Here is a 41,127-nt window from a genome sequence, read left to right as displayed (position 1 = left end):
GCTCTACCGATTGTTGGGATTTGTAGGTCGCGAGCAGTCCGGCCATATCCAGATGGTCGCTCAGATCGTTGGTCGCCAGAATAAATATTCCCGCCTGTTCCTTGGCCGTGGCCACTTTATCCAGGCAGGTCACCGCCTGACCGGTTAACAGGTAGTCGATTCTTTCCGGGAGCTGACCTTTTTTGGGCCGGCCTTTCCCGCTATAAATCGGTTGTACCAAGGTGTCTCCCTGCTCTATCCGCAACACGCCGAGTCCACGGCTGAACTCGGCCAAGGCCTGCTCTGCATCTTGCTGACAGGCAAAGCGTTTTTTACATAATTTCTGGAATTGCTTGAGCTCACGCGTGCCGGTTTTAAGCAGATTCCTGGTGACCGTCTGTTGTTCGCGTTTGGTGGCCTGTTCACTGCGCACCAGTAACCAGCGTTGCGGCACACCGGCATAATCGGCTTCGATCCAGTAGCCATGGTAGCCATCCCCCAATGCCTCCAGTCGCTCCGTTTGCAGGTTAGAGACGGCGTGCTTGGCATCCTTTAGCGTCATCGGCACGCGAGTAACGAATAGCTGATCCTGCTGATGCAGGGCTGAAAGCGAATCGGCCGTATAGAGCGCGGCATCACCGACGAAATAACGACTTTGCTGGGCGGCTTTCAGGGACTTCACATGCTGGCGGGTCACCTCGGCAAAGGCTTTCTGGTCATTGGTATTGCCGCTCAGCGCCTGCATGTAGACCGGCAGTCCAGCCTGATTCTCGCAGATCAGCTCCAGGATAACCTGGTTCAGCTCTGGCCGATGATCTCGGCTGTAGCCTTTAACCAATTTGATGCAAGCAGGGTTGTCTTCGTCACGCTCATAGGCACCATCCACATGGAAACTGGTGATATCGAGGTGAACGGCGGTGCTGTTCAGCCCCAGTCGAGCAACGACCTGCTCGGCCATGTCCTGGTAAAGCGCGGACACATCGGCCTCGAACAACGCATCGAGGCAACGCCCCAAGGCATCATCATTGAGGTGTTCGGGCAGAATACCGGGGCGTAGCAGGCGTTCGGTCGGCTTATCGGCAAAAAACTGGGGAAACATGTGCAGAGTGCGACTGTGAAATCCCAGACCATTGATGATCATGGCCACCAAGGCCTCACCGTGAGACAGCTGATAGTCTCCTTGCTTCGGCACAATGGCATCGACCATCTGAGCCAGCCCCAGTTCACGGCACATACCTGCCACCAAGCCCAGATGATCGAGGTTTTTAATGCGATAAGAAGGAGTTGCCATGATGCTGCCGCCAAAAAGTAGTAATAGATCAAACTGGCGGATCGGTGTCAAGTACCGGAAATCAGAAAATCAGGTGCGGAATGACGGTTTCATCGACAGGCTGAACAGCTCACGGTAACTGCCGGCACTGAAGACGATTTCTGCCTGGCGTGCGAGCTCGGTGTCGATATACACCGGCATGTCATACAGGTTGCCAAAGGGGGGCAGGGCGCCGACCTGGCAGTCGGGAAACTGCTCGCGAAAGTCGTTTTCATGCAGAAAGGTCACTTCCTTTACTGACAGGGACCGGGCCAGGCTGTCGGGATGGATCGTCTTGGGGGCGGGCACCACTATCATGGCCATCCGATCATCCAGATTCATGATGACCACCTTGGCCATCACCCTGCCCGGTACATGGGCGACTTCGGCCACATCCTGCGCGGTAAACGCCGGCGAGTGGGTAATGACCCGATATTTGACCCCCTGTTGATCCAGGTATTGCTGCAATCGTTGGGCCGGCATGACAAGTCCTCCTCGACAGATACGGAACATCGGTTGACGATTGAAGTATAGGTCATGGGCAGCGCTGGCGGCCGGGCGTATGTATAGAGGCAGCAGGGTTGCTAACGCCGACGCGCTTAACCCGCATCCATGCGGCGCTCGGCAAATGCCGTCCCTGGCATTTGACGGTCGGCTCCAGCAATCCCTGCTGCCTCTCTTATCGGTGCGGTGTTGCCTGTGGAAAGCGCGAATAAAAAGGGCAAGGGGCAAAAAGCAAGACCTGACCCCTTAGAGCACACGCGCACCTCAGTATTGTTAAATAGTAAAAAATTCTTTTAGGGAACAATGCCCATTTTCAGCTCCAAATGGTTTTTATTGTTGCTTTAGTCAGCGGTAAGTGCTGTATTTCTAGGATAAATAATAAGGGTAGGGAGAAAGAGAGTGGATTTTATCGAACGGTTACAGGGCTTATCCAAGAAAGTAGCACAAGTCTCAGGAAGTTTATCGACTGAGGAGGCCACAAAAAACGCACTCGTTATGCCATTTCTTCACTCCGTTCTGGGATACGATATTTTCGATCCGAGTGAGGTGATCCCGGAATTTACGGCTGATGTCGGGACGAAGAAGGGAGAGAAGGTGGATTATGCCCTTATGAAAGATGGTGTAATTCAGATCCTGATTGAGTGTAAGAAATATGGTGAACCCTTGTCCACCAAACACGCTAACCAGCTTTTCCGCTATTTCTCAGTGACCAATGCTCGTATTGCCATTCTGACCAATGGTGCTCAGTATCAGTTTTATACTGACATCGATGCTCCGAACAAGATGGATTCTAAGCCGTTTTTGACGCTGGACTTGGAAGATCTGGATGAACACGTCTTTCCCGAGATCAAGAAACTGACCAAAAGCTCATTTGACGTAGACTCTGTGGTGGATGCGGCGGGTGAGCTGAAGTACCTGAATCAGATTAAGGCTGTGCTCTATGAGCAGTTCCAAAATCCTGACGAAGATTTTGTGAGATTCTTCACCTCAAAGGTGTATGACGGGGTTCAAACGGCTAAAGTTAAGAGCCAGTTCATGGAGATCACTTCCAAGGCGCTAAAACAGTACCTTAATGACAGCGTGAATGCTCGGTTAAAGTCAGCCATGGGCAACAATGATGTGAAAAGTATGCCAGTGCCAGCAAGTGTTACTGTTGAAGCTGTCGAGGAAGCTTCTGGTGAAACACCAAAAGTGGTGACAACCGAAGAAGAAATTGAAGGATTTAACATAATTAAAGCAATCCTTCGTCAAAAAGTAGATGCTCAACGCATTGCGGCGCGGGACACACAAAGTTATTTTGGTGTATTGCTGGACGATAATAATCGCAAACCACTTTGCCGTCTTCACTTCAATACAAAGAAAAAGTACCTTGGCATATTGGATGCCGACAAGAAAGAGACTCGTCACCCGATTGAAACTTTAGATGATATCTTTAACTTTTCTGAAGAGTTAAAGAATACAATCTCCTTGTATGAATAAAAATAAAGCATACCTATTTGGGGTCAGGTCTTGCTGCTTGCCTTTTGCAGAAAAACACTTGAGCCGGGAGGCAGGGAAAAAAGAAAGACCTGCCCCCTGTGATGCCATATCAAAGTAAACTCATATGAAGCTTTAGCATTATAGGCAGCTCGGGTTGAAAATTAGAATAGCGAGTTGCCCGCAGACGAGACCAACAGGCGGCGCCGGATCATCAAGGAGGACAAAGGGATTCGCTCCGCCGACCCTCCGCGCCAGGGAGGGCGCGGCGGAGCCCCCACGGATGGGTTTACGGCGAGTAGGCGGAGCGGGCCCTTTGTTCGACCTTTGCAGTGAAGCGAAATAGCACATCGGTTTAATGGTTTGAGACAAACAAAAATGCCGAGCAATCGCTCGGCATTTTATTCAATAAATCAAATACTTACCGCATGGTAACAAACTCTTCGGCGCCGGTCGGGTGGATGGCCACACAGGCGTCGAAGTCGGCCTTGGTGGCGCCCATTTTCACCGCGACGGCAAAGCCCTGCAGGATCTCATCCATGCCGAAGCCGATGCCGTGAATGCCCACCACCTTCTCGTTGTCGCCCACACACACCAGCTTCATCTTGCAGGGCTGGCGATGGCTGGTCACGGCGGTGTACATGGCGGTAAAGGACGAGGTGTATACCTTCACCTGATCGTCGCCATGCTTCTCGCGCGCTTCGGGCTCGGTCAGCCCCAGGGTGCCGATGGGCGGATGGCTGAATACCACGGTGGGGATCAGGTCATAGTCCATTTTGGCGTCGGGCTTGTTGTTGAACAACCGCTCCGACAACTGGCGACCGGCCTTCACCGCCACCGGGGTCAGCTCTACATAACCGATGTTGTCACCCACGGCATATACGCCGTTGGCGGTGGTGTTCTGGTATTCGTCCACCTTGATGTAGCCGTGCTGATCGACCGAGACACCGGCGGCGTCCAGGTTCAGGCCCCGGGTCAGCGGGCGACGGCCGATGGCCCAGATCAGGCAGTCCACGGTGAGTTGCTCGCCGTTGTCCAGATGCAGGGTCAGGCTGCCGTCGGTGTTTTTCTCTACGCTCTTGGGCACGGAATGGGTGTGCAGCTGCGGGCCTTCGGTGGCCATCACCTCCACCAGGGTGTCGGTGAGCAGCGGATCGAAGTTACGCAGCGGGGCGTGTTTACGCACCAGCAGATGGGTATCCGAGCCCAGGGCGTTCAGCACCCCGGCCAGCTCTACCGCTATGTAGCCGGCACCCACTACCGCCACCCGCCTGGGCTGTTCGTTCAGCTCGAAGAAGCCGTTGGAGTCGATGCCGTGCTCGGCACCGGGAATGTGCGGCACTATGGGCTCGCCACCGGTGGCGATCAGAATATGATCGGCGGTGACCTCCTCGCCGTTCACCTCCAGGGTGTGGGCGTCCTTGAAGCGGCCGAAGCCCTTGATCACGGTGATCTTGTTGTTGCCCAGCACCCGGTCGTAAGACTGATGAATACGGCCGATATAGGCCTGACGGCTTTCGACCAGTCTGGCCCAGTCGTGACCCTTGAGTTCAACATCGAAGCCGTAATCGGCGGCATAAAGCTTGACCGCATCGGCAATCTGGGCGCCGTGCCACATCACTTTCTTGGGTACGCAGCCTACGTTGACGCAGGTGCCGCCCAGGTCTTTGGCTTCAATCAAGGCTACTTTTTTACCGTGCATGGCGGCGCGGTTGGCGGAGGCGATGCCGCCGCTGCCGCCGCCGATGGCGATATAGTCGAAATGCTGTGCCATATGTCTGCTCCCTGGATGAGTGGGGTCGAATAATGCTGTCGGACGATTGTACACCAAGTTTTACCGCAGGAGGCGGTCACTTAATCGTCGGTTCGATGGGGATTAGGGCGCTGAATGCATGAAAAGCTTGAACATTGTCGCCACTATCACCATGTTAGGGGTATTCCCTCGATTGCCGGTGGGCAAGTCGACGGCCAAAACGATTAAGAGGTACAGGACATGACGAATCCGCTATTGACCATGGACGGCCTGCCGCCATTCAGCCAGATCAAACCGGAACAGGTAAAGCCGGCGGTAGAGCACGCCATTGCCGACTGCAAGAAGCGGGTCGACACCGTGCTGGCCAGCGACGAAGACTTCACCTGGGACAACCTGGTGGCGCCGCTGGAAGAAGTGAACGACCGCCTCGGGCGCATCTGGTCACCGGTCAGCCACCTCAACAGCGTACTGAACAGCGACGAGCTGCGTCAGGCCTATGAGTCCTGTTTGCCGCTGCTGTCCGAATATCACACCTGGATGGGCCAGCACGAAGGTCTGTTCGAGGCTTATCAGAGCCTGGCAGATCGGGACAGCTTCAAGAAGCTGAGCCTGGCCCAGCAAAAGGAAGTCAATAATACCCTGCGTGATTTTCGTCTGTCCGGCATCGCGCTGGAAGCGTCGCAAAAACAACGCTTCGGCGCCATCAAGTCCCGGCTGTCGGATCTGGCGTCCAGCTTCTCCAACCGGGTGCTGGATGCCACCCAGGCCTGGACCCGGCAGATTACCGACCAGAAACAGCTGGCCGGCCTGCCCGAGTCGGCGCTGGCGGCGGCCAGGGCCCAGGCCGAGGCGCGCAAGCTGGACGGCTGGCTCTTCACCCTGGACATTCCCTCTTATCTGCCGGTGATGATGTATGCCGACGATGCCGCCCTGCGTGAAGAGCTGTATCGGGCCTACTGCACCCGGGCCTCGGATCAGGGCCCCCATGCCGGCGAGTTCGACAACACCGCCACCATAGAGGAAACCCTGGCGCTGAAGCAGGAGCTGGCCAGCCTGCTGGGTTATGAAAACTATGCCCAGCTGTCGCTGACCACCAAGATGGCCGAGAGCGAACAGCAGGTGCTGGACTTCCTCGACCAGCTGGCCGAGCGCTCTTATCCCCAGGGCCAGGCCGAGCTGGCCGAGCTGGCCGAGTTTGCCCGCGAACACCATGGCGTAGAGCAGCTCAACGCCTGGGACGTCACCTATTACGGCGAGAAGCTCAAGCAGCACAAGTACACCATTTCCGACGAAGAGCTGCGGCCCTACTTCCCCGAGCACAAGGTCATACACGGCCTGTTCGAGACCGTGAAGCGCCTGTTCGGCGTCAAGGTCACCGAGCGTTTCGGGGTGGAAGTGTGGCATCCGGACGTGCGCTTCTTCGATATTGTCGGTGAAGACGGCGAACTGCGCGGCAGCTTCTATCTGGACCTGTACGCCCGGGCCAACAAGCGCGGCGGCGCCTGGATGGACGACTGCATCGGCCGTCGCTATCGGGAAGACGGCAGCCTGCAAAAGCCGGTGGCCTACCTGACCTGCAACTTCAACGGCCCGGTGGGCGATACCCCGGCGCTCTTTACCCACAACGAAGTCGAGACCCTGTTCCACGAGTTTGGCCACGGTATTCACCACATGCTGACCAAGGTAGACGTGGCCGGGGTGGCCGGCATCAACGGCGTGCCCTGGGATGCGGTAGAGCTGCCCAGCCAGTTCCTGGAAAACTGGTGCTGGCAGCCCGAGGCGCTGGCCTTTATTTCCGGCCACCACGAAACCGGCGAACCACTGCCGGCAGACTTGCTGGAGCGAATGCTGGCGGCACGCAACTTCCACTCGGCGCTGATGATGCTGCGTCAGCTGGAATTCGCCCTGTTCGACTTCCGTCTGCACATGGCGACCGACGGCAGCCAGCCGGGTCGGGTGCAGCACATCCTGAACCAGGTGCGCAAGACCGTTTCGGTACTGCCGCCACCGGCGTTCAATCGCTTTCAGCACAGCTTTGCCCACATCTTTGCCGGCGGCTATGCGGCGGGTTACTACAGTTACAAATGGGCCGAGGTGCTGTCGAGCGATGCCTTCTCCCGTTTCGAGGAAGAAGGGGTCTTCTCGGCCAAGACCGGGCGCGACTTCCTGCATGCCATTCTGGAGCAGGGCGGGTCCAGGGAGCCGATGGAGCTGTTCAAGCAGTTCCGGGGTCGGGAGCCGAAAATCGACGCCCTGCTGCGGCACTCGGGCATTACCGCCTGAGGCGCGGCGTCATTTGTTCAATTCGGACTGGCCGGTCATAATAACCGGGCCCTTGATGTGCCGAACATGCCCGTAACCGGTTTGATGCGACTCGACGGCTGGCCCTGTGCCAGCCGTTTTTAATGGTAATTCTCGATGGTAATTCTCGATGAGTGATAATCTGATCCCCCTGCGTGTCGAGCTGGAAGATGCCGAGCTGCAGCAGGAAGCCGAACGGCTGAAAATGGCCATGCAGGGAGTGGCTGCCGCCGCCCCCTTCGCCCTGGTGCTGACCGAGGGGCGGCTGGAGCTGCGTAAACTGGACGAGCCCAAACTGGGCGCCATTTATGTGGACCTGGCGGAAGGGGCTGTGGCGCACCGGCGCAAGTTTGGTGGTGGCCGTGGCCAGAGCATAGCCCGGGCCGTGGGGCTCAAGCATGGCCATACGCCGAGCGTGGTGGACGGCACCGCCGGCCTGGGACGAGATGCCTTCGTGCTGGCGTCTCTGGGTTGCGAGGTGACCCTGTGCGAGCGCCATCCGGTGGTGCATGCGCTGCTGGCAGACGGCCTGCGCCGGGCGGCGCAGGACCCGGATATCGGTCACTGGGTCGGCGAACGGCTGACCCTGCTGCCCTTTGGTCAGACCCTGGCCGACATAAAACAGCAGCCGGATGTGGTGTATCTGGACCCCATGTTCCCCCACAAGAAGAAGGCGGCATTGGTCAAGAAAGAAATGCGGGTGTTTCATTCGCTGGTGGGGCCGGATGACGACGCCGATGCCCTGCTGCCATTGGCGCTGCAACTGGCCCGGGCGCGGGTAGTGGTGAAGCGGCCCGGCTATGCGGGCTTTCTCAACGGGGTGACACCCTCCGCCCGGATAGAGACCAAGAACAACCGCTTCGACCTCTATATCAAGCAGGCGCTGTAAATCGGGGCCGTGCGCATTCCTTTGGTTGGATTATGCTGATTTTATGATCTGTTACCAAAGGAGGATGGCATGACGAAATACAAGGCACCTCTGGTCAAGGCGTTTCTGGAGCCGGACAGCGAAACCTTCAGTTACCTGGTCTATGACCACCCGGGTGGGCAGGCGGTGGTCATCGATCCTGTGCTGGACTTCGACTATGCCGCCGGTCGCACCCGCACCGCGTCGGCGCAGCAGTTGCTGGACTTTGTAGGTAAGCAGCGGCTCACCGTGCCCTGGATTCTCGAAACCCATGCCCATGCGGATCATCTGTCGGCGGCCCCTTTTATGCGGCAGCGGCTGGGCGGAAAGGTGGCCATCGGCAAGCAGATTACCGAGGTGCAGGCTATCTTCCGGGATGTATTCGAGCTGGAGCCGGGCTTTTTGCCCGATGGCGGTCAGTTCGACCACCTGTTTGCCGACGGCGACCGTTTCACCGTGGGCGAGCTGCAGATCCGGGTGATGCACACCCCTGGCCATACCCCGGCGGATCTGACCTACGTCATCAATGAGCAGGCGGCCTTTGTGGGCGATACCCTCTTCATGCCCGATCTGGGCACGGCCCGTTGCGATTTTCCCGGTGGCAGCGCGAGCCGGCTGTATCACTCTATTCAACGACTGCTGGCGTTGCCGGAGGCCACCGATCTTTATGTCTGTCACGACTATCCCAAGCCCGGCCGGGAGCACCGCCATCGCACCTCGGTGGCCGAGCAGCGCCAACACAACATTCATGTGCACGACGGCATCGACGAGGCGGGCTTTGTCCGGATGCGGCAAGCGCGGGACGCCACCCTGGGCATGCCCCGGCTGATCCTGCCGGCCATTCAAATCAACATTCGCGCCGGGCAGCTGCCACCGGCAGACGAGCAGGGCAGGGTGTTCCTGAAAATCCCCATCAATCAGCTGTAATATCAGCTGTAAGGGTTCAGGCTTATTGCAGCATCTCGGTAATGGTGCCGGCCTGGCCTCGGATACGTTGCACCACCTGGCCGGCCCGTTCCGACACCTGGGTTGATTGCAGCTTGAGGTCATCCATCAATGCCATGAAGCGACTCAGCTCGGCGGCCTGACTGTCGGCATGGCCGGCGCCCTGTTCGGCCATCGAGGTGGTGGCCTGCGAGGTGGTCCTGACCTGTTCGGTCACTTCCATCAGGGTGTGTGCCTGACCGTGCTGGGCCTCGGCGGCCCCCATCATCTTGCTGATGGTCTGGTTGAGTTCGTTGCTGGCCAGTCGCAGCCGTTCCATGATGTTGCCGATTTCGGTCAGCGAGCCCTGGGTATTGCCGGACAGTTTGCGTACCTCATCGGCCACCACCGCGAACCCGCGGCCGTGCTCTCCCGCTCGCGCCGCCTCGATGGCAGCATTCAATGCCAGCAGGTTGGTCTGTTCGGCGATCTGCTGAATGACCCCGATAATGGCGGAGGCGTCGTTGACCGAATCGGTCAGGCTGCCCAGTGCCTGCTGGCCGGTCAGGGCCGCCTGCTGACTTTGTTCGGCGGTGTGTACCAGTTGCTCCACTTTTTCCCGGCTGACGTCCATGGCCTGCAGATTGTCGCGGGCGGTGAGGGCGATATCGTCGGTGGCCTGGCGCATCTGCTGGGCCAGGTGGTTGAGCTCGTTGACCATGTCGATGCTGCCGTTCATGGTGTTGTCGGTGGTTTGGGTGTGCTGCTGAATATCCAGCACTTCTTCCACCATCTGCTCCAGCGCCGCCGAGACATGGCCCAGTTGTTCGGCCCGGCTCTGTTGCTGGCGCTGCAGCTGGTCGATCAGGCCGTTGAAGCTGGTGGCAATCTGGCCCAGCTCGCTGTTGGGGTGGGTGACGGCCAGGGTGGCGAGCTGGCCGTTCTGCAGCAGCTGACCAAAGGCATTGCGTAACTGGTGCAGCCGTTTGACGACCAGCTGACGCTGAAACAGGTAGCTGAGCAGGGCAAACAGCAGTAAGGCGGCACACAAACCAATCAGCAGCAGCGCCAACTGCTTGTAGCCGGCCTGTCGCGCGCTTTCCTGTTGATCCACCAGTTGGTCCAGCTGCTGCTCTATGGTGATCAGCCCGGCGGTGAGGGCGGCCGACGCCTGGCTGCGCAGCGCCAGGTTGCCGCCGGTATTGGCGAGCTCCTTGGGATAGCGACCCAGCAGGCTCAATACGTCTCGTTTGGGGCCTTCACCTGCTTCTATCGGTTTGGGCTGGCGCAGGGCGAATTCGTCGACTTCCTGTTGCTGATAAACGCCCAGCAGCGGCAGGGCCTGCAGTTCGGCGGCCAGTTTGTTCAGTTCGGCGAGCTGAAAATCGAGCGAGGCTTTGAGCTGCGGGCTGTTACTGTCGATGTAGCCCTGACGCAAATGAATCAGCCGGGGAAGTGCGGCCAGCATCTCGGCGACAAGGGTACGATAGCGGTCTGCGAGAGGCCGGTCGATATCGGCGTAGCGGGCCAGTGCCCTGAGCTGATCGGCCAGTTCCTGCTCGGCATGTTGCAGCAGCTGCTGGCTGTTGCCGGACAGCTTGCCCGCTTCGCGAAAGTCGTGGTTCAGCTGCTGCTCCAGCCGCGCCACCGCCTGTTGGGCCGGCTCGGCGCCCGGGTAGGCGGACAGGGCGGTATTCAGGGCTTGCAGTTGTTGCCCGGCATCGGTCATCAGGCTGGTGTCGCCCTGAGCGAGATAGGCCGAAATGGTGCGATACAGGCTGATGTTGGCGTCCCGCCGCAGCTGTTCCAGCTCGGCTCGGGTCTGTTCGCCCTGCTGCAGGCGCTGATCCCCCAGATAAAAGGCACCGGCCAGTGCCAGCGCCAGCGCGATCAGCAATAATGACGACAACAACGAAAACAGCGACACCTTCATCAACCCGACCCCAATATATCCTTATACTCGTGGCTGGCAGATTAAGTCAGTTTCGTGACCCTTTTATGACGACGGCAGCGAGCTTACCGTCCGCATCAGTTGTTCATGCAGTGAATTCGCCAGCAGCGGCTGGGGATCGATCAGCTCCAGTCTGCCTTCCTTCTGGGGGGCGATGCGGTAGACGCTGAGCTGGTCATCCACCTTGTTGAAGGCGCGCCAGCCGTCTGCTACCCGCAGTACCGCCTTGAGCCGGGCCACCTTCAGCTCGCGACAGAAGCGTTCTATCGCCGGCAAGTCGAAACACACCTCGTCGAGAAAACGCCAGCCAATCGAATAATGGTCCTGGCCGTGGTTGCTGTAACGGCGCCAGGGCCGGCTGCGGCTGAGCCGGGGGCCCGAGTCGGCAATCAGCGGGCGGGCGGCATTGCCGGCATGGGCCTGGGGGCTTTTGGCCTTGCGTCCGACGTGATGTGGCTGCTGCAGCCACTCCGGGTCCAGTTGCCCCCGAGTCACTGCCACCAGTTGCTGGGCAGGTTGAATCTGCTCGATGCCGAGGCGCAGGGCTTCAAGTTGCTCCGGCTCGCAGAGGTCGGTCTTGTTGGCCACTATGATGTCGGCCAGCGCCAGCTGATCCCGATAGGTCTCGTGCTCCTGATAGCGTTTATCTGTCCATTGGCGCGGGTCCACTACGCAGAAGGCGGCGCCGAGCTGCAGTACCTCCCGGTAATGCTTGGCGGTCAGGGTATCCATGATTCGGCTGGGGTGGCCCAGACCGCTGGGTTCGATGAAGAGCCGGTCCGGTCTGGCCTTGTGCAGCAGGGCGTTGAGCCCTATCTGAAAGGGCAGGCCGGATACGCAACACAGGCAGCCGCCGGGTACTTCCTTGATCATGGCGCCCTGATCGGTGAGCAGGGCGCCGTCGATGCCGACCTCGCCGAATTCGTTGACCAGAATGGCCCAGCGTTCCTGCTCCGGCTTGTTGGCCAGCAAATGGCGCAGCAGGGTGGTCTTGCCGGTGCCGAGAAACCCCATGACGAGGTGGGTGGTAACGGGGGGGCTCATAGCTTCGTCCGCAGGGAATGATGTTGTTATCTTATAACATGTAATGGGAAGGAAAAAGACGGCGTATTAACGGGGGATGTATTGGTTGAAATATGGGCAAAGAGCCGGTACCGCCGACTCGCATGGCGAGTCGGCGGTATTTTTTTCGGTTTAAGGCTGAATCACCACCCGGCCCCTGAGTTTGCCGGCCAGCAGGTCATGGGCGGCCTCTATGCTTTGCTCCAGGGTGAATTCCCGGGCCTCATCTTCAAAGTTCAACGGCAGGCTGGTCTGCAGACGCTGCCAGGCCTCGATGCGTTTTTCCCTGGGCATATACACGGAGTTGATGCCGATCAGCTGCACGCCGCGCAGGATAAAGGGCATGACGGTGGTGTTGAGGGCCACGCCTCCGGCCAGGCCGCAGGCGGCAACGGCACCGTCCATCTTGGTCTGGCTGAGGATTTTGGCCAGGGTACGGCCGCCGACCGAGTCGATGGCGCCGGCCCAATGCTGGGATTCGAGCGCTGCCGGCTCTTTATCCAGGTCGGCGCGGTCCACAATGTCGCTGGCGCCGAGTTCGCGCAGCCAGTCGGCATGCTGGGGGCGACCGGTGGCCGCATGCACCTCGAAGCCGGCCTTGACCAACAGACGCACCGCCACCGACCCTACGCCACCGGTGGCGCCGGTGACCAGAATGGGACCCTGTTCCGGCTTGATGCCGGCATGTTCCAGCGCCATCAGGCCGAGCATGGCGGTAAAGCCGGCGGTGCCGATGGCCATGGCACGCCTGGCGCTCATGCCGGTAGGCATCGGGATCAACCAGTCACCTTTGGCACAGGCTTTTTCCGCCAGACCCCCCCAGTGTTGCTCGCCCACCCCCCAGCCGGTGAGAATGACTTCATCGCCGATGCGGTGGTCCGGGTGATCCGAGGCCAGCACGGTACCGGCGTAGTCGATGCCGGGCACCATGGGCCACTGGCGCACTATCTTGCCCTTGCCGGTAATGGCCAGGGCATCCTTGTAGTTGAGGGTTGAATAGTCCACCTTGACCAGCACGTCACCGGTGGTGAGCTGACTTTCGTTGAGTCGCTTCAGGCTGGCGTGAGTATCCTTACCTGATTCTTCTAGTAGCAGAGCTTTGAACATCTCTTTTCTCCTGGCACGGTTTCCTGAAACCCAGTGTAGGGAGACTGGGGCGGAAAGCCATGCCGGAAAGGCAGCAAATATCGATTCTGTGAGCCCGGCGTCATCCGGCCCGGACGGTGGCGCCGGGTTTGACCCAGGCTTCGTTGAGCCAGAGCGAGGCCATTAGTATGAGTCCGCCGAGGCCCAGCCGCAGCAGGTCGGCATCCCGGTTCCAGATCAGCAGGTTGACCAGCAGACCGGCAGGCACCAGGGCGTTGTTCATGATGGCCAGGGCGCCGGCATTGACCAGGGTGGCGCCCTTGTTCCACAGAAAATATCCCAGGCCGGAGGCACCCAGGCCCAGCCACAGCAGTATGCCCCACTGCAGCCGGGTGGTCGGATAGGTGTCACCGCCGAGCAGCAGCCAGGCAGGCACCACCACCGCCAGCGCGCCCAGATAGAAATAACCGAACAGCCGATGCTGGGGAGGATGGGCGGGATAGCGTTCCATCAGTACCTTGTAGCCGACCTGGCCCAGGGCGAAGCAGAGGTTGGCACCCTGTACCACCGCAAAGCCAAGCAGATAACGGTCGGTGATACCGTCGAAGCGGATCACCAGGGCGCCCACCACCGCCAGGGCGGCGGTCAGCAGGTAGCCGGGGGTGAAGCGGCGGTGCAGCAGGTCGTAGATCAGGGTAACGTAGACAGGAGTGAGCACGGTAAAGATCAGCACTTCCGGCACCGTCAGCAGCAGAAACGACTGGTAGTAGAACAGATACATGAGCCCCAGCTGCAGGGCGCCGCAGGCCATCAGCCCCAGGGCCAGTCGGGGTGGCTGACGCCACGACATCAGTGGCATGAACAGCAGGGTTGCCAGCATAATGCGGCTGAGCACGGAGAAGTAGCTATCGACGGTGCCGGCCAGATAGACGCCGATCAGGCTGAAAGAGAAGGCCCACAACAGGGTAACGGATACCAGATAAGACATGGTGAAAACTTCGACATTGGTCAAGACGGGGCGTCATGATGGCGTAAAGCGCGGGTGTAATCCAGAACCCGGTCCATAAAAAAAGCCGGCGCAATGCACCGGCCCGGGACCAATATCAGGTTTGTCATAAAGGAGAGAATGACGTCCCTAAACAAGGTGGTTTAACACCACACGCAGAACTGTTGGGCACTTGCCCGCAATAGGTTGTCAGCGTGGTTACCCACGTTGCCGGGTCTTGAATATTCCGTTTGTACCGCTGCTGCCGAATTACCTCGAATAATCCGGCAGCGACGATAGACAGGCAGTACCCCCCATGATGCCACCATGCCCAGAACCTTGTTTGACCCGGCTGTCGGATGAAATACTTCACCACGCCGACGATAAACTTGTTTGTGGGCGCTATTCTATGGTCAGATCAGCTATGTCAAAAATGAATTATCATCATAAACCCATGGTGAATATCGATGGATAATCCCTATCAACGCCTGGATCTGAACCTGCTGCGGGTATTCGATGTATTGATGCAAAGCCGCAGCGTCACCCGGGCTGCCGAGCAGCTTAACCTGTCCCAGTCTACGGTCAGCCATGCCCTGGCCCGGTTGCGCCAAACGCTGGACGACCCACTGTTTGTGATGACCCGCAAGGAAATGCGGCCCACCCACAGGGCCCAGGCGCTTGCGGCGCCGGTACGGCAGGCACTGCTGTTGCTGGAGCAGGGGGTGCGGCAGTCGGCGGGGTTTGATCCTGCCTCGTCGCACCGTACCTTTCGGCTGGCGGTGCCGTCTTCCATCGAGCATGGGGTGGTGCCTCAGCTGGTGGAACTGCTGCATCAAAGGGCGCCGGGCTGTCGCCTGGTCATTACCGAGCTGGCGCATTCCGACTATGAAGACAGCCTGTCTTGCGGCGGCCTGGATCTGGTCGTGGCCTTCGCCGACGGTGACCATCTCTCGCCCCGCCTGCTGGTTGCTCCCTGGTTCGACAACCCCATGAGGTGTCTGTCGGCCGAGGGCAGCAGACTGCCGGACCGGCTCTCTGCCGAGCAGTTGGTTGGCTGGAGCCATGTCTCCACCTCGACCTGGGGCCACAATCAGACCCTGATCGAAAGCTGGCTGAAGAAAAAGGGACTGGAGCGGCACATTGCGCTCTGGGTGCCGAGCTTCGAGGCCTTGCCCAAGCTGCTGGCTACCGGCCGTTATCTGGCCATGGTGCCGGAGCTGATTGCGCGGGATTTCTGCCATTATTATCCGTTGCAGCAACATCGGCTGAGCGAGTCACTGCACAGTACCTATGTATTGGCGCAGCATCCGCTGACCGAGTTTGATCCGGCGTTGATCTGGTTGCGTGAGGTGCTGGAGGAAGTGGGCAACCGGCTGCGCCAGTCGCCCTGAACATCAGTTTTTGGGCAGGGGCACCACCAGCATGTCGCAGGGCACCGTATTCATCAACTGGCGTGCGGAGGAAGTGAGCAGGCTCCAGAAGCTTTGCTCGTGGCCACAGACTAGCAGGTCGACCTGGTGCTGATCGACCGCTTCATTCACTTTCAGCGCCAGGTCGCCGCAGATCACCAGCTTTTTCTCTATCGGGTAGTCGATATCGGCCAGATATTCTTCCAGTCTCTGCTTGGCGTCGGCCACCACCTGATCCTGGATATTGTCGATATCGATGTCGATCATCTCGGTATAGAGATCCTTGAGATCCACGTCCACATGAATGACGGACAGTCTGGCTTTGTTGGCCTTGGCCCTGTCCACCGCCTTGGCGATGACCTTGCGGTTTTTCTCGGTCATGTCGACAGCCGCCAGTATGTGTTGATACTGATAGGGTTCTGTCATGGCACATCTCCTTTTTTTGTAAATCTATCAATCCATTAGCAGATAAACCGTGAGCTGGGTGGAAATTTAATGCCCCTCGCAGCATAGGCCAGATGCCGGTCGGGAGACAAGCAGAACCGTCTCTGATGTGCGTACTATCGTTATCGGCTTTGCAGCAGGGTCTTGAGCGGGCGGATTTCTTCACGCAGCGAGCACAGCTCCTGCTGCCGCGTGGACACTGGCCTGGCCACGGAGGTGCGGTCAGCTCCGGCTGGCCTGCAGCAGGTAGCGGCGGGGGGTATTGCTCTCGGCGGTAAAGGTACCGAGCGTGACCCGATAGCCCTTTTCCTCGAGATACAGGGCCCGATCCAGCAGCAGCCAGAGTTCCAGCAGATAGCGGTAACGGTGGCGGACCAGCTCGATGCGTTTTACCAGCAGGCGACGTGCCTCGGCCCGTTGCAGCCAGCGTGTGCTGTCGATGTCGTCCGGTACCGGCAGCGCTTTCTGCTCGCAGGCCCAGCGCGCAAAGCCGGCAAAATCACCGCTCAGTAGCCGCTTGGGAAAAGAAGGTAACGGCAGATAGCGGCGGCTGCCGGTCAGCTGCTGCTGCAATTCATCGAACGCCAGCCGCCAGCTCAGTTCTATGTGGCGCAGGCGGCGCACCCGTTCGCCGCCGGTCACCTGTTGTTGCAGCGGCAGCCGCAGACTCTGACGGTCCAGTTGCAGATCCTGCTGCCTGCCGGCGGTCGACAGCGGCCGATAACGCTCGCCGTCAATCAGGTGATAACAGCAGGGTGACAGCGCCAGCCGGCGGGTGCCGGCGGCGGCGGCATGACGCAGAAAACGCAGGTGCAGCTCGCCGCAGGCGTGCAGGGCCAGCGCCTGCTGTTCGGGTCGGAACAGGCGGGCGGCGTCGGCACTCAGGGCATCGGCACAGACAAAGTGATGATCGAGCGTTAGCTGTTCGGCAAGCTGCTCGCCCTGCCGGCACAGATCGGCATTCCATTCCAGGCTGGTGACCGAAGACGCTGCCTGCTGGGCCAGCAGGCGGCCGAGATGGCCCTTGCCGGCACACCATTCAAGAATGGGGTGTTCTGCGGTGATATTGGCGGCAAAATCCTTGATTTGTGCCCATTTTCGACCGGGAATACCGTTGCTCCAGCGGGGCGTGGCGTAGTCGGCGGCCCGCTCGAGCTCGGGTAACCGATAGTGGTGGGCGGCGACGGTGTCGGGCCGCAGTGGTGCAAAAAACGCCAGGGCGGCGACATCGTCTTCGTCCAGGGCATCGAGTTGGGCTTCATCCAGCGCCATCAGCGCCGGGGTCAGCTCGGGCCAGGGCAGTTCGCGGCAGGCGAAGGGAGTGTGCTGCCAGTCACCGCGGGTGCGGTGCAGCAGGGTGCTGAGTTGTCGGAATGGTTCGGCGAGGTCGCTCATGGCCCGGATTATAACCCTGTCTCCGGTGTCGGCATAGCTGGGTCTCCGGTGTCGGCATAGCCGGGTCTCCAGTGTCGGCATAGCCGGGTCGACCGTGTCGGCATAGCCGAGCGGCGGCGTGGCCGCTAGAATAGCGCCTTTGATGTTATCGAGAGTGTGGAGTGCCATGAAAGCCTGGGATGTGATTGTGATCGGCGCCGGTGCCGCCGGCCTGATGTGTGCCGCCGAAGCGGGCAAACGTGGCCGCCGGGTGCTGCTGCTGGATCACGGCAAGCGCATCGGTCGCAAAATCCTGATGTCGGGCGGCGGACGCTGCAACTTCACCAACTACTTCGTGGAGCCGGCGGCCTATTTGTGTGGTAACCCGCATTTCGTCAAGTCGGCCCTGGCCCGCTACACCCAGTGGGACTTCATCGCCCTGGTGGAAAAGCACGGCATTGCCTATCACGAAAAGACCCTGGGCCAGCTGTTCTGCGACGACTCGGCGCAGGAAATCGTCGACATGCTGGTCAAGGAGTGCGAAGACGCCGGCGTGACCATTCGCCTGCGCACCGAGATCCTCAACGTCGAGCGACTGGGTGACGGCTTCATGGTGGCGACGGCGAACGACGAACTCAGCTGCCAGTCGCTGGTGGTGGCCAGCGGCGGCCTGTCTATGCCAAAAATTGGTGCCTCGCCCTTCGGTTACAAGCTGGCGGAGCAGTTCGGACTCAAAGTGCTGCCCACCCGCGCCGGTCTGGTGCCCTTTACCCTGCAACCGGAAGACAAGGCCACCCTGGAGCCGCTGGCCGGTGTTTCCCTGCCGGTGGTGGCCGAGAGTGAAGACGGCACCCGTTTCGCCGAAAGCCTGCTGTTTACCCACAGGGGGGTGTCCGGCCCCTCCGTGCTGCAGATTTCGTCCTACTGGCAGGCCGGCGAACAGGTTCACTTCGAGCTGTTGCCCGCCGGTGGCTTGGCCCAAGGGGTGGCCGACAGTCCCAACCAGGAGCTGAAAACCTGGCTGAGCCGCCACCTGCCCAAACGGCTGGTGGAAACCCTGCTGGAGCGAGAGCAGATCGGCAACAAGCCGCTGAAGCAGTATGTGCCGAAAGAGCTGGCGGCCATAGAGCGGTTGTTGTCTGCCTGGCCGCTGAAACCCGGTGGCACCGAGGGCTACCGCACTGCCGAGGTGACCCTGGGCGGGGTGGATACCAGGGAGCTGTCGTCCAAGACCATGATGGCCAACAAGGTACCCAATCTCTATTTTATCGGCGAGGTGGTGGATGTCACCGGCTGGCTGGGAGGATACAACTTCCAGTGGGCCTGGAGTGGCGGCTGGTGCGCCGGCCAGGTGGTTTAAACGATATCCAGCGGTGTCTTGTGGCCCGGAGCTGGGAAGGCGGCATTTAGCCGGGCCAGCGCCTCGTCGGGTAGGTGGATGTTCAGGGCCTCGGCGTTCTGGCGTACGTGCTCCGGCTGGACCGCCTTGGGGATGGCAATCACATCGCGTTGGCCGCCGACCGGGCGTATGGCCCAGGCCAGCAGTAGCTGGGGCACGGTTACCTTGAGTTCGGCGGCGAGGGCCTGCAGTTCGGGATGCGCGAACAGTGCCCGGCGCAGGCGGCCACCCTGAGCCAGCGGGCAGTAGGCCATCACCGGTATCTGCTGCTGTCGTTGCCAGGGGCGCAGCGAGTGCTCTATGCCCCGTGACCCCAGGTGATAGAGCACCTGGTTGACGGCGCCTTCGTCGCCACTCAAGTCATGCCATTGCTGTAGTTCGTCGATATCGAAGTTGGACACCCCGAAGCGTTTTATCTTGCCGTCGGCCTGCAACCGCTCGAAGGCGGCCAGGGTTTCTTCCAATGGTATGCTGCCGGGCCAGTGCAGCAGATACATATCCAGATAGTCGGTGCCCAGTCGCCGCAGGCTGTCTTCGCAGGCCTGGATGGCGCTGCGTTTGCCCGCATTCCACGGATACACCTTGGACACCAGAAACGCCTGCTCCCGGCGGCCTTTTAACGCCTCGCCCACGACCTCTTCGGCACCGCCATCGGCGTACATCTCGGCGGTGTCGACAAGCGTCAGGCCGAGATCCAGACCCTGCTGCAGGGCGCGTACTTCGTCGCGGCGGGGAGCCAGGCCTTCCCCCAGGTACCAGGAGCCCTGACCGATGGCGGCCAGGGTCACGGCGGCCTGGGTGGCAGTGGCCTTGAGGGTAAGGGTGGCGTCCATGATGATCTCTCGATAATGACGTGTGGAAGGGGTTTTTGCATTATGGTGAACCAGCCGGCGGGGCTTTGCAACGCGCTGGTACTTGCTTTTGAACTCGGCTTGCGCTTGACTCGGTCTTGGTAGGCAAGCGCGAAGATCAAGACGGTGTCGCAGGGGGCGTCGGTTAACCGTTACCCCGGGCTCGAGTCGGACTGTCGCTATGGGCGGTGGTATCAGGAGGAAGGAGCGTATGAGCACATTACACAGCGAAGGGGCGGCCGAGGTGGTACTGGTCAGACGGCACCTGAAGCTCGATCATCTTAACCAGTTGCAGATAGAGCTGCTGGCCGAGGTGTTTGACGCCGAGCCCGGTGTGGCCAAGGTAGTGGTGCGCAAGCAGTGGCTGGACATCGATTACGATGCCGCCGCCCTGACCCTGGATAGGGTCATCGCCATACTGGAAGCCCATGGTGGCGAGCTATCCCAGGACTGGTGGACGGCGTTCAAGGCAGGCTGGTATCGACGCCGGGAAGAAAAGCTGCGCTCCCGACTGGCCGAAGACCAGGAGTCGTAAGAGGCTGGGTTACCCGGCCCCCCAAGCCTCCCCTTGCGTTGCTCTCGGTGGTGATTCTGCCGAGGCGGTGTTAACGGGGAGGGGGTTCCCCCTCACCCCTCACCCGGTACCGCTTTTCCCAATATCCCCCGATGTTGTTCCAGCCGGGTGCGGGCCTCGGCCTTGTCGAGCCCCGAGAGCAGCATCAGTATGGCCAGCTTGACCTCGTTGTCCGCCTGCTGCAGCGCCAGGGCCGCCGTCTCTTCGTCCACCTCGGCGGCCTGCATCACGATGCGCTGGGCCCGGGCCTGCAGCTTCAGGTTGCTGGCATTCAAGTCCACCATCAGGTTCTGATAGATCTTGCCCAGGCGGATCATGCTGGCGGTGGTCAGCATGTTGAGTACCAGCTTCTGAGCCGTGCCCGATTTCAGCCGGGTCGAGCCGGTGATCACCTCGGGGCCCACTTCGGGTTCGATGGCGATGTCTGCCGCCAGGCCGATGGCGGAGCCCGCATTGCAGGCCAGCGCCACCGTGGTAGCGCCCAGTTGCCGGGCATAATGCAGACCGCCCAGTACATAGGGCGTGCGACCGCTGGCGGCGATGCCCACCACCACATCATTCGCGTTCAGTTCGAGCTGTTGCAGATCCCGGGCGCCCAGCTGTTCGTTGTCTTCTGCCCCCTCCTGCGCGCGGAACATGGCCTGAGGGCCACCGGCGATCAGCCCCACCACCATGCCCTCGGGCACGCTGAAGGTGGGTGGGCACTCGGAGGCATCCAGCACGCCCAGGCGGCCGCTGGTACCGGCTCCCATATAAATCAGTCGGCCACCACGGCGAAAGGCCGCCACTATGATCTCCACGGCGGCGGCGATGGCGGGCAACACGCGTTCCACCGCTGCCGGTACCTGTTTATCCTGGGTATTGATGGTGGTGAGTATCTCCAGCGTCGATTGCCGGTCGATGTGCAGGGTCTCGGGATTGCGGCCCTCGGAGGCGAGTCTGGCCAGGCTCTTGAGCAGGTCTTTGTTATCCATGGCGGTGCTCCATATCGGGAAAAAGGTGTTAGCCGGGCAGATGAATGGCGCCCAGAATGGCGGGGCGGCGGGCACCGGTCACGTCCGGCAGGTTGCCTGCCAGGCCGTGCATCGTCTGGTGGGCCAGCCAGGCAAAGGCCATGGCTTCCATGGCGTCCATGTCCACGCCGGCGCTGTTGCTGGTGTCGACCCGCCAGTCGGGCAGCAGGGCCGCCAGCCGTTGCATCAGCAGCGGATTATGGCCGCCGCCGCCACAGACCAGCAGTTCACCCGCCGGCCATTTGTCGGCTTCGTTGGCGATGACGGTAACGGTCAATTCGGCCAGCGTCGCCTGTACATCGGCCGGCGCCATACCCTCCGGCAGGCGGGCATCCAGCCAGTGTTCGCTGAACAGCTCCCGGCCTGTGCTCTTGGGGGCAGGCAGGGCCAGCCAGGGCTCGGCCAGCAGGGTTTGCAACAGCGGGATATCGACCCGGCCCTGCAGGCCAAAGGCGGCGTCCTTGTCGTAAGGCAGGCCGAGGTGGCGGCGAGTCCAGATATCCATCAGCATGTTGCCGGGGCCGACATCAAAGCCGAGCACCGGCTGGTCCGGCGCCAGTACCGTGATGTTGGCGATGCCGCCGATATTGACCAGAATACGAACCTGGTCCACGCCGCCCAGCACCCGCTGATGAAAGGCAGGCACCAGAGGGGCACCCTGGCCACCCAGCGCCATGTCTTTGCGGCGAAAGTCGTTGATGGCGATGATGCCGGTGTCGACCGCCAGCCGGTTGCCGTCCCCCAGTTGCAGCGAAAACGGCAGGGGGGCCTTGGGTTGATGCCAGACGGTCTGACCATGGCAGCCGATGGCCCGGATTTGCCCGGCGCTGTGGCCCGACTCGCGCAGCAATTGCAGGGTGACGGCGGCATAGGCCTGGCCCAGCTCGGCGTCCAGCTCGCCCCATTGCCGGGCCGTGACGGCACCGCCACCGGCCAGGCTCAGCAGCCGCAGGCGCAAATCCGGTTCGAAGGGGCTGGCGGTGCGGGCCAGCAACTGAACCCGTTCGCCATCGGTTGCTATCAGCACGGCATCGATGCCGTCCAGACTGGTGCCGGACATGATGCCGATGTACTTTTCCATGCTCACCAGTCGCTCGGCAGGGTTTGCAGCGGGCTGACCGGCACGCTGATCACTTCATTCTCGAAAGGCTGCGGTTCGGGTTCGACTTCCTCCACCGGCACCGGAGCCGGCGGCGGCACCTCGGGGATGCCGCCACAGGCGGTCAGCAACAGTGCCAGAGCAAGCCACCAGGGTTTGGTCATCGCGTATTTCTCCGTGCAAAGTGACTGTGTATCAAAGTGACTATGTATCAAAGTGACTATCTATAAAGTGGCTATGTATCATGTGCGGTCAAACAAGGTTGCCACAGCCGGTCATCGGCTGCCAGCCTGGCGCCACAAAATAAATAACGAGGAAGCACCATGGCCTACTGGCTGTTCAAAACCGAACCCGATACCTTTTCCATCGATGAGCTGGCCCGGGCCAACACCCTGTGGGAAGGGGTGCGCAACTATCAGGCCCGTAACTTTCTGCGTGACGAGGTGCAGGTGGGAGATGAGGTTTTTATTTATCATTCCAGCTGCAAACAGGTCGGCATCGCCGGTATCGGCAAGGTGGAGCGCGCCGGCTTTCCCGACCCGTTCGCCTTCGATCCGACCAGCCCCTACTTCGATGACAAGTCCAACCCGGAACAACCTCGCTGGTATGCGGTAGAACTGAGCTATGAGCGCCATCTGCCCTTGTTGCCACTGGCCGCGCTCAAGGCCAATCCGGCGTTAAGCGGGCTGCCGCTGGTGCAGAAGGGCAGCCGGCTGTCGGTGATGCCTGTGAGCGAGGCCGAGTGGCGGGCCATACTGGCAATGGCGTAAGCGGCAATGGAGTAAGCAGCGATAGAGTAAGCGGCGATAGAGTAAGCGGCAATGGTATGAGTGGCTGTGCTCTAATCGGTAAATGGCGTCAGGGGTGCTGTTCGAAGAACGATAATGCGGCTTCCAGCGCCTGTAGACGCTGACGATCCCGTTCGATAAACAGTTCGTGGGATGCCTGCTTGATGACCTTGGGCGCCCCGCCGTGGCAATGGGCCAGAGCCTGGCAGAAGCGGTTCTGGGCTCGGTTGTCCACCACCACATCGTTACCGGCCTGCAACACCAGCAAGGGGGTGGTAATGCGGCTGGCGCCGGCAATGGCGTTGTCGCCGGCCCGCAGTGACTGTTGCAGCCAGTGCAGGCTGGCGCCGCCCAGCTGTAGCTCGGGCTTTTGCCGGTACAGATCGCGAAACAGCCGATAACGCACCTCGCTGTGGGTCAGCTCGTTGTCCTTGAAGGGGGCTTCCACATAGCCGCCGCCCTGACCGGGGGCGTAACAGGCCTCGTGGCCCAGCCAGTGGCAACCGCTATCGAGTGCGCCGAGCAGGCTGTCGACCAGCCAGCGCGGCAGGGGCCCGAGGTAAATGCCCATCATGGGCGACGACAGCACCGCCGCCTGCAGCCGGACCCGGGTTTCGCTCAGCCACAGCGCCGAGATGGTGCCGCCCATGGAGTGGGACAGCAGATAAAGGCTGTCCACCGGCTCCAGCAACACCACCTGTTGCACAAATTGCTCCAGATCCTGCACGTAATGGTCGAAGTCTGCCACATGGCCCATCAGCGGATCCGGCAACAGTCGGGGCGCCATGCCCTGACCGCGGTGATCGTAGAGGTAGACGTTATAACCGTTGTTGAACAGATCCCGGGCCAGCTCCTGATACTTGAGATAGCTCTCGGTACGTCCGTTCACCAGTATGATGGCTTTTTGATGCTCGGGACGGTTCAGGCTGGCGTAGGGTAATTCCAGACCGTCGTCGGCGACGAAGTGGCCCTGTTCTGCCTGCCGTTGCCAGAAGGCCTCCAGCCCGGACTGACCCAGCTCACTGAGTTCGGCTTCGGTGGTCAGACGGGGGGAGGCGATGGCGGTATTCATAAGCAGGAAAATCCCGAGCAGGAACAGGCGAGCGAGCATGGAGGGCTCCGGGCGGTTCGGCTGGTGGACAATATGGATGGCAGTGTAGCGTGAAAGGGGGGGGATTACACAATGGCAGGGGTGAGGGGTGAGGGGTGAGGGGTGAGGGGTGAGGGACTTTGGCTTCTTACACCTCACCCCTCACCCCTCACCCCTCACCGGATTTACTTCCGCAGCCGATAGACCTTTAGCACGTTGGGGGTCACCCGGATTTTGCGCATGATATTGGCCAGATGAATACGGCTCTTGGTGGTGATCAGCAGCTCGACCACATAGACGCGGCCGTCCTTTTCTTCGGTGGCGATGCTGTGAATATTGGCGCCGGTGGCGGCGATCACATTGGCCAGCTCGGCCAGGGCACCCTGATGGTTGATGATCTCGATGCCGATTTCGGTCTTGAACTCGAAATCGAAGTCCTGCTCCATGTCCCACTGCACCGGCAGGTACTTGTCCGGTTCCTTGCCGTAGCCGCGGATGTTCTTGCACGACTCCAGATGCACCACCAGGCCGCGGCCGGGGCTGATATGAGCCACTATGGGGTCGCCGGGAATAGGACGACAGCAATTGGCGAAGTTGAGCAGCATGTCGTCGGCGCCGCGAATGGGCATCTTTTTCATGGCCCTGGGGCGCTCTGTCGGCATCTCGTTCGGCTTGCTCAGCAGACGGCGGGCCACCACCACGCTCATGGCGTTACCCAGGCCGATATCCGCCAGCAGGTTGTTGATTGCACCATGTTTGGTATCTTTCAGTACCTGCTCGACACGCTCGGCCGGAATGTCTTCCAGGTTTTTGGCGCCCAGGGCATGGTTGAGCAGTCGTTTGCCCAGCAGCACCGATTCTTCGGTGCGCAGGTTTTTCAGGAACTGGCGGATCTTGGTACGGGCGCGCGAGGTGACCACAAAGTTGAGCCAGGCCGCATTGGGCCGGGCACTGGGTGCCGTGATGATTTCTATGGTTTGCCCCGAATGCAGCGGCTGGCTGAGCGGGAACGGCTGACGGTCGACCCGGGCGCCGACGCAGGCATGGCCGATGTCGGTGTGCACCGCATAGGCGAAGTCGACCGGGGTGGCACCCGAGGGCAGTTCCAGAATGCGGCCTTCCGGGGTGAAGACGTAGATTTCATCCGGAAACAGATCGGTTTTGACCCCTTCGATAAACTCGAACGAAGAGCCGGCACTCTGCTGCAGTTCGAGCAGGCTTTGCATCCAGCGCTGGGCCCGCACCTGGGCGGTGGTGTCGGAACGTTCGGTGTCCTGCTTGTAGGCCCAGTGCGCCGCCACGCCTTTATCGGCCATCTGCTCCATGTATTCGGTACGGATCTGCACTTCCACCGGCACGCCGTGCGGCCCCACCAGCGAGGTGTGCAACGATTGATAACCGTTGGTCTTGGGAATGGCGATGTAGTCCTTGAAGCGACCCGGGCGCGGCTTGTACAGGGTGTGCATCTGGCCCAGTACCCGGTAGCAGGTATCTATGTCTTTCACGATCACCCGAAAGGCATAGATATCCATCACCTCGTGGAACTGCAGTTCCTTCTTTACCATCTTGTTGTAGATGGAGAACAGGTTCTTTTCCCGCCCTTTGACCTGGGCTTCTATGCGGGAGTCATCCAGCCGTCCGCTGACCTCTTCCCTGATCGATTGAATGATCTCGCGCCGGTTGCCCCGGGCCCGGCGTACCGATTCGCGCAGCACCCGGGTACGCATGGGGTAGAGGGCTTCCAGCCCCAGCTCTTCCAGCTCGTTCTTGATGCTGTGAATACCCAGACGGTTGGCGATGGGCGCATAGATTTCGAGGGTTTCCCGGGCGATGCGGCGGCGTTTGTCCGGGCGTAATGCGCCCAGGGTACGCATATTATGGGTGCGGTCGGCCAGCTTGATCAGTATGACCCGGATATCCTGGGTCATGGCCAGGACCATCTTGCGGAAGTTTTCGGTCTGGGCTTCCTTGCGATCCCGGAACTTGAGCTTGTCGAGTTTGGATACGCCTTCAACGAGATCGGCCACCGCCGTGCCGAACTGCTGTTCGAGCACGTTTTTGGTGACCGGGGTATCTTCGATGACGTCGTGCAGCAGGGCTGCCATCAGGGTTTCGTGATCGAGGTGCATCTCTCCCAGAATACGCGCCACCGCCACCGGATGGGTGATATAGGGCTCGCCGCTGGAACGGGTTTGCCCCTGGTGGGCATCCCGGGCCACCACGTAGGCGACCTTTAGCTGCTCTACCTGCTCAGCCGGCAGATAACTGGTGGCAAGCTCCTTGAGAGATTCAAATAGATACAAGTGATACCCCGACAGTCGATGCCGTTTATACGCGATTCAGAGGTAAGGCCCGTTCAGACCTGAACGGGCCAGCCGGCGCCGGCCGGAGGACACACCGGATTTAGAGGCGGCCTTCGGCAATGGCTGCCACGGCAGCCAGTTCGGCCGCTTCCATTTCCTGCTGTTCCTGGCGATCCTGTACATCCATCACCGCATGGTTGACCAGGCCCTGTTCTATTTCCCGCAGAGCGATAACGGTCGGCTTGTCGTTTTCCGGGGCGACCAGCGGATCCTTACCCTGAGTGGCCAGTTGGCGGGCGCGACGGGAAGCAACCAGAACCAGATCAAAACGGTTGCCTACCTGCTCAACAGCATCTTCAACAGTAACGCGTGCCATAATGGACTCCAATGATTAAAAAAGGTGCAAAATTCTAATGGATCTTAGCTTATTCCGCCAGTAGTCCGGAAAGCAAGTCCTGGAAACGTATCGCCTGCTTGCCGGTATTGGCACGCTCGGCCTCGATAATGGCGCTGAGCTGGTTCAACGCATGGTCGAAATCGTCGTTAACCAGCAGATAGTCGTATTCGTCGTAATGGGACATTTCCGACACCGCCTTGTCCATGCGGCCCTTGATGACCTCGGCGCTATCCTGCTGGCGTGCGTTCAGGCGGCGTTCCAGCTCTTCCCGGCTCGGCGGCAGAATAAAGATGGATTTGGCGTTGGGTGACTGGGCGCGGATCTGGCGGGCGCCCTGCCAGTCGATATCCAGCAGAATATCGATACCGTTTGCCAGCTGCTCATCGATCCACTCGCGCGAGGTGCCGTAGTAGTTGCCGAACACCTGGGCCCACTCGTAAAAGGCGCCGCGATCGATCAGCGCCTGAAACCGGGGTTGGTCCACAAAGTGATAATGAACCCCGTCCTCTTCGCCCGGGCGCCTGGCTCTGGTGGTATGAGAGACGGAAACCTGCAGCTTGCCGTCGGTGCTGGGGCGTTCCAGCAGCGCCTGGATCAGGCTGGATTTGCCTGCGCCGCTGGGAGAAGAAATAATAAATAAGGTACCGATGTGCGCCATAATATCGTGCCCGTTCTGGGGTTATCTGCCAGCGCCGAGCATGGGGCTGGAACCAAGGGCGGCAAAGCTTACCAGAAGACGACAGATAAAAAAATGGCCGTTGTAAATACAACGGCCAGTCAAAGGTAACTATAGCTTGCTGCGGAAGTGCCCTCCACGCAAATTGCATTATGATCAGCTCGACGCTTCGGCTCTATCAGTTTTTACCTGACATAAACCTCGTGAAAACCGAGCAATCATTCGATCAGCTCGAGCAGTGCTGCTGAATGAAGACGACCGGCAGGCCGGTCAGAATGAATCGATACGCACTTTTAATGACGCGAGAGGAAGACAGGATGATCACTCTGACCCATCTGCTGAGCGAACAGCCGAAAGTGGAACGGCTGTCGATTCAGTCACACGACATGTGCATGTATCTGGTTGAACTGATTCAGGCCGGTAATACCGACTTGTTGGCCGGCGATGATGGTCGGCCCCTGGTGTTTCGCAGCATCGAGCATATCAAGCAGCAACTGGCGGGCCTGCAAGTAGCCAGTGCCGTGCTGGTGCAGCACTCCCCCTACCATGAAATGATTGGCCTGGCAGATGATCCTGTGCCGCCGATGGAGATTGCAATCGTCTGGCCATGCTGAGTGAGCGTACCTGCCTGCATGGACTGCCTGCATGGACTGCCTGCATGGACTGCCGGCAGGATGAGAGGCCCGCTTTTTCAGCCTTCCGTCGGGTTTTTCCGGACCACATCGACCTTGTGCTGCTCCTTGGTCCACTTGCCCTGGGGCTTGTCGATGTACTGAAAATGCTCGTTGGTAAAGCTGCCCTGATGAAGTCGGCCCGGGCTTCGGTGAGCATGAACCGGCATTCGAAGGTCGGCGACCGCCATCGCCGCACCGAGCCTGTTTTGGCATGGTGACCGGAAACTAACCCAGCAGCGCCAGCAGGCTGTCTGAATCCGAGGGCAGGCCGGCGGCTCCGGCATCGCTGAACAGGGCATCGGCCAGCGCCTGTTTTTGCTGCTGCATCTGCTGGATGCGCTCTTCCACCGTATCGGCGGCCACCAGTTTGTACACGAATACCGGCTTGTCCTGCCCGATACGGTGGGCCCGGTCGGTGGCCTGGTTTTCCACCGCCGGGTTCCACCAGGGATCCACATGGATGACCACATCCGCCGCCGTCAGGTTCAGGCCGCTGCCGCCGGCCTTGAGGCTGATCAGAAATACCCGAACCTCGCCCTGCTGAAAGCGGTCTATGGCCTGCTGGCGCTTGCGGGTCTGGCCGGTGAGCTTGCTGTAGCCGATGTGCTGCTGCTTGAGTTCGGTTTCGATCAGGCCCAGCACCTCGGTAAACTGGGAGAACACCAGAATATGACGGCCTTCTTCCAGTAACCGGGGAAGGGCATCCGCCAGCCAGTCCAGCTTGGCATGCTCCTTGACGTCGGCGGCTTTCTCCAGCTTGACCAGCCGCGGGTCGATACAGGCCTGGCGCAACTTGAGCAGGGCATCGAGAAACTCGATGTGGCTGCGGGCCATGCCTTTCTGGGCGACCAGGGTACGCAGCCGCTGTTCCATGCTGATCCGGATGCTTTCGTACAGCGCCCGTTGTTTGCCCTGCAACTCCACATACTGGGTAATTTCGGTTTTTTCCGGCAATTCTTTCACCACCTCGCCCTTGGTTCGGCGAAGCATAAAGGGCGCCAGTCGCTGGCCCAGCTCTTGCTGCCGCTGCCGGTTGCCGTCGTTTTCGATGGGCTGACGATAGCTGCGGTTGAAGCGGCTGCGGCCACCGAGCAGACCGGGCAGCACGAAATCCATCAGTGCCCACAATTCGCCCAGGTGATTTTCCAGCGGCGTGCCACTCAGACACAGGCGCAGGCCGCCCTTGAGCTCGCGCACCCGCTGGGCAACCTTGGTGGTGGGGTTCTTGATGGCCTGGGCTTCGTCCAGTACCAGCACGCCGAAGTGGTGCTGTGCATAACGTTCGCTGTCTCGCAGCAGGAGCGGGTAGGTGGTGATCACCAGGTCGTGCTCGGCTATCTGGTCGAAGGCGGCATGCCGTTGGGGGCCGTGAATGATCAGTACTCTGAGATCGGGGGTAAAACGGCTGGCTTCATGCTGCCAGTTGCCGACCAGGCTGGTGGGCGCCAGTATCATGGCCGCTTGTGGCAGCCGGTCGTTTTCCTTGAGATGCTGGATCAGCGCCAGTGCTTGCAGCGTCTTGCCGAGCCCCATGTCGTCGGCCAGAATGCCGCCGAAACCATAACGATGCAGAAAGCCCAGCCAGTTCAGCCCCAGCTGTTGATAGGGACGCAGCTCTGCATGCAGGCCGGCCGGCACCGGCACCGGCACCGGCTGCAGGCCGGTGAAATCCTGCAACTGTGCCATCATGGCTTGGGTCAGCGGTGCCTGGCGAACATCCAGCTCCAGGCCCTGCAACTGCGCCGCCTGAAAGCCGGGCAGGGTCACGGGCTGGTCGAGCCGTTTCTGGTCGAACAGCTCCATCAGCAGATCGCGAATGGTCCATAGCGGCTGGGTATCCACCCGCAGCCAGTCGTCGCCGACCGGCAGCAGCAGTTCGGACGGCATGTCGGCCTGCAGCCAGGCACCGATCACCTCCATGGTGTCGAGCCTGGTCTCGCCCAGTTGCAACCCCAGCGAGAAGTCGAACCAGCTGTTGTGGCCGTCCTGCAGCTCGATGTCGAAGCGGGCGTCGTGTATCTCGAACCGGTAATCCGGCGTCTGGCTGATGCGCCAGCCCTGTTTTTCCAGCTCGGGAAAGTCCTGCTCCAGCAGTGCCTGCCATTCACGCAGGACCTGAGCGTCATCATGGGTGTCCGGCGTCCAGAGTTCGTCCAGCCTGGTGTTGAGCCAAAGTCCCAGATCGTACAGCCGATCGCAGTAGTCGTGTTCGGCCGTTTCATTCCGTTTAATCAGGTACTGGCGGCCACCGTGCTCATGGATTTGTGCCTGTTCGGGAACCTCGGAAAAATAGCAGGGGCGCTGAACGATTCCGGCATAGTCGAAATGCAGTTGCGCCCCGGGCCGCGGTAGTCCCTCCGGTGTTTGTGCTACCGTCAGCACCAGGTGCGGCACGGGGGTATCGGCGGTAATCAGCTCCGGCTCCTGTTCCAGCGGCAACTGCTCGGGGGTAAAGGCCCGGCGCAGGTGTGCAGAGGTGATGGCCATTTGCTCCTTGGGCACCGGCGGCATGGCGCACAGGTGCGCAATCCGCTCACCGCTGAGGGGCGTGATAATGTCACCGATAATGCCCTTTTCCCGGTTCAGGTAGCAGGGCGGGTGAACGGCCAGCAACTGCCACTGGGGCAAGCCTTCAAGTCTGGCCACCAGTTGTTGGCCGTCATCGGACGCCTGCCAGTGCCAGCTCAGGGGGCGGGGTTCATCCTGCCGCAAGGGCTGATTGCCAAAGGCCGGCATTAAACGCCGGCTGGGTAATAAGTGCGTGAGTGCCTGATGACCATCCTCGCCCTGCAGCGTGAGCATGTTGCTGTTGTAGCTGGCCAATGCCGGCAACAGCCTCAGGATCCGTATGTCTTCCGGCAGGAAGAAGGCCGGCGCATACTGGGTCAGCTCATAGACACTGACGTAATGGGGCTTTTGCTGGCCCCAGCTGCCGTCTTTTTTCAGGTAGGCCTTGTACAGGGCCAGCACAAAGCGGTCTCGATAATACTCCAGCCGGTACAGCAGATAGTGCCGGCCCGGCTGTAACTCCGACCCACCCGGGTGGCGCTCGATCTCGGCAGGCAGCTCGGCCAGCCACTGTGTCAACGGTGACTTGCCGGGGACCTTTTCCGGTGTTTTTGCGGTGTCCGGTACTTTTGCGTGGCCCGGTGCTTTTGCGTTGTCAGGTGCCTTCGCTTGGTTCAGCCACTGCAAGCCCGCCGCCACCCCGTGCTTGCAGTTGTATCCCACCGGGCAACTGCAGTCCGAGACCAGTTGCTGGCCTTCCCAGAACAGGAACACCTCATAAGGGGCAGGCTCGTTGCCCTGTACTTCGGCGATAATCTGCTCATGGACCGGGTCCAGTGTGGTATGGATCACCTTGCGCTGGCGAAAATAGGTCTCGCCCCGCTTGAAGGCCGCCGGATCGGTTATTTGTCGGATATCGTCGAGGGTGAAATGCATGGCTTGCGACTCTGATGCTGGTCTGAAAAAGGCAGGCGATTACTTTAATACGATGGGGCGCGGCAGACAAACGGGGGAGGGCCATTTGCCCACCACCCGTTGCTCGATTTGTTTGATGCGATCGGTCAGAGCGGTCGCCATCGCCATATTATCGAACAGGCCGAATGCCCCTCAAGGTGAATATCGGTACAAGGCGGCGGCTGGGAATATTCGGTGTCGGCGGATGTTTTGCGTGACCTGTTGGCCCATGTTTGGCACCGTAACATTTTGCAGCGTAGCATTTGGCCGCGTAACTTGGCTGCATAACTTGGCCGCAGAGCAATAGCCGGGCGATGGGAGCCAGGTCGCCTGCCATGGGCTGCGTGCCCCCTTGCCACACCCAATCAAGAGAAGAGGACAGCTTTACATGAAGATACTTATCGTTGGTGCCGGTGCCGTGGGCGGCCTCTTTGGTGCTTTTCTGCATCGGCATGGGGCGGATGTCCGTTTTCTGGTCCGGCCGGAACGACAGCGGCAGCTCGAGGGCCCAGGACTCACCCTGACATTGCCATCGACCCAGCTTCATTTCAGGCCCAAGCTGGTGACCGCCGCAGAGCTGGATGGCGATTATCAGCTGATTGTGCTGAGCAACAAGGCCTATGCCCTGCCCGGCGTGATGGACGATATTCGTGCTGCCGTCGGCGAGAGCACCCGCATCCTGCCCCTGCTCAACGGTATCCGGCATCTGGATCTGCTCGACCGGCAGTTTGGCCGGGAGCGGGTACTGGGGGGCATCGCCAAGACCATAGCGACCCTGGCGGATCCGACCACCATCAGCGTCAGCAACCCCTACAGCAGCCTCACCATCGGTGCCCGTTTCCCCGCCCAAGAGGCCATGGTCGAGAGGGTGGTCGCCTTGATGACGGAAGCGGGCATCACGGTCGAGGCCAGCGAGGATATAATGGGCGACATGTGGGATAAATTCTGCCGGATGGCCGCGCTGGGCGCCAGCAACTGCCTGTTGCAGGGGACTGTGGGTGAGTATATGCAAAGCCGGGCAGGGGGCGATATCGCGCTGCGGCTGTTTCATGAATGTACCGAAACGGCCGCCGCCCATGGGCATCCACTGGGCGAGGCGGCCATCGCCGGCTTCCAACGGGCACTAACCAATCCGGGCTCCCGGTTTAATTCGTCCATGTATCGGGATATGCAAAACGGCCTGCCGATCGAGGGGGAGCACCTGGTGGGCGATATGCTGAGCCGGGCAGAGCAGGCCGGCGTGCCTTGCCCCATGCTGACGGTGGCGAATGCCGTGCTGCAGACCTACAGCGCCAGGCTGAGTGGCAACTAATTACCACCTGTACTGCGTGCGATGGCCGCTGAAATAACAAGCCCCTGAATATCAGGGGCTTGTGGTTCTGGTGAGGCAAGCAAAGGTGGCGCAGGATATTACTCGATGTTCTGGATCTGCTCCCGCATCTGCTCGATAAGCACTTTCAGCTCCACCGCCGAATTGGTGATGTCGGTGCTGATCGACTTGGATCCCAGGGTGTTGGACTCGCGGTTGAACTCCTGCATCATGAAGTCCAGCCGACGGCCACAGGCGCCGCCCTTTTTCAGGATCTTGCGGGTCTCGCCGATGTGGGTAACCAGGCGGTCCAGCTCTTCGGCCACGTCCACCTTCTGGGCCAGCAGCACCATTTCCTGCTCCAGGCGCTGGGGCTCCAGCTCGATCTTGGCTTCTTCAAACCTGTCCAGCAGCCGCTGCCGCTGCCAGGCCATGATGGCGGGCATCTCGGTCTTGACCTTGGTCACTTCCTGCCCGATGCCGGTGAGACGCAGTTCTATCAGATCCTTCAGCTTGTCGCCTTCGCTGGCGCGGGCGGCGAGGAAATCGTCAACCACTTTATCCAGGCACGCCATCAGCTGATTGCTGAGCGCATCCATGTCCTGTGCCTGGGCTTCCATCACCCCCGGCCAGCGCAGAATGTCGACCGGGTTCAGGCTGCCCTGACCGGCTTTTTCCATCACCCAGGTGGCGCCTTCGATCAACTGTTCGGCCAGTGCCTTGTTCATCTGCAGCTGACCCTGGCTGGCCAGGTTGCTCTCGAAACGCAGGGCGCATTCTACCTTGCCCCGTTGCAGGCGGGCGCGCAGCTTTTCGCGCACCAGGGGCTCCAGGCTGCGGAACTGTTCGGGCAGCCGGGTGTAGGTTTCCAGATAGCGCTGGTTGACCGAGCGGATTTCCCAGACGGCGGTGCCCCAGTCCTGTTTGAATTCCTGCCGGGCGTAGGCGGTCATGCTGTGGATCATGTGATTCCCATTGTGTGTTGCGGGTTAATCGGTCAAGTCTGACACAGGCCGCCGTTTCCGCCAATGGCTGGCCGCATGCAATGGCCGGCCAGTTTCTCTATAATGGCGGCGTTTCGCCCGCCGGGCGGCACGAATTTATTCCTACTGGAGAATGCCATGTCTACACGAGCCTGCGGACGCGCGGTCGATGAAATGCGACCCGTTACCATCACTTCCAATTATACCCGTCATGCCGAAGGCTCGGTGCTGGTGGAATTCGGTCATACCAAGGTGCTGTGTACCGCCTCGGTAGAAAAAGGCGTGCCGCGTTTTTTGCGTGGCAAGGGCCAGGGCTGGGTAACGGCGGAATACGGCATGCTGCCACGCTCTACCCACAGCCGGATGCATCGCGAGGCGGCCAAGGGCAAACAGGGCGGTCGCACCATGGAAATTCAGCGGCTGATCGGACGCTCGTTGCGCGCCGCCATGGATTTGAACAAGCTGGGTGAATACACCATTACCGTGGATTGCGACGTGATCCAGGCCGACGGTGGCACCCGCACCGCCGCCATTACCGGTGCCTGTGTGGCGCTGGCCCATGCCCTGACCTGGATGCAGGGTCAGGGTATGATCGTTGAAAGCCCGCTCAAGACCCTGGTGGCCGCCATTTCCGTGGGCATCGTCGATGGCCAGGCGGTCTCGGATCTGGAATATACCGAAGACTCCGCCGCCGAAACCGACATGAACGTGGTGATGACCGCCGAAGGCAAGATGATCGAGGTGCAGGGCACCGCCGAAGGCGAACCCTTCAGCCACGAAGAGCTGCTGGCCATGCTGGCCCTGGCCCGCAAGTCTATCGACGAGCTGGTGGAGCACCAGCGCCGGGCGATTTCGGGTTAAATTACCGCCCGATACAGCCAAAATATCAGGCAGAGGCCAGATCCAGTAAGCAGACCCTCCGCGCCAAGGATGGCGCGGCGGAGCCCCCAGGGATGGGTTTACGGCGTGTCAGCGTCTGGAGCTGGGCTCTGTGAGCAAGCAATATTGCGGAGAGCAGAATGAAAGCCTACCAGCGTGATTTTATCGAATTTGCCATGGCCAAAGAGGTGCTTAAGTTTGGCGAGTTCACCCTCAAGTCCGGGCGCAAGAGCCCCTATTTCTTCAATGCCGGCCTGTTCAACAGTGGCCGCGATCTGGCGCGCCTGGGTTGTTTCTATGCCGCCGCGCTAGTCGACGCGAATACCCAGTACGATGTGCTGTTCGGCCCGGCCTACAAGGGCATTCCCATCGCCAGCGCCACCGCGGTGCAGTTGGCGGAGCTGCACGATCAGGACGTGCCCTACTGCTTCAACCGCAAGGAAGCCAAGACCCACGGCGAGGGCGGCAACCTGGTGGGCAGCCCGCTTGTTGGCCGCATCATGCTGGTGGACGACGTGATCACCGCCGGTACCGCCATTCGCGAGTCGATGGACATCATTCAGGCCAACGGCGCCGAGCTTGCCGGCGTGCTGATAGCCCTCGACCGGCAGGAAAAAGGCAAGGGCGAGTTGTCGGCGATTCAGGAAGTGGAGCGGGACTATAATGCCGAAGTGACCGCCATCATTACCCTGGCCGATCTGATTGACTACCTGAGTGAACAGCCAGGTATGAGCGAGCATCTGGAGCGGGTGCGGGCCTACCGGGAGCAGTACGGTATCTGACGAAGCTGGCTGGACGTGCGGTGAACCTCGGCCAAAGCGACGGCTTCTCGACACGCTTCAAGCACATCCATGTGACGCTCGACAAATGCCATCCATGGCATTTGATCGGTCGTGAAGTCGCTCCCTTTGCCCTCCTTAACCGGGGATGGCGCTGCCTGTGTCGGATTGCGCAGTATGGAGCATGAAATAAAAAAGCCGCTGAAAGCGGCTTTTTTATTGGTGAGACGGAGGGCTCAGGCCTTGTCTTCCCGGAACAGGTGCACGTCCATCTGCGGGAAGGGAATGCCGATGCCATTGGCGTCCAGTTCGCTCTTGATCTTCTCCAGCAGGTCGAACTTCAGGTTCCAGTAGTCTTCGGCCTTGACCCAGGGGCGCACGATAAAGTCCACGGAAGAGGCGCCGAGATTGCTGACCGCGATGCGGCACTCGGGATCTTTCAGTACCCGGGAGTCTTCGCCGATGATGCGGGTCAGCACTTCCTTGGTCAGCTTGAGGTCGGCGCTGTAAGACACGCCAATCACCAGGTCCAGACGGCGGGTCTTTTCCCTGGAATAGTTGATGATGTTGTCGTTCAGGATCTTGGAGTTGGGCACCACTATCATGCGGTTGTCCGGGGTCATCAGTATGGTGGTGAAGATCTGTACCGACTGCACGGTCCCGGCGGTGCCGCCCGCTTCCACATAGTCACCGGCCTTGAAGAAACGAAAGCCGATCAGCAAGACACCGGCGGCAAAATTGGACAGGGAGCCCTGCAGTGCCAGGCCCACGGCCAGACCGGCGGCACCGACGATGGCCACGAAGGAGGCGGTTTGCACCCCGACCCGGCTGAGGGCGGCGATGATCACGAAGGCCAGCAGGCCATATTTGAGCATGCTGGTGACGAAGTCGGAGATGGTGTTGTCTATCTTGCGCGCCTTCATCACCCGGTTCATGCCGCCGGTGAGCATGCCGACCGCCATGAAGCCGATGATCAGGGTCAGCAGGGCGGCGGTAATGTTCACCGCATATTTGATCAGCAGTTCCTGGTTGTTCAGAATCCAGCTTTGGGCCTGGTTCAGTATGTCGGCGTTGAGAATTTCTGTTTCCATCGGCTTACCTCTCGGTGTCGTAGGGGGGCGCCGGATGATTCAGGCGCCATGTAGGTGGTTCAGATGGTCAACGCAGCCAGCTGCGGCTGCAGTAGCTGCCAGTGGCTGTCGAAGTGATGGGTGGGCTTGATGCGGAACTGGCTGCGCACGTACTGGTTGATACGTCCTTCCACATAGGCCAGCAGCAGGTTGGCCAGCACGGTTTCGTCTTCGGCGAATCCCTCTCCTTCGTACAGACGACGCTCGCGCATCACCTGCTTGAGCTGGGTATTCAGCCGCTCGAACAGCTGATGGATGCGCGCCAGCAGCCGTTCGTGTTCGCCCTGCAGGGCGTCACCGTTCAGCAGCCGGGTAATGCCCGGATTGCGCTCGCAGAAACCCAGCACCAGTTGCATGATGTAACGCAGGCGCAGGGCGCTGTCTTTTTCATCCTGCAGTATCAGGTTGATGCGGGAGAAGAGAGTGTCTTCGATAAAGTCGATGAGCCCCTCGAACATCCGGGCCTTGCTCGGAAAATGGCGGTACAGCGCCGCTTCCGAGACCCCCACCTCCACCGCCAGTTTGGCGGTGGTGATACGTTGGCCCGGGCTGGTTTCCAGCATGTGGGCCAGGGCCTGCAAAATTTGTTCACGACGATTTTTCTTGTTTTGGGTATTGGCCATAGACGTGCTCAACTCGGTTATTGGCGACCGGAAGAACCAAAACCGCCTTCTCCCCGTTCGCTTTGGTCAAACTCGTTAACGAGCGTAAACCGGGCCTGCACCACGGGCAGGATCATCAGTTGAGCGATGCGCTCACCCGGCGTAATGGTGAACTGTTCCGCACCACGGTTCCAGCAGGATACCATTAACTGTCCCTGGTAGTCAGAGTCAATCAGCCCCACCAGATTGCCCAGCACTATGCCGTGTTTATGGCCCAGGCCGGAGCGGGGCAGTATGGTGGCGCACAGACCGGGATCGGCAATATGAATGGCGATGCCGGTGGGCAGCAGTTGGGTTTCTCCCGGTGCCAGTGTCAGGGGGGCGTCCAGGCAGGCCCGCAAATCCAGGCCGGCGGAGCCCGGTGTGGCATAGGCAGGCAGGGGGAAGTCGGTGCCCACGCGGGGGTCGAGAATTTTCAGCTCAATGGGTGTCATGATATTTTTCTGCAATTAGGGTGATTAGGTGTCTGGCCAGTTCGGCTTTGCCGGCCAGGGGTAATTCGGTTTGCCCTGTGGGCCAGAATACGGTCAGGGCGTTGTCGTCGGCGTTGAAGCCCTGGCCGGCGGTGGCCACGTTGTTGGCCGCAATCATGTCCAGCCCCTTGCGGTCGAGCTTGTCCCGGGCGTATTTTTCCACATCCCGGGTTTCGGCGGCAAACCCGACGGTAAAGGGCTTGTTCGGTAGCGCCGCCACATTGGCCACGATATCCGGATTTTTGGTCAGTTCTATGACCATGGTATCGGCCGCGGTCTTCTTTATTTTGTGGCTGGCCACCGTCTTGGGCGCATAGTCGGCCACGGCGGCGCAGGCGATAAAAATGTGCTGGGTGTCAATGCCGGCCATGACCGCCGCGTGCATCTGGGCCGCGCTCTCCACATCTAGCCGCTGTACTCCGGTCGGGGTGACCAATGCCACCGGGCCGCTGATCAGGGTGACCTCGGCGCCCAGTTCGGCGGCGGCGGCGGCCAGGGCGAAGCCCATCTTGCCGGAGCTGTGGTTGGAGATAAACCGCACCGGATCCAGCGCCTCGCGGGTGGGGCCGGCGGTCAGCATCAGCCTGACTCCCGCCAGGGGCTGCGCCTTGGGCTGAGATGCCGGCGCAAAATGCTGCTCAATCAACGCCACCAGCTCCATCGGCTCCAGCATGCGGCCCGGGCCCACATCACCACAGGCCTGGGCGCCCTGAGCCGGCCCCCACACCAGGGTGTGGCGCCGGGCCAGGGTGGCCAGGTTGTCCTGAGTGGCGTGGTGGCGATACATCTGCTGGTTCATGGCTGGCGCCACCGCGACCGGGGCCGGTGTGGCCAGACACAGGGTGGTGAGCAGATCATCGGCCAGACCGGCGGCCAGCCGGGCCAGGGTATTGGCGCTGGCCGGGGCAATCAGGACCAGATCGGCCCACTTGGCCAGCTCGATATGACCCATACCGGCTTCGGCCGCCGGATCCAGCAGCGCATCGGATACCGGCTCGCCCGAGACCGCCTGCAGGGTAAGCGGAGTAATGAAGGACTTGGCCGACTCGGTCATCACCACCCGTACCTCGGCATGACGCTCCTTGAGCCGGCGAACCAGCTCGGCACTCTTGTAGGCGGCAATGCCGCCGCTGAGGCCGATTAAAATGCGTTTTCCTGTTAATGGCATCACTCTATTCCACAGGCTGACAGAGCGGCAAGATTATCACAAATGGCCGGCTTGTGCGGTGCGCGCAGGGGATTGGACTAGGCTTGATGAACCGATTCCGGCCATGGCGACAAGGAGGGGGCATGAGCATCAAGGACTGGCCAGAAGGGGAGCGCCCGCGGGAAAAACTGTTGAGCCGGGGGGCCGACAGCCTGTCGGATGCGGAGCTGCTGGCGATTTTTCTGCGCACCGGCGCCAAGGGCATGGATGCGGTCACCCTGGCCCGCACCCTGATCCACCAGTTTGGCTCTTTGCGCCAGTTGTTGCTGGCGGATCAACAGAGTTTTTGCCAAGGTCCCGGACTGGGGCAGGCCAAGTTTGTACAGCTGCAGGCCAGTCTGGAGCTGATGCGGCGATTTCTGGATGAAAAACTGGTACGGGAGCACGCCTTGACCAGCCCCGAGCTGACCCGGCAGTTTCTGCAGGCCCGGCTGCGGGATCAAACTCGGGAAGTGTTTGCCCTGCTGTTGCTGGACAACCAGCACAGGGTCATCGAGTTTTGCGAGCTGTTCTTCGGCACCCTGGACGCGGCGGCGGTTTACCCCCGGGAAATCGTCTCGCTGGTGCTGAAACGGGGTGCTGCAGCGGTGATTTTGGTGCATAATCATCCATCCGGAGTAGCCGAGCCCAGCCGGGCCGATCGCATGATCACCGAACGTATTCAGTCCGCTTTGGGCTTGCTGGATATCCGCGTGCTGGATCATCTGGTAGTGGGTGATGGCGAAACCGTTTCTTTTGCCGAGCGTGGCTGGCTTTAATGCCGGGCGTTTGGCTTTATTGTTGATCTCGAGCTCGGTATGCTGTATAAATTGCCGCCTTATTTTGCCCCGATAGACGGCCAACGGGGTGATTAATTGCTCGAGCAAAAGTAAGTTTTGGAGAAGACTGACATGTCTAAAGTATGCCAAGTAACTGGTAAGCGGCCAGCTGTTGGTAACAACCGCTCTCACGCCAACAACGCTACCAAGCGTCGCTTCCTGCCCAACCTGCAGACTCACCGTTTTTGGGTTGAAAGCGAGAAGCGTTTTGTAAAACTGCGTATCACCACCAAAGGTATGCGTATTATCGACAAAAAGGGTATCGACAGTGTCTTGGCAGACCTGCGCGCCCGTGGCGAAAAGGTTTAAGGAGATAACCAATGGCTAAAGGTATTCGCGAGAAGATCCGCCTGAACTCCAGCGCTGGTACTGGTCACTTCTACACCACTACCAAGAACAAGCGCAACATGCCCGAGAAAATGGAAATCAAAAAGTTTGATCCCGTTGTTCGTCAGCATGTAATCTACAAAGAAGGCAAAATCAAGTAAGATTTTGTGTTCTTAAAAAACCCGGCTCCGGCCGGGTTTTTTTATGCCCGATATCTTGGATATACTGCCGCCGAGCCGATGAGGAGAGTGTGAATGCCGGAGTTACCGGAAGTGGAGGTCAGTCGTCAGGGGATCACCCCCTTTATGCTGGGCGAGACGGTGATGCGGGTGGTGGTGCGCAATGCCAGCCTGCGCTGGCCGATACCGGCCGAGATCCAGGAACTGGTGGGGCTGACCATCGTCGGGATTCGGCGCCGGGCCAAGTATCTGCTGCTGGACACCGACTGGGGCACCGCCATCCTGCATCTGGGCATGTCCGGTAACCTGCGGGTGCTGCCCCACGGCACCCCGGCGGGCAAGCATGATCATGTGGACATAGAGCTGGGCAACGGCAAGCTGTTGCGACTCAACGATCCGCGCCGTTTCGGCTGCCTGCTGTGGACCCGGGATCCGGTGGAGCAGCATCCGCTGCTGGCCAAGCTGGGGCCGGAGCCACTCACCGACGCCTTCGACGGCGATTATCTGTATCGGCGCAGTCGCAAGCGCAAGACGGCCATCAAGCAGTTCATCATGGACAATCATGTGGTGGTGGGGGTCGGTAATATCTAC

Annotated in this window: 40 protein-coding genes (1 of these 40 cut by a window edge); 17 read left to right on the top strand and 23 right to left on the bottom strand. The window is 60.2% G+C overall.

What is annotated here, in order from left to right:
- Nucleotides 1-1,270 (bottom strand): IS1634 family transposase (locus tag HNR62_RS11170; RefSeq protein WP_204796167.1); only part of this gene is annotated, 1,270 nt, incomplete at its 3' end.
- Nucleotides 1,271-1,339: 69 nt separating this feature from the next.
- Entirely contained in the window at nucleotides 1,340-1,771 is a 432-nt protein-coding gene (locus HNR62_RS11165) for an aminoacyl-tRNA deacylase (protein WP_204796166.1), read from the bottom strand.
- A gap of 420 nt (nucleotides 1,772-2,191) precedes the next feature.
- Between HNR62_RS11165 and HNR62_RS11160 the strand changes: the two genes are divergently transcribed.
- Nucleotides 2,192-3,271, top strand: a complete 1,080-nt coding sequence (locus tag HNR62_RS11160; protein ID WP_204796165.1) for a type I restriction endonuclease — start codon at nucleotides 2,192-2,194, stop codon at nucleotides 3,269-3,271.
- Between the two features lie 418 nt (nucleotides 3,272-3,689).
- On the opposite strand, the gene gorA is transcribed toward HNR62_RS11160, so the two are convergent.
- A complete protein-coding gene (gene gorA, locus HNR62_RS11155; RefSeq protein ID WP_204796164.1) occupies nucleotides 3,690-5,042 on the bottom strand; it encodes a glutathione-disulfide reductase in 1,353 nt (450 codons plus the stop codon).
- A 219-nt stretch (nucleotides 5,043-5,261) separates the two neighbouring features.
- On the opposite strand from gorA, the gene prlC reads away from it, so the two are divergent.
- The 3 genes from prlC to HNR62_RS11140 all read left to right on the top strand — a co-directional run bounded on the left by prlC (nucleotide 5,262) and on the right by HNR62_RS11140 (nucleotide 9,156).
- Nucleotides 5,262-7,304 (top strand): oligopeptidase A, encoded by a 2,043-nt coding sequence (prlC, locus tag HNR62_RS11150; RefSeq protein ID WP_204796163.1) that lies wholly within the window; start codon nucleotides 5,262-5,264, stop codon nucleotides 7,302-7,304.
- A 148-nt stretch (nucleotides 7,305-7,452) separates the two neighbouring features.
- Complete coding sequence (locus tag HNR62_RS11145; protein ID WP_420827158.1) at nucleotides 7,453-8,211, top strand: class I SAM-dependent methyltransferase; 759 nt, start codon at nucleotides 7,453-7,455, stop codon at nucleotides 8,209-8,211.
- A 69-nt stretch (nucleotides 8,212-8,280) separates the two neighbouring features.
- Entirely contained in the window at nucleotides 8,281-9,156 is an 876-nt protein-coding gene (locus HNR62_RS11140) for an MBL fold metallo-hydrolase (RefSeq protein WP_204796162.1), read from the top strand.
- A gap of 22 nt (nucleotides 9,157-9,178) precedes the next feature.
- Here HNR62_RS11140 and HNR62_RS11135 read toward each other — a convergent pair whose 3' ends face one another.
- The 4 genes from HNR62_RS11135 to HNR62_RS11120 all read right to left on the bottom strand — a co-directional run bounded on the left by HNR62_RS11135 (nucleotide 9,179) and on the right by HNR62_RS11120 (nucleotide 14,240).
- The gene (locus HNR62_RS11135) at nucleotides 9,179-11,086 is read right to left on the bottom strand and encodes a methyl-accepting chemotaxis protein (protein ID WP_204796161.1); all 1,908 of its coding nucleotides are present in this window, start codon (nucleotides 11,084-11,086) and stop codon (nucleotides 9,179-9,181) included.
- 63 nt (nucleotides 11,087-11,149) lie between these two features.
- Entirely contained in the window at nucleotides 11,150-12,148 is a 999-nt protein-coding gene (locus HNR62_RS11130; RefSeq protein ID WP_204796160.1) for a CobW family GTP-binding protein, read from the bottom strand.
- Nucleotides 12,149-12,298: 150 nt separating this feature from the next.
- A complete protein-coding gene (gene acuI / locus HNR62_RS11125; RefSeq protein WP_204796159.1) occupies nucleotides 12,299-13,273 on the bottom strand; it encodes an acrylyl-CoA reductase (NADPH) in 975 nt (324 codons plus the stop codon).
- Nucleotides 13,274-13,373: 100 nt separating this feature from the next.
- A complete protein-coding gene (locus HNR62_RS11120; RefSeq protein WP_204796158.1) occupies nucleotides 13,374-14,240 on the bottom strand; it encodes a carboxylate/amino acid/amine transporter in 867 nt (288 codons plus the stop codon).
- A 464-nt stretch (nucleotides 14,241-14,704) separates the two neighbouring features.
- On the opposite strand from HNR62_RS11120, the gene HNR62_RS11115 reads away from it, so the two are divergent.
- The gene (locus tag HNR62_RS11115) at nucleotides 14,705-15,628 is read left to right on the top strand and encodes a LysR family transcriptional regulator (RefSeq protein ID WP_204796157.1); all 924 of its coding nucleotides are present in this window, start codon (nucleotides 14,705-14,707) and stop codon (nucleotides 15,626-15,628) included.
- Between the two features lie 3 nt (nucleotides 15,629-15,631).
- Here HNR62_RS11115 and HNR62_RS11110 read toward each other — a convergent pair whose 3' ends face one another.
- Together HNR62_RS11110 and HNR62_RS11105 are read right to left on the bottom strand one after the other, a co-directional pair.
- Entirely contained in the window at nucleotides 15,632-16,072 is a 441-nt protein-coding gene (locus HNR62_RS11110) for a universal stress protein (RefSeq protein WP_204796156.1), read from the bottom strand.
- A gap of 240 nt (nucleotides 16,073-16,312) precedes the next feature.
- On the bottom strand, nucleotides 16,313-17,653 hold the full coding sequence (locus HNR62_RS11105) for a methyltransferase (RefSeq protein ID WP_239552753.1): 1,341 nt from the start codon (nucleotides 17,651-17,653) through the stop codon (nucleotides 16,313-16,315).
- Here HNR62_RS11105 and HNR62_RS11100 point away from each other — a divergent pair.
- A complete protein-coding gene (locus HNR62_RS11100; protein WP_204796155.1) occupies nucleotides 17,652-18,824 on the top strand; it encodes a BaiN/RdsA family NAD(P)/FAD-dependent oxidoreductase in 1,173 nt (390 codons plus the stop codon). The two genes, HNR62_RS11105 and HNR62_RS11100, sit on opposite strands and share 2 nt — an antisense overlap.
- Here the strand turns inward: HNR62_RS11100 and HNR62_RS11095 are convergent.
- A complete protein-coding gene (locus tag HNR62_RS11095; RefSeq protein WP_204796154.1) occupies nucleotides 18,821-19,696 on the bottom strand; it encodes an aldo/keto reductase in 876 nt (291 codons plus the stop codon). The two genes, HNR62_RS11100 and HNR62_RS11095, sit on opposite strands and share 4 nt — an antisense overlap.
- A 229-nt stretch (nucleotides 19,697-19,925) precedes the next feature.
- On the opposite strand from HNR62_RS11095, the gene HNR62_RS11090 reads away from it, so the two are divergent.
- Nucleotides 19,926-20,249 carry a hypothetical protein gene (locus tag HNR62_RS11090; RefSeq protein ID WP_204796153.1) on the top strand — a complete coding sequence of 108 codons (324 nt, stop codon included), beginning with the start codon at nucleotides 19,926-19,928 and terminating at the stop codon, nucleotides 20,247-20,249.
- Between the two features lie 92 nt (nucleotides 20,250-20,341).
- Here HNR62_RS11090 and murQ read toward each other — a convergent pair whose 3' ends face one another.
- From murQ to HNR62_RS11075, 3 genes are read right to left on the bottom strand one after another with little or no spacing between them, the layout of a single operon-like run.
- Complete coding sequence (gene murQ / locus HNR62_RS11085; RefSeq protein ID WP_275588101.1) at nucleotides 20,342-21,262, bottom strand: N-acetylmuramic acid 6-phosphate etherase; 921 nt, start codon at nucleotides 21,260-21,262, stop codon at nucleotides 20,342-20,344.
- A gap of 28 nt (nucleotides 21,263-21,290) precedes the next feature.
- Entirely contained in the window at nucleotides 21,291-22,382 is a 1,092-nt protein-coding gene (locus HNR62_RS11080) for an anhydro-N-acetylmuramic acid kinase (protein ID WP_204796152.1), read from the bottom strand.
- Between the two features lie 2 nt (nucleotides 22,383-22,384).
- Nucleotides 22,385-22,564, bottom strand: a complete 180-nt coding sequence (locus HNR62_RS11075) for a hypothetical protein (protein ID WP_204796151.1) — start codon at nucleotides 22,562-22,564, stop codon at nucleotides 22,385-22,387.
- Nucleotides 22,565-22,723: 159 nt separating this feature from the next.
- Here HNR62_RS11075 and HNR62_RS11070 point away from each other — a divergent pair, with 159 nt between their 5' ends.
- The gene (locus tag HNR62_RS11070) at nucleotides 22,724-23,170 is read left to right on the top strand and encodes an EVE domain-containing protein (protein WP_204796150.1); all 447 of its coding nucleotides are present in this window, start codon (nucleotides 22,724-22,726) and stop codon (nucleotides 23,168-23,170) included.
- Nucleotides 23,171-23,258: 88 nt separating this feature from the next.
- Here HNR62_RS11070 and HNR62_RS11065 read toward each other — a convergent pair whose 3' ends face one another.
- The 4 genes from HNR62_RS11065 to gmk form a co-directional block, all read right to left on the bottom strand.
- On the bottom strand, nucleotides 23,259-24,299 hold the full coding sequence (locus HNR62_RS11065) for an alpha/beta fold hydrolase (protein ID WP_204796149.1): 1,041 nt from the start codon (nucleotides 24,297-24,299) through the stop codon (nucleotides 23,259-23,261).
- A gap of 164 nt (nucleotides 24,300-24,463) precedes the next feature.
- On the bottom strand, nucleotides 24,464-26,581 hold the full coding sequence (gene spoT / locus HNR62_RS11060; RefSeq protein WP_204796148.1) for a bifunctional GTP diphosphokinase/guanosine-3',5'-bis pyrophosphate 3'-pyrophosphohydrolase: 2,118 nt from the start codon (nucleotides 26,579-26,581) through the stop codon (nucleotides 24,464-24,466).
- Nucleotides 26,582-26,681: 100 nt separating this feature from the next.
- Complete coding sequence (gene rpoZ, locus HNR62_RS11055; protein ID WP_204796147.1) at nucleotides 26,682-26,957, bottom strand: DNA-directed RNA polymerase subunit omega; 276 nt, start codon at nucleotides 26,955-26,957, stop codon at nucleotides 26,682-26,684.
- A gap of 49 nt (nucleotides 26,958-27,006) precedes the next feature.
- Nucleotides 27,007-27,636 (bottom strand): guanylate kinase, encoded by a 630-nt coding sequence (gene gmk, locus HNR62_RS11050; protein ID WP_204796146.1) that lies wholly within the window; start codon nucleotides 27,634-27,636, stop codon nucleotides 27,007-27,009.
- A 335-nt stretch (nucleotides 27,637-27,971) separates the two neighbouring features.
- On the opposite strand from gmk, the gene HNR62_RS11045 reads away from it, so the two are divergent.
- Both HNR62_RS11045 and HNR62_RS11040 read left to right on the top strand, forming a co-directional pair.
- Nucleotides 27,972-28,268, top strand: a complete 297-nt coding sequence (locus HNR62_RS11045; protein ID WP_204796145.1) for a DUF6482 family protein — start codon at nucleotides 27,972-27,974, stop codon at nucleotides 28,266-28,268.
- Between the two features lie 44 nt (nucleotides 28,269-28,312).
- Nucleotides 28,313-28,546, top strand: a complete 234-nt coding sequence (locus HNR62_RS11040) for a hypothetical protein (protein WP_204796144.1) — start codon at nucleotides 28,313-28,315, stop codon at nucleotides 28,544-28,546.
- A 7-nt stretch (nucleotides 28,547-28,553) separates the two neighbouring features.
- On the opposite strand, the gene HNR62_RS11035 is transcribed toward HNR62_RS11040, so the two are convergent.
- Nucleotides 28,554-31,772, bottom strand: coding sequence for a DEAD/DEAH box helicase (locus tag HNR62_RS11035; protein WP_204796143.1), 3,219 nt, complete (start codon nucleotides 31,770-31,772; stop codon nucleotides 28,554-28,556).
- A gap of 406 nt (nucleotides 31,773-32,178) precedes the next feature.
- On the opposite strand from HNR62_RS11035, the gene HNR62_RS11030 reads away from it, so the two are divergent.
- Nucleotides 32,179-33,102, top strand: coding sequence for a ketopantoate reductase family protein (locus HNR62_RS11030; RefSeq protein WP_204796142.1), 924 nt, complete (start codon nucleotides 32,179-32,181; stop codon nucleotides 33,100-33,102).
- Nucleotides 33,103-33,200: 98 nt separating this feature from the next.
- On the opposite strand, the gene HNR62_RS11025 is transcribed toward HNR62_RS11030, so the two are convergent.
- The gene (locus tag HNR62_RS11025; RefSeq protein ID WP_204796141.1) at nucleotides 33,201-34,064 is read right to left on the bottom strand and encodes a YicC/YloC family endoribonuclease; all 864 of its coding nucleotides are present in this window, start codon (nucleotides 34,062-34,064) and stop codon (nucleotides 33,201-33,203) included.
- A 156-nt stretch (nucleotides 34,065-34,220) separates the two neighbouring features.
- On the opposite strand from HNR62_RS11025, the gene rph reads away from it, so the two are divergent.
- Together rph and pyrE are read left to right on the top strand one after the other, a co-directional pair.
- A complete protein-coding gene (gene rph, locus HNR62_RS11020; protein ID WP_204796140.1) occupies nucleotides 34,221-34,943 on the top strand; it encodes a ribonuclease PH in 723 nt (240 codons plus the stop codon).
- A 158-nt stretch (nucleotides 34,944-35,101) separates the two neighbouring features.
- A complete protein-coding gene (pyrE, locus tag HNR62_RS11015) occupies nucleotides 35,102-35,743 on the top strand; it encodes an orotate phosphoribosyltransferase (RefSeq protein ID WP_204796139.1) in 642 nt (213 codons plus the stop codon).
- 233 nt (nucleotides 35,744-35,976) lie between these two features.
- On the opposite strand, the gene mscS is transcribed toward pyrE, so the two are convergent.
- Genes mscS through coaBC form a run of 4 tightly spaced genes read right to left on the bottom strand, consistent with a single transcriptional unit; the run spans nucleotide 35,977 to nucleotide 39,173 of the window.
- Nucleotides 35,977-36,831, bottom strand: coding sequence for a small-conductance mechanosensitive channel MscS (gene mscS, locus HNR62_RS11010; RefSeq protein WP_204796138.1), 855 nt, complete (start codon nucleotides 36,829-36,831; stop codon nucleotides 35,977-35,979).
- Between the two features lie 59 nt (nucleotides 36,832-36,890).
- On the bottom strand, nucleotides 36,891-37,493 hold the full coding sequence (gene slmA / locus HNR62_RS11005) for a nucleoid occlusion factor SlmA (RefSeq protein WP_204796137.1): 603 nt from the start codon (nucleotides 37,491-37,493) through the stop codon (nucleotides 36,891-36,893).
- Between the two features lie 17 nt (nucleotides 37,494-37,510).
- Nucleotides 37,511-37,969 (bottom strand): dUTP diphosphatase, encoded by a 459-nt coding sequence (gene dut / locus HNR62_RS11000; RefSeq protein WP_204796174.1) that lies wholly within the window; start codon nucleotides 37,967-37,969, stop codon nucleotides 37,511-37,513.
- Nucleotides 37,953-39,173 carry a bifunctional phosphopantothenoylcysteine decarboxylase/phosphopantothenate--cysteine ligase CoaBC gene (gene coaBC / locus HNR62_RS10995; protein ID WP_204796136.1) on the bottom strand — a complete coding sequence of 407 codons (1,221 nt, stop codon included), beginning with the start codon at nucleotides 39,171-39,173 and terminating at the stop codon, nucleotides 37,953-37,955. Before coaBC ends, dut begins: the two co-directional genes overlap by 17 nt.
- 122 nt (nucleotides 39,174-39,295) lie before the next feature.
- Between coaBC and radC the strand changes: the two genes are divergently transcribed.
- The 4 genes from radC to mutM all read left to right on the top strand — a co-directional run.
- Nucleotides 39,296-39,970 (top strand): RadC family protein, encoded by a 675-nt coding sequence (radC, locus tag HNR62_RS10990; RefSeq protein WP_204796135.1) that lies wholly within the window; start codon nucleotides 39,296-39,298, stop codon nucleotides 39,968-39,970.
- A gap of 132 nt (nucleotides 39,971-40,102) precedes the next feature.
- Entirely contained in the window at nucleotides 40,103-40,339 is a 237-nt protein-coding gene (gene rpmB / locus HNR62_RS10985; RefSeq protein ID WP_014291125.1) for a 50S ribosomal protein L28, read from the top strand.
- Between the two features lie 11 nt (nucleotides 40,340-40,350).
- The gene (rpmG, locus tag HNR62_RS10980; protein ID WP_071472289.1) at nucleotides 40,351-40,518 is read left to right on the top strand and encodes a 50S ribosomal protein L33; all 168 of its coding nucleotides are present in this window, start codon (nucleotides 40,351-40,353) and stop codon (nucleotides 40,516-40,518) included.
- Nucleotides 40,519-40,611: 93 nt separating this feature from the next.
- Nucleotides 40,612-41,127: the 5' portion of a bifunctional DNA-formamidopyrimidine glycosylase/DNA-(apurinic or apyrimidinic site) lyase gene (gene mutM / locus HNR62_RS10975; RefSeq protein WP_204796134.1), read on the top strand. The gene runs 306 nt beyond the window's last position; 516 of the gene's 822 nt are visible here — the first part of the coding sequence; its start codon is at nucleotides 40,612-40,614; the stop codon falls past the right edge of the window.

Origin of the sequence: Oceanisphaera litoralis (genome assembly GCF_016907015.1) — a bacterium.
Taxonomy (GTDB): Bacteria; Pseudomonadota; Gammaproteobacteria; order Enterobacterales; family Aeromonadaceae; genus Oceanimonas; species Oceanimonas litoralis.
The sequence above is the reverse complement of the archived record's forward strand: the minus strand, read 5'-3'. Positions and strand labels throughout refer to the sequence as shown.

Excerpts from the sequence above, each read along its gene's own strand:
- HNR62_RS11165 (WP_204796166.1), bottom strand. The coding sequence starts at position 1,771 with ATGCCGGCCCAACGATTGCAGCAATACCTGGATCAACAGGGGGTCAAA.
- gorA (WP_204796164.1), bottom strand. The coding sequence starts at position 5,042 with ATGGCACAGCATTTCGACTATATCGCCATCGGCGGCGGCAGCGGCGGC.
- prlC (WP_204796163.1), top strand. The coding sequence starts at position 5,262 with ATGACGAATCCGCTATTGACCATGGACGGCCTGCCGCCATTCAGCCAG.
- HNR62_RS11145 (WP_420827158.1), top strand. The coding sequence starts at position 7,453 with ATGAGTGATAATCTGATCCCCCTGCGTGTCGAGCTGGAAGATGCCGAG.
- HNR62_RS11140 (WP_204796162.1), top strand. The coding sequence starts at position 8,281 with ATGACGAAATACAAGGCACCTCTGGTCAAGGCGTTTCTGGAGCCGGAC.
- HNR62_RS11135 (WP_204796161.1), bottom strand. The coding sequence starts at position 11,086 with ATGAAGGTGTCGCTGTTTTCGTTGTTGTCGTCATTATTGCTGATCGCG.
- HNR62_RS11130 (WP_204796160.1), bottom strand. The coding sequence starts at position 12,148 with ATGAGCCCCCCCGTTACCACCCACCTCGTCATGGGGTTTCTCGGCACC.
- acuI (WP_204796159.1), bottom strand. The coding sequence starts at position 13,273 with ATGTTCAAAGCTCTGCTACTAGAAGAATCAGGTAAGGATACTCACGCC.
- HNR62_RS11120 (WP_204796158.1), bottom strand. The coding sequence starts at position 14,240 with ATGTCTTATCTGGTATCCGTTACCCTGTTGTGGGCCTTCTCTTTCAGC.
- HNR62_RS11115 (WP_204796157.1), top strand. The coding sequence starts at position 14,705 with ATGGATAATCCCTATCAACGCCTGGATCTGAACCTGCTGCGGGTATTC.
- HNR62_RS11110 (WP_204796156.1), bottom strand. The coding sequence starts at position 16,072 with ATGACAGAACCCTATCAGTATCAACACATACTGGCGGCTGTCGACATG.
- HNR62_RS11100 (WP_204796155.1), top strand. The coding sequence starts at position 17,652 with ATGAAAGCCTGGGATGTGATTGTGATCGGCGCCGGTGCCGCCGGCCTG.
- HNR62_RS11105 (WP_239552753.1), bottom strand. The coding sequence starts at position 17,653 with ATGGCACTCCACACTCTCGATAACATCAAAGGCGCTATTCTAGCGGCC.
- HNR62_RS11095 (WP_204796154.1), bottom strand. The coding sequence starts at position 19,696 with ATGGACGCCACCCTTACCCTCAAGGCCACTGCCACCCAGGCCGCCGTG.
- HNR62_RS11090 (WP_204796153.1), top strand. The coding sequence starts at position 19,926 with ATGAGCACATTACACAGCGAAGGGGCGGCCGAGGTGGTACTGGTCAGA.
- murQ (WP_275588101.1), bottom strand. The coding sequence starts at position 21,262 with ATGGATAACAAAGACCTGCTCAAGAGCCTGGCCAGACTCGCCTCCGAG.
- HNR62_RS11080 (WP_204796152.1), bottom strand. The coding sequence starts at position 22,382 with ATGGAAAAGTACATCGGCATCATGTCCGGCACCAGTCTGGACGGCATC.
- HNR62_RS11075 (WP_204796151.1), bottom strand. The coding sequence starts at position 22,564 with ATGACCAAACCCTGGTGGCTTGCTCTGGCACTGTTGCTGACCGCCTGT.
- HNR62_RS11070 (WP_204796150.1), top strand. The coding sequence starts at position 22,724 with ATGGCCTACTGGCTGTTCAAAACCGAACCCGATACCTTTTCCATCGAT.
- HNR62_RS11065 (WP_204796149.1), bottom strand. The coding sequence starts at position 24,299 with ATGCTCGCTCGCCTGTTCCTGCTCGGGATTTTCCTGCTTATGAATACC.
- rpoZ (WP_204796147.1), bottom strand. The coding sequence starts at position 26,957 with ATGGCACGCGTTACTGTTGAAGATGCTGTTGAGCAGGTAGGCAACCGT.
- gmk (WP_204796146.1), bottom strand. The coding sequence starts at position 27,636 with ATGGCGCACATCGGTACCTTATTTATTATTTCTTCTCCCAGCGGCGCA.
- HNR62_RS11045 (WP_204796145.1), top strand. The coding sequence starts at position 27,972 with ATGATCACTCTGACCCATCTGCTGAGCGAACAGCCGAAAGTGGAACGG.
- HNR62_RS11040 (WP_204796144.1), top strand. The coding sequence starts at position 28,313 with ATGGACTGCCGGCAGGATGAGAGGCCCGCTTTTTCAGCCTTCCGTCGG.
- HNR62_RS11035 (WP_204796143.1), bottom strand. The coding sequence starts at position 31,772 with ATGCATTTCACCCTCGACGATATCCGACAAATAACCGATCCGGCGGCC.
- HNR62_RS11030 (WP_204796142.1), top strand. The coding sequence starts at position 32,179 with ATGAAGATACTTATCGTTGGTGCCGGTGCCGTGGGCGGCCTCTTTGGT.
- HNR62_RS11025 (WP_204796141.1), bottom strand. The coding sequence starts at position 34,064 with ATGATCCACAGCATGACCGCCTACGCCCGGCAGGAATTCAAACAGGAC.
- rph (WP_204796140.1), top strand. The coding sequence starts at position 34,221 with ATGTCTACACGAGCCTGCGGACGCGCGGTCGATGAAATGCGACCCGTT.
- pyrE (WP_204796139.1), top strand. The coding sequence starts at position 35,102 with ATGAAAGCCTACCAGCGTGATTTTATCGAATTTGCCATGGCCAAAGAG.
- mscS (WP_204796138.1), bottom strand. The coding sequence starts at position 36,831 with ATGGAAACAGAAATTCTCAACGCCGACATACTGAACCAGGCCCAAAGC.
- slmA (WP_204796137.1), bottom strand. The coding sequence starts at position 37,493 with ATGGCCAATACCCAAAACAAGAAAAATCGTCGTGAACAAATTTTGCAG.
- coaBC (WP_204796136.1), bottom strand. The coding sequence starts at position 39,173 with ATGCCATTAACAGGAAAACGCATTTTAATCGGCCTCAGCGGCGGCATT.
- radC (WP_204796135.1), top strand. The coding sequence starts at position 39,296 with ATGAGCATCAAGGACTGGCCAGAAGGGGAGCGCCCGCGGGAAAAACTG.
- rpmB (WP_014291125.1), top strand. The coding sequence starts at position 40,103 with ATGTCTAAAGTATGCCAAGTAACTGGTAAGCGGCCAGCTGTTGGTAAC.
- rpmG (WP_071472289.1), top strand. The coding sequence starts at position 40,351 with ATGGCTAAAGGTATTCGCGAGAAGATCCGCCTGAACTCCAGCGCTGGT.